Consider the following 57,671-nt stretch of genomic DNA (forward strand, 5'->3'; position numbering starts at 1 on the left):
AAGATAAAGACTATGAATCTGTTATTAAAAGAGCGGATGTTGCGCTCTATGCCGCTAAAAATGCAGGCCGAAATAAGGTAGTTATAGTGTAAATGACGGTGTTATTAATTTATTAAATCGTTAGCAGCGTAGTTAGCACTACGCTGCTAGTTTTCTTACTATTAACTTTTTGGCGTCTCTATTTTCATAAATATACTGTAGAGCACTGGAACAACTAACAGTGTTAATAAAGTAGCAAAAGTTAAACCGAATACAATAACAACCGCCATTGATTGGAAAAATGCATCAAAGAATAGTGGGATAACACCTAATACGGTTGTTAACGTTCCCATCATGACAGGTCTCACACGGCTTGTTGCTGAGTCTATTACGGCATTAAACCTTTTTTTACCGTTGGCTATTTCAAAATCCATTTGATCAACTAATACAATACCATTCTTTATCAATAAACCAGACAACGATAAAATACCTAATATCCCCATAAACTCTAGCGGGATACCTGTTACAACCAACCCAAATACGACACCAATCATAGCTAACGGAACGACAAGCCAAATAACCAATGGTTGTTTTATCTTACCGAATAGAATCACAACAACTAAAACCATTGCTAATAACCCTGCTGGAATAGTTGACATGAGATCTCCGTTTGACTCTTCAGAATCACCAAACTCACCACCCCATTCCAACGTGTAGCCATCAGGCAATTCTATTGCTTCAATTTGGGGTCTCAATCTTGATAGCAACGCAGAAGGCAATTCACTGGGGTAAGGATCACACTGGGCTTTAATAGTAAAAACTCTGTCTTCACGCCTAATTTGACCATCGCGCCAAATAGTTCTAAAACCATCTGTTACTTGAGTCAATGGAACATATTGCCCAGCAGCATTTAGCACCTGAATATCATTAATGTTACTGATACTTTCATTTTCACTATGTGGGACCCTAGAAATGATAGGTATCAAATCTTGCCCCTCTCGATAAACTCCAATTTGCTTACCTAAATAATGGTTAGAAATTGCAGTAGCAATATTCTCTCTCGATATACCTGCTCTACGCCCTTTATTTTCAGAGTAAATAGGCTCTATGACACTAACAGGATCTCGCCAATCATCTTTAATTGAGAGGGTTTTTCCATCGGCTATCATAATGTCTTTTGCTTGGTTTGCTAGTTGACGCAATACAACAGGATCAGGACCTCTAAACTCAGCTTCAATTTTTGAACCACCACCAGGTCCTAATACAAACCGCCAAGCTTTCGCTTGAGCATCAGGATAGTTTTGAGCGATATAGTTTTGCACAACCGGCATCATTGCATCGATTTTTCGATAGTCTGTTACCCGCACTAATAGTTGGCCATAAGAGCTATTGTTTGATTCACCTGAATAGGTCAGCATGTATCTAATGCCACCACCACCAATTAAGGTTTGAACGGCTTCTACATTGTCCATTTTAAGTATAAAAGCTTCCAACTCACTCATATCTTGGTGAGTTTGCTCTATACGAGTTCCTTCAGGTAACCAGTAATCAACGACCATTTGTGGAGAAGTTGACTGCGGGAAGAAACCTTGTGTCATAAACTTAGCACCCCAAAGAGATGCAAGAAACAAACTGGTAACACCCAGCACAACAGGCCAGCGATATTTCAAAGCCCCTTTCATGAAGTTTTTGTATAGCGTGAAAAACTTACTTTCTGCCTGAACAGCTTTTTCACCATTTGCTTCAGGAAAAAGCCAGAAACAACTAAGTGGCGTTATAGTGACTGCAAATAGCCAGCTAAACAGTAATGAAATCATCACTACCCAGAATAAATGACCTGTATATTCTGCTGTTTGACCCGGTGCAAAACCTATTGGGGCAAAAGCGATAATACCCACTAATGTTCCACCTAATAATGGCCATTTGGTTTGTTGAACAATTTTCTTGGCTATATCAAGTTTACGGTAGCCTTCTTTTACTCCGACCAATATTCCTTCAGTAACAACAATAGCATTATCAACCATCATCCCTAGCGCGATGATTAATGCGCCAAGTGAAATACGATGCATAGGAATATTAATCATTTGCATGGTTGCTAATGTAGCCGCAATAGTAAGGATTAGAATGAAGCCAATAACTATGGCTGAGCGCATGCCCATAAATAAGAACAGCGTAACAATAACAATTAATAAAGCGGCAATAACATTAACTATAAAATTATCTACAGAAGCTTTTACAATTTTACCTTGATGATAATATTCAAAAACTTCAATACCTAAAGGTCGTCTACTTTCTGACTCTGTAAGTTTAGCTGCAACTGCCTCGCCTACAACGACTACGTTTCCACCTGTTACATTAGATACGCCTAACGCAATAGCGGGTTTACCGTTGTAGCGAATAATTTTGTCACTAGGTGTTGTATAGGTTCGATAAACCTTTGCAATATCTTTTAAGAATATGACTTTGCCGTCTGTTCCTGTAGAAATGAGTAAATTCTCAATCGCATCGATTGAATCTATTTCACCTGAAGGATCAATAACGATACGTCTAGTACCAACATTTACATTACCAGCGGAGGTTACGGCATTTTGTTGAGATAAAATATCGTAAACGTTCGAAATCGAAACCCCTAACAAGGCAGAAGTTTCAGTTGATATTTCAACAAAAATTGCTTCTTGTTGTTCACCCGCTAACTGTACTTTCCCAACACCGCTTACTTGTAAAATTTCTTTCTGGAGTGATTTCGCATAACTTCTTAGCTCTGACGCTTCATAATCATCGCCAGTAATGAAGTAATACAACCCATATAAGTCGCCAAAATCATCATTAACTATTGGTGTTGTGGCATTTGGTGGTAATGTCCGCTCTGCATCTTTAATTTTGTTGCGTAATTTAGTCCAAATAACTTGTAGTGCTTCTTTATCTTTAGAAAATTGATATTTTATATCGACTGTTATTTCGGATAGCCCCGCTGTAGACTTAGAGCTGACTTTCTTAACTTCTTGCATTTGTTGCAATGCTGTCTCTAGTGGCTCTGTTACTTCGAGGGCTACTTCTTGTGGGCTTGCTCCAGGATATTGAGTAAAAATTAAAGCTGTTCTGATAGTAAACTCAGGATCTTCAAACCTCGCCATATCTTTGTATGCAGTCCAGCCGCCAAAAATAGATAAAAGGATGACGATAATGCTGAGTACTTGGTTTTTTATTGAGAATTCTGCGATATTCATAATCAACTATTCCTGAGTCTTAATTTTTAACCCAAGGGCGGACTTGCATTCCCTCAGACAAATATGAAACTCCGGCAGTAATGATAATCTCACCTTTGCTTAAGCCTTGCACAACCTGAAGGTTTTCACCTATACCATCTTTTAAAGTGATCTTTCGTTTAGTTACACTCATGCTTTTTTCATCTAAAACCCATACGAAAACTTCATCGCCTTGTGGAGTAATTGATGTAGCGGGGATACTGACTTGTAGGTTTTCATTACTTTGACTGGGATCTTGAAATACTACTCTTGCATTCATGCCTGGTAAGATATTTAACCCAGATTGAGGTTCAAAGTAAAAAGTTACTTCATAGGTTTGTGAAGCTGGATCTGCCTCTAATGAAACTTCTTTTATAAAAGCTGGAATTTCTCGCTCTGGTGCTGCGTTAAGCACGATATGAATAGGGTTGTTATAATTTTCTACCTTCGCTTTAGCAACGATATTTGAAGGTAAGTTAATTTTAGCCTCTAATTTAGTTAGCGCTAGCATAGATATTACAGGGTTACCTTGTTGAATCACCTGGTTATTTTTAAGGTCAACTTTAGAGATGTTACCAGAGTATGGTGCGCGTAAGACCGTATCGTTTAAAGCTTTTTGAGCACTTTCTAATTTTGCTTTATTAATATCTCTTTTCGCTTTAATTCCTTCAAATTCCATTCGAGAAATAATACTTTTTTTGAATAGGTTTTGTGAGCGGGTAAACTCTGACTCACTCTTATCATATTCTGACTGAGCAACATCTCGCTGTACTTTATAGTCAGTTGACTCAACAACAGCAAGGATATCACCTTTACTCACCTTTTGAGACTCAGTTACTTTAATTTCAGTGACTATGCCACTCACTTGAAAAGCTAAATTCGAAGAACGTCCCGCTTGAATTACCGCAGGAAAAGAAAGCAAAGCATTATTTTGGTTACCGCCTACAGTCATCATTTTTACAGGTCTAACACCAGTCCCTGTCGTAGGTTTCTGAGCGGACTCTGTATCACATCCGAGTAAGAAGAAAGGAATAAGTAATAAAGGTGTCTTCCTCAAATAATAATTAATTCTGCGCATGCCGTTTCCTTTTTTATATGGATTTGTATGATGTAAATTATATGATAAATAATAAAGAAAACATACAAATGATAGCGTGTTACATTAACTAATGTGTTGTTTTTTTTACTTTAATTATTCAAATTATGTCTATTGCCCAAGGGGTAAATATAAATATTTCTGAAATAAATATAGATGCTAAAGCTATCTCTCTTGTCGTAAATTTATAAATCATTTTTCATAGCTCTTATTTTTATTAGTAACAATTATTTGATTATAAGTAGTATTACTAATAATTCAAGTTATTTTAATTGAATTATTAGTAATTAATATAACGCAGGGGTCAGAACTTTAACTCGAAAGCAGTATCATAAATTAGTTGTTAAAATATTAGTATCACTGTTATTATTGTTTCGAAAATACCTTAAGGAGATTGAATTTGTCTTATAATAGCGAAACCTTAAAGATCTTAAATGAAACATGGCAAGCTTTTAAGGTATCAACTAAAACCAATCAAGCAAAAGCTGCTAAAGCAATGGGTATGAATCAATCTGCTTTTAGTCAATATCTACGGGGGGATATTCCGTTAAATACAGATTTTGTTGCTAAGTTTTCTATTATGACGGGTAGTCAAATAGAAGGTTACCTAACTAAAGTGGCTGGAAATAAATTGCATTTACAGCCTATAGCCATTAAATACACTCTTTCAGGCCGAAAATTAGTTGATTCGTTTGAACTAATGCCATCACCTGTAAATTTAGATCATGCCTATGCTATTTTAGTCGATTATTCGGACTTTATTTTTCAAAGAGGTACTCTTCTGCTAGTTGATACCGAAGCTGAAATTAGGGAGCATGATGCGGTAGTCATCATAAGCAAAAATAATAGACCTATCTATGGGGTGCTTTCATTCAAAGAAAATGAATGGGAAATACTTGAGCCACATTACTTTGGTGGGAATAGGGTTGTTGTAACAAAAACTATGGTGATTCATCGTGTGAGTGGTAGTTACAACCCAGCAACACAGGGAAAAATTTTCAAAAAATAAAATGTAGAGTTAACGTTTCGTTGGTCAGTTATAAATTAAATACTCATGATTACTTTTTATCACTCAATATATGAAAATTGTAATGTGGCTATTGATCTCATTTCTTTGTCACAAACTTTATTAGAGCGCGACATCTTTGTACCTGAATATTTAAAATTCAGACAAAGTATTAAAAAAAAACAAACTTCGGTTTGTCTTTTTTTTTTACGCTTGGAAAAAGTATAAATCTCGATTTATATGCACACTTTATACTGCGATATAAAATAAGGTGTTGAGTATATGAAAGCCTTGTTACTCATTGATAGTTTATTATAACGATCTAATATTATTAATAATTTCTATTCCTAGTGGTGTCGTCATCTTATTAATTTATGTCGTAAGATGATAGTTTTATTGCGAGTAACCTACAAAAAATAGATGTTTGCTATATAGTTAAAGCTAGTTGTAAATAATGGAATAGTTCAAATAGTAAGATCAGCAATAATTGAATGAATAAAAAGTGTTAATAATATTAATTTGAAACTTAATTCCAGTTTATTAGATTCGAAAAAGGATATTCAATGTTTAATCAGGTAATTACTAATTTCACTATAAAACTGGGTGGAGTTTATTATGTGATTTTAGTTTTGTTACTTTCAATTTCTTCAAATACTTTAGTTAACTCACAAGAAATAAATCAGAGTATCATTATTCATAATGTAACTTTTGTTGATCCTGACGGTGAGAAAGAAAATATTGTAGCTACATTAGTTATCAAAAATAAGATGTTTGATTTGATCACTAATGATCCTATCGAAGTTGCTCATACTGATATTGTTTACGATGCCCAAAAAGGTTTTTTAGTAGGTGCATTAAAACCAGGTAAATCGGCAAACATTATGATACTTGACGAAAACCCTTACGAAGATAGTGATGTCTTGCTTGATACTAAAAAGCATATTTTACTCGCTGTTCGCAAAGGGATAGTCATTAGAAATAACCTTAAATCAGAAAGTAATATTCCTGCTTCCGTAGCGCAGAAACCAACTAAAGCCAGATCTAAAGGATGGTTAGCATATGCGCCGCCACCTGTAGCTATACCTTCAAACTATAAAAATGCTGATTGGATAAACTTTGAAAATGATTATTTTACTAGCGTGTTAATTGGGATGCTTGCGCTAGATAGACAAAACTGGAAATCTCAAAATAATGATAGCGAGTTACAACTTGGTGACCTACAAAGCTATGATGGCGGAGAAATCAGGGGGCTGAGATTTGGGGTCGCAGGTGCTATTAAATTTGATAAACCCTGGGTTTATATGATTAGTGGAGCAACAAATGCTTTTGACAAAGGTTTTGATACCAATACAACAGACAACGTAAGCTTTTTTGATTGGCGTATAGATATTCCAACGTTTGCGGATACTACATTAAGCATAGGTAAGCAAAAAGAGCCTATTTCTATGGAGCGTTCAATCGGTATGGTATTTTTACCAATGCAAGAAAGAAGTGTTGTTTCTGATGCTTTGCTGGCATCTCGAAATGTAGGTGCTGTATTAAGTGGTACCGCGATAAATAATAAACTGACTTGGGCTGGTGGTGTTTTTAATGACTGGCTGGACTCTGAAGGCTCTATTAGCGAAAACTCAACACAACTTGTTGGGCGTACGACTTGGTTACCTTATTTATCTGATGATGAAAATGAAATCGTTCATCTAGGTTTTGGTTTGCGATATAGCGATACAAAAGAAAGTGTGCGATTTGCGACTGAGCCTGAATTTAACCAATCACCTTTATTTGTTGATACAGGTGAAATAAATGCTGACAGTAGCTTAACTTATAATCTTGAAGCCGCTTGGAGAAAAGGCCCGCTTTGGTTAGTGGGAGAATATACCGAAAATCAAATCGATGCTGACTATTTAGATAATCCCTCGTTAGCCGGTTATCACGTAAGTGCGGTATGGTCAGTGACAGGTGAGATGAGAGGCTACAATAAAAAAAGTGGTACTTTTTCACCTATGCCAGTTTCACGAAGTGTCAGTCAAGGAGGGTGGGGAGCACTTGAGGTTAGTAGTCGTTGGTCTGTATTTGATGGTAGTAACGCAGGTTTACAAGCAGGTGATACCAGCATATTATCACTAGGTGCTTCTTGGTGGTTAAGCCCTAAGTTTAATGTTAACGTTAATTACCGTTGGATCAACTTAGAGCGTTGTAGCTTCCTGAATGAGCAATGTGAATTAGAAGGGAAAAGTCATGGTTTTAATACCCGTATAGCTTTATTTCTTTAACTCATTGCTTCACATGCTTTAAATTGTTTTGGTGTTAAGCCACTCCATCGTTTAAAAGCTCGGATGAAATTTGCGGCTTCGCTGTTACCTAATTCTTTAGCAATATCCGCCTCGGCAACTGCTCTTGCTTTGCCCTAACTTCTACATTCATGCAGTCGACTGCGACGCCAAACAGAAAACCAACACTCCCAACTGTTAACACCAACATTACAAAAACCGAACGTACGAAATTGTTAGTAGAAAGTACTTGTCTGTTTTTTAAGCGGATGTTATAAAATTAACAGCAACGATTAATAGGATTATTTGGTGATGGATTATCGCGAGTCTACAGTAAATTTGGGTACAACAGATAAGTTACGTTGCCCTTGTTGCGGAAGTCAGAGCCATAGCGTTAATTCAGTTATTACCTACAGCTTCTACATTATTGAGTACCTGCCTATTTTTCCTGTAAAAAGGGGGACGCGAGTTCAGTGTGTGCAATGTCAAAACCTTGCCGATGTCGCCAATAATACTTCAGATTCAAAGCTGATCTTTTCAGATATTGCTTTGGCATTTTTCAATAAGCTTCGGTTGCTGAGTACTTTTACTGGCAGCATTATTTTTGTCTTGTTGTTAAGTTGGTACTTCTCTGAGGAGCAAGAGAAACATCGCCAGAGCCATAAATATATAAATGCTCCTAAAGTTAATGACTTTTACTATTTAGATTATCGAAAAAGTGCAGGGGATAGACGGCCGCTTCACAAGTACCGTGTTGCAAAAGTTGTTGATATTACGGGCGGCACGGTATCACTAAGCTATGGTAATTATTTTTATCCACTGAAAAAATCGTTAACAGATGCGGTGCTCTTTGGTCACAGTACAAACTTTGATTATTTTGAAAAGCAGCGACAGAATTTTTCCATCGCGGAACTAAATAGCCTATTTGAGCAAGGCTTTATATATCGAGTTATACGACCTGAATTTGCCTACATTGGCCGAAATATGACTGTTTACATGATTGATGGTCATGCGGTGACCAACCCAACGGTAGCAAAAGAACCTTGGGTTTTTATTCCAGGTAAACGAGAGAATACTCGCGGGGTAGCAATTCTTAAGGTTAATCATGATGATAATCGCTTTGAAAAGGCCTTTCAGTTATTTAAACGCTCTGCAGAATTGGGCTATGCACCTGGGCAAACTAATTTGGCTGAGCTCTACTTATCCAACAGAGATTATGAAGGTCATGGTAATATTGAGCAGGCGGCAAATTGGCTACTTCAAGCTGCTTTGCAGGGGTATCAGCCAGCGATTGAAAAGTATCGGGTGATTTGTGCATTAGAAGAAAGCTGTGACATTAATGATTTTTATCAAGCGCTAAATGAAGCAAGTACTAGCTACTAAGTTAACCTGAGCTCGGCTTAATAAATAATTCTCTAGCAGCTATTTTTACTGACTTCTTCGTTAAATTTACTTGCAATAGGCTAGCTATTGACGCGAAATTTGCCTTGAATTAAGTAAAACTATCAAGCTAGAAAATCAGCTGAATATAACGTTCTGTATTTTATATTGTTAATTTACTTCTTAAACCGAGTTCAGGTTAAGTTAATTAGTGGCAAAATGTTGTGAAGTGTACGCCAAGAGAGTTAATTATAATTTAATAGCAAGGTGTCATGCCCTAAAGTAGAGCTCAAAGTAGTAGGTACAGACTCTTTGGTAAATAGCATTAAATCTGACTAGTTTACCTTGTTGATTAACATCAAGTTTAATTCATATAAAACATCTATTAGTATAAAAATAACTGTACTGAGGAGTAATATACCTTTTTTATATTTAAATGAAGTTGTTCTTATGACAGTAGATATCAATAGCCGTTACGGCTTAAATCCCGCACATAGTGAAGTCGTTGAAGCTTGTAAAATTATCGCACCTTGCGATGCTTTAGATATGGGCTGCTCAAATGGACGAAATGCACTCTATCTTGGTCAACTAGGTTTTAACATTAGCGCAATAGATGCAAACCCTAGCGCTATTGATATGCTCAAAACTATTTGTCATGAACAGGGGATAGCTAATATTCAGCCGCAAGTTTATGACATTAATACAGCAAACCTTAATGAAGATTATGGTTTTATTTCTTGCACTGTCACCTTAATGTTTATTGAGCCTTCATGTGTTGCAGATGTAATTACTGATATGCAAAAGCGTACACTAGCGGGTGGTTATAACCTTATTGTTTGTGCCATGAATACTGCAAGTCATCCATGCCCCGTGCCATTCCCTTTTACTTTAAAAGAAAGCCAGCTGAGTGAAGCATACCAAGGTTGGGAATTAATTAAATACAATGAAGATGTTGGCACTATGCATAATGGCGCACAGTTACAGTTTGCAACTATGTTAGCGCGTAAACCTGAATAATATTGTAATAGCGATTTTACTTGTTAAATTACCTTTAATCACTGACTGTTAAGCAAATTGTATATTGATAAACAAAGCGTTATTATGACAATCCTTCAATCATGATTGAAGGTTATATAGATAATCAATCAACTCATGGATTTTACTAAAAACGGAAAATACGATGTCTTTTATCTTTAAAAACAAACAATCAATACTTTCATTAAGTGTAGCGTTAGGTATCACACTACTTTCTGGCTGCGGTGGCTCAAGTGGTTCAAGCGATACAACGATTACCCCACCTACAAATAATAATGGCGGTAATGAGCCGACTTGGGTGCAAGATCAGTTTCAACCATCTAGTGATTTTGTCGCTCAATGTGAGTCTCCTCGTTCGGGTAGTAGCCCTATTACTAATATTGCCTACCCTGATAAAGAAGGTAGTGAACTACTTGAAAAGCATTGGCAGCGAGCTTTTAACCATGAAACGTATCTATGGTATAAAGAAGTCGTTGATAAAGATCCGAAAGATTATGGTTTAGAAGAGTACTTTGCTCAACTTAAAACTACTGCATTGACGGACTCAGGAACGCCTAAAGATCAATTTCATTGGATGCAACCAACCACTGAAGTTGAAGAGCAAACGCAATTAGGCGTAACCTATGGCTATGGTATTAGTTTTGATTATCAAAGCAGTTCAGCACCACGAAGCTGGCAAGTAAAAAATGTTACCCCTGACACGCAAGCCTTTACTTCGGGTGTATCACGCGGTTCAAAGTTATTAGAAGTAGACGGTATAGATTTTGTTAATACCACCAGCCAAAGTGACCTTGATGCATTAAACAGTGCGATGTTTAGCCGTAATGAAGGTGAGTCACATACCTTCAAATTTATTGATATCAATAATGAAGAGTATGAAGTTATCTTACAAACCGCTGCTATTTCTGGCGTTCCGTTACAACTTGCTAAAACATTAGATACACCGCAAGGCAAAGTGGGCTATTTATTATTAAACTCTTTTAATAATGCGACAGTAGAAAAAGATTTATTTGAGCAGTTTAATCAATTCTCAAATGAGCAAATAACTGATTTAGTCGTTGATCTGCGCTATAACGGTGGTGGTTTCCTTGCTATATCTTCGCAACTTGCTTACATGGTAGCAGGTAGAGATACTACTCAAAATAAAGTGTATGAAACCATTGTTTATAACGATAAAATTGCAAATCAGGCTATTCCTTTCGTTGATACAACCATTGATTTACGTCGTTTAATTGGTGGCGATTCAATCATACAAGAGAACCAACCACTGCCAACACTTGATTTACCACGTGTTTATGTATTAACAACAGGATCATCGTGCTCGGCAAGTGAATCTTTTATCAATTCATTAATTGGCGTAGGTGTTGAAGTAATTCAAATTGGTGAAACAACTTGTGGTAAGCCTTATGGTTTTGTCAGTCAAGATAACTGTGGTTCAACTTATTTTACTGTGCAGTTTAAAGGTGAAAATCACTTAGGTTTTGGTGATTATGCCGATGGTTTAGTGCCAGCTAAGTTGCCTGAAGCAGGCAAACAATACCAAGTACAAGGCTGTCCAATTCAAGAAGATTACTTAGACGCATTAGGTGATGAACAAGAAATTCTTCTATCAAGTGCTTTGTACTATTTAGCCAACAATAGTTGCCCTGAAATGTTACCTAAATCAACTCTTGCACAGCCTAATACTTTGATGAATATGCCAACGCCAACTAGCATGCAAATAAACTTAGGTAATGGTAGCGAAACAGGGTCAACGTTAAACACGCGCACACCTTTACAAGATGCCATTATCAATGATGTTTACTTTGATAAGTTTCACCATATTTACTCTAAACAAGGTGAGCGATAATGACGATAAAGCCATTTATTCTTATAAGCTTAGTTGTTAGTTTACTGAGTGCATGCTCACTTCGTGCTAATGAATCAGTTGCTGCATTGTTACCTGAAAACAGCAGTGATGCTCGAACTGAAATTGTTGAAACAGTGAGTAAAGCTCTTGGCGGTAAGAAAGTGCCAATTGCTCAAGATGTCTTTCAAGAATCAAGTAAGCTCTTGCTTGCTTCTGCTTCGGTGACTTCACCAACAGGTGTTAAGGTTATTAGCAAGCAAGCAAATCAAGCACTTGTTTTTGAGTTAATGAAGCGAGGTGATAGCTGCTTACTTAAACGCCCTGATACAGAGCAAGAGTGGCTGTTAAAAACCAAGCTGTGTATTAAAAAGTAAAAACATTTAGAAAAAAAACAAGGACTATTTCATAGTTCTTGTTTTTTTGCTTAAATGCTCATATCAATAGTATTAGCTATTATTAGCAACTTAAAAGCTGCCAACCGTTGAGCCTGAGCCCGTATTAGGTGTGGTGTAACTGTTGTTGCTACCATTTTGCCAAATCACTTCATTTCCTTGTTTCTTAATACATTTCCATTGAACTTGGCTACTAGCAGGCATGTTAATATTGGCACTCCAAGTAGGGTAATGAGTTGGTGATAATTTTATCGCATTATTAGAATTCCATTGCCCTAATTCATTGATATTGCCAACAGCATAAACATCTTGCCCCATTTGTGTATAACCGTTATGACAAGTAAATGTGACGCTAATATCATTTTGTTGATTATCACTATCTTGCTCAACCCAAACAGCATATGAGCCGCCGTTAACAGGAAAGTTTGCCCAGCCATCACTGTTACTGGTTACAACATCTGAACGATTACCCGTAACATCAATAAATGTTTTGTTAACGCGGCTTATATTCATCCATTTATTACCACTTGAGCCATCACTCATGATCACCGCCATGGCTTTAGGGTGATTTACATCCCCTAATCTTGTCCAACCAATGACATTGTGGTGATCTAAGTAACTTATTTGCTGTCCGTAGGCATATTTTTTACGTGCATCTAATAATTTATCTATACTTGTTTTATGTGAAGCTATGGTGATATCAGTGTTGTTACAGCCATTGTCAGAAGCGTTGTAGTTTGCACCATAATAATCTGCATGGAATATATTCGGGTAACCTTCTTCTCTCAACAATACAAATGCATAAGCCATAGGTTTAAACCAATCTTGAACTCTCGACTCTAACGCTTGGCATGGTTGAGTATCATGATTATCGACTAATGTTACCGCTAAGGCAGGTTGCTCTTTCATTAGTGTGTTATCCATGATTTTACTCATGTCATAGTTGCCACTACTGTTTGAGGCATTGTAAAAGTTCATGTGTAATGGCGCATCAAAAAGTGCCATTCTGCCACCCGTTTTACTGATAAAGTTATGTAACTCTTCTTTGTTATAACTCCAGTATTCAGCTACTGTAAAAAGTGACTTACCTGTTTTGTTACTAACATCATCTAACCATTCGTTGAAAAACTGATATTTAATATGTTTTACTGCGTCCATTCTAAAGCCGTCAACTCCAGTAAAGTTAACATACCATTCTCCCCAGTCCTTTAATTCTTGCACTACATCTGGGTGATCCATATCTAAATCAGCGAACATAAGGTAGTCGTAATTCCCATGGTTTGTATCAACTTCCCAATCCCAGGATTTACCTGCTCCTCTAAATTTGAAAATACTACTTTCTTCTAAATTTTGTGCCCAATCAGTGCCATCAAAATGATACCAGCGCCAGGTAAAGTCTGAGTATTTGCCATTACGTTCGGTAAAATCAAACTTGGTCCATGCATCTATTTGCACTTCGCCACCATATTCGTGATTACGATTATCGCCAGAAACACGGACTGCTGTAACCGATTCGGTGTCATCTGCGCCACCACGATGGTTAAAAACTACATCACCGTATATTTGAATACCTTGAGAATGTGCTGCGTTAATTGCTGCTAAATATTGCTCTTTAGTTCCGTATTTAGTGCGAATAGAACCTTTTTGATTGAATTCGCCTAAATCGTACATGTCATAGACACCGTAACCGACATCGTGTTTGCCTGAGGCACCTTTATAGGCAGGGGGTAACCAAAGTGCAGTGATACCCGCAGCAGATAAATCTGCCGCATTTTGCTGTACTTCAGTCCACAGCGTGCCATCATCAGGTGTGTACCACTGAAAATATTGCATCATTACGCCATTATCTGCTTGTACACTGGTTGCGGTAAGGCCGGTTAATACAAAACAGGAAGCTACATAGGCTTTTTTTAGATTTGACATTAACTGGATGTTGTGTGATTTATTGTTCATAAGTTCCCCTAATATGCGTTAGCTTGTTAAAAAACTAAGACTTGTGGTTGATTGTTTTTTGTTATTATTACTCTTGAACTTTTCTGTTTGTAACATTTTAGTAACATCATCATGCTAGAGCAGGGAATTGCTAATAACCATGGTTTGCATACGTATTCATGTTAGAAATAAAGCGATATATAGTGGAAGGTTGAGCAGTTAATTAAGAGGTTTTTCTTTATTGTTCAATGGGTTGTTTTTAGATTTTAATTGATATATCAAGAGTGTTAATTTTTTCTGGATTTTAGTAATACAATTATTCACATCGGTTGAGCGGGAGCTAAAGTAATATAGAAGAGGTGAGATTATAAAGAATCTTTGAGTGAAAAATTCGTTTTTATTGGGTAGTTATTATTATGCATAAGTTGCTAATTTGTATAAATATCCGTGGGGTAATATGAAGTATATTTTAACTTTGAGCATGTTTTATTTAGCGACTATAACGCCTTTACACATTTTAGCTAAAGATGAACTTATTGCGTATGTGGAAAACTTGCCACCTAGCGTCATAGTTAGTGAAGATAATATTTCTGGCGCAGTAATAGATATTTTAACCGAGGCATTAAGGCATAGTGATATAAGTATTGATTACCAGCATATTAATTGGTCGCGGGCGCTATATGAAAGTAAAAGCAAGGCAAATATTGTATTGACAGGGCTGAATAGAACACTTGATAGAGAAGAGCAATTTTATTGGTTATTGCAGTTATCGAAAGCTACTGAGCGACAAGGTATTTATTTATGGCAATTAAAAAAAACACAAGCAGACGAGAAGCAAAAATCACTTAATGACGCAGTGGTTGCTATGGTGCAAGGTGATCATAAAATTCAATATTATAGGGACTATATAGAGTCGTTGGGCTTTAAGGCTAATATTTATGAAGTTGGCAGTAGAGAGCAGGTCATTCATATGCTGTTTAAAGGAAGAGTTGATTATATTTTAGGTGGTGAATTAAATAGACCTTGGCATGTGGAAGCATTAGGTTACGACATAGCTATGATTGAAAGAGGGCCGAAAATTCCAAATACCAGTAGAGGATTATATATTGCAATAAGTAGGAAAACAGATATTAACCTAGTTCATAAGATAGAAGGGCGGCTAGTTGAACTTGCTAAAAATGGACGAGTTTCCGAAATTATGGCAGCATGGTCTAAACAGATTAAATAATTATTAAATACCTTACTCTTTAGACATGTTTGATAATACTAAGAAAAAGCCTCGCTTAGACGAAAATTTTGCTGCAGAATAATCTCTCCCGATAATGCATAGTTGCGATCATATATCTCAACATTGTTGTGATTATCTTTCGTTATGATCGTGGTCGCTCTTGTGCCATAGGTTGGTGATTTAATAAAAATCGCGCTAAGTAATTGCTCCCATTCTTTTGTTAAACCTGTCTCCGGTAATAATTCGGGTAAGGCTTGCATGTTATTGGTCATTAACTTAAATAAAGCCTCAATGGATAATGGCTGATTTGAGCTCACCGCATCAATTAATAATTGCTTGCCATGTGCCATTTTAGGCCAAATATCATCAAGTGCTCCATTACAAATACTATGAACACCCTTTGTTAAAGTATGAAGTTTATTGTTAATACTGTCATAGCAAACTAACTGGTTAACTTGGTTAAGTGAGCCATAAATTAAATTGTAGCCATGATATTGGTTCGCAGTATTTGTTAACTTTTCAGCAAAGTTAAGTTGTGAGCTAACTAACGCCTTTAACACTAGCTCTCCACGAGATTTTTTAGGCTGTTCATCTAATGGTAGTTGTCGAAAGTTAGTTAGTGCCGCAAATCGCTTATCTGGTGAAAGGCCAAGCCATGTACCACCTGCCTGTATATCTTTACCCGCGAGAATCCTTGGATAATGCCATGCATGCATAGCTTGAGTTGGGCGCTGATGAAACTCATCTCTATTAGCGCAGATGATCAGCGGAAAGTCAGGGTGTTGTTCAATTGCGATAAATAATATGCACATGAGAAATAGTTACTACTGTGTTTTTAATCATTATTGCATTGTCTGGATAAACTGACCACGGAGAATATTTTTCATTGCTAGCAGTACCATAAGTAAATGTAACAAAGTGTCGTTTAGTTTGATATTGATCAAGCAAATCTAATTGAGAATGATTAACAATACCATTCATGTTATTCCGTTACTTTATTTATCTTTTATTGAGCTATTTATGAAATCATTATCTCCTTTGTACCTTGCTATTGTGGCGAGTTTGCCGTTATCTGCCCCGATGTTCTCTTTTGCTGAAGAAGTCGATCTTTCAGAGAAAGATGTCGAAGTTATTGAAGTTAGAAGCCTAAGGCAAAAACTTGATCAAGCGGGTCGATTAAAAGATGTGATTCAAAAAACAGAAGTGCTTGATGCACTCACTATTGAAAATAAAAATGCATTAAGCCTTACTGCGGCGATTAATAACGAACCCGGCGTCAATGTGTCAAATGAGTGCTCTATGTGTGGTGTTAAGCGTATTATGTTAAACGGAATGAAAGGTGAGCATACGACGATTCTAGTTGATGGCTTGCCCACTCATACCTTAATTTCAGGCTTTTATGCTGTAGATGCCATTGCAACAACAGGTGTCGATAGAATCGAGGTTGCTCGCGGTGCAGGCGCATCACTTATTGCACCAGAGGCAATTGGCGGCACCGTAAATATTATCACCAAAGAAGCCTATGAAAACGGCGCAAGCTTTGATTTTGCTAAAGGCTCTCATGACTTTACAGCCATGAAAGGTATGGCAACGGGGATTTCTTCAGACGGAAAAACAGGTATCACCTTCATCGGACAATACGATAAACAAGATCAAGAAGATCATGATGATAATGGTGTAAGTGAAGCACCATTTATTGAGAATTTGTCGTTAACTACTTTTTTAACTCAAGACGTTTTTGAAAGCAGTAATGTCCAGTTACGCATTTCAAAAGTGCAATCAGAGATCTTTGGAGGCCCGATAATTGGCGATGTTGTTAACTCCATTGGTGCTGCTATAGCGGGGTATGATGGCGTTGCATCAGAGCAATTATTTGAAGATGATGATGTACGCAATCAATATATCGGTAAGCCATGGGAAACCACCGAGTGGATAGATACTTCGCGCGATGAAGCATACGTGAAATTCTTAACAGAGATGAGTGATTATACCGTCGCTGAGTTTGCTTTGAGTTATGCAAATCATCTACAAGATTCTTTCTATGAAGGGATAGATTACCAAGCTGAAGATACCATGTGGTATGCACGTGCTAAATTTGATATGGAATTAACTGACAAGCATTTTATTACTTTTGGTGCAGATAGTCGAAATGAAGAAATGCGTTCTTCAACTGATGCCTTAGAAGCTGTAGAAGCATATCAAAGCGATGCATTTGATTATGAAACGATGGGAGTTTTCTTTCAAGATACTTGGACACCTACAGAGGATTTTGAAGTTGCTATGGCTATGCGAATTGACCAAGTTACCGCTGACTTTGTTGATCCTGAAAAAACGGGCACTGAAATAGATGAAACATTTTTTGCACCGCGTTTAGATGTACGTTATTTCCACAGCGAACAGTTAACATCACGTTTTTCTACAGGCCGTGGGTATCGCGCACCGTTATCCTTTTTTGAAACGGATCATGGCATTTTAGATGCCGAGTTAGGTTATCAAATTGATATTGACTCTTTAGAAGAGTCAATTTCGGCAAGTTACTCTTTAAGTTATGACACAGAGGCGTTGGCTGTTACAGCATCACTTGCTCATTCATCTGTAGATAACTTAGCTTCACTAGAAGAAACTGATGAAGGCGTGCCGTTATTAACACAGCTTGATGAATCAGCTTCAGTGACTACTTATGACATTACCCTAGGTTATAACCTAACAGAAAACTTAACCGTGAATATTGGCTTAGAGAAGTTTGATTATGATGATGCATTTAAGTCCTCTTATGCCATTGCACCTGTTGAAGAGCGTGCGAGCATTGAGCTTCAGTATGAAAAAGACAATTTAAAAGTATTCTGGTCAACGGTTTGGTTTGGTGAAAAGGATTTAGCTGAATACGGCTATGAGGGATATAACAAGTTAAACGATCCTACCAGCGTTAAAACACTAGTAGGTGAAGCTTTCTCAAGCTCAGATATTAAAGTGCAGTATCAAGTAACTGAACACACTAAGCTATATGCTGGCGTTTCTAATATCTTTGAACAAACGCAAATAGATAGTGGCGATACTCCGTTATTTTATGATGCCAACGGTGGTTATGATGTTGCTTATATTTATGGTGCATTACACGGCAGAGAAATGTATGCCGGTATTGAAGTTAAACTGTAAAGACTGCGCAAAATATTATGCTTAATTTCTTCATTAACTTTATAAAAATAGTAATGCTGTGCTTAATTGCTACGGCGTTGCTATTGCAGACATTTCAAGTTGAAGCTTTACCTTTCTCGCTTAAATCATTAAAGCCTGAGCAGAAGAGCACTCAAGTCAGTGAAACAGCTTTAGCTACAGTGGCGATGATTTATCAACCTGATTGCAGCTGGTGTAAAAAACAAGGACAAACACTAGCTAAGGCGTTTGAATCATGCCAAGGCACTTTGAACCTTGCCTTAGTAGGCGCTAAAGGTAATTCACGACAGTTAAAGCAAGAGTTAAAGCATTATCATAAGGACATGCCAGCTTTTAAGGCTGATAGACGGTTTTTACGGTTAATTGGCGGTTATCAAGCATCACCTACCACATTGATTTTTGATGCATCAGGTGAATTGATAGCCAAAAGGCGAGGTTTTATTGCCAAAGATAAACTGGCAGAAGCCTTAGCTATTTTGAGTCATGGTGACTGTCAAATATAGTCATTACTATGATAAGAGAAAAGTGAGATGGACGTCTCACTTTTTCTTTTTATCTAAATACATTTTATTATCAGCAATTCTTAATAAATCAGCTAAAGATTTTGCATCATTTGGGTAAGAAGCTACACCAATACTTGAACTGATACTGAACTCGTGGCCCTCATAAGGTATGGGTTGCCTTATCTTATGTAGCAATTTAGTTTTTAGATGTTGGGCATCAATAGAGTTATTAAACAATACTACAAATTCGTCACCACCCACCCTTGCAACCAAGTCATGAGATCTCACTACTTGCTTTATTCTTTTTACTATTGTGATAAGCGCTATATCGCCTGCTTGATGACCATATTTATCATTGATGGGCTTGAATTCATTAAGATCTAAGTAAGCGATTGAAAATGTAAGGTTATCCCTTTTAGCTTTAGCTAATTCATATTCAAAACGTTCGTTCAATAAGTTCCTGTTGGCACAATTTGTTAAAGAATCATATAGAGCCAATTGTTTCAACATTTGCTCATGTTGAACTTTATCGGAAATATCTGATAATAAAGCAATAAACTGAATATCTGATCCAATTTTAATTTGAGAGACTGACAATTGAACTGGCAGGCTATTACCATTTTTATGTTGTGCTTCAAATTGTTGGATCAACTCAGCATAGTTTTCATCACTGTAGGAGGCATCAGGTTTGGTAATTTCATGCAGCACATTAAATGTTGAAGATAAAATATTTACATTTTTACCAATAAGTTCTTTTGGGCTATAACCAAAAATTGATTCTGTTGCTAAGTTACATGAAAGAATTGTGCCTTGTTGATTGATCCTAATAACGCTATCGATAAGTGAAGCTAACGTTGCTGTGTTAATACTCTCTTGTAAAGATAAAGCACTCTTTACTATCTGCGCTTGAGTTTGTTCTTGCTCAACAACTTTTAAAATGTCGATGTTTTCAGCTAATAATGATTTAATTTTCTGTTTATCAAAAACATGCTTTAACTCACTTTCTACAATAAGCTTCAATTGCTCTAGCATTTCAATGAGTGAGTAGGGATATTCAGTTGGTTTGGTATCAATAACACAAAAGGATCCAAACAATGAACCATCTGGCCAATACAAAGGATAGCCAAGGTAAGAGCGAACAGGGCCTTCAGCAACAGGGGGGCTGCATGACCATTCATCGCTATCTTTGGCATTATTTACGTATAACTTGTCATTGGTTTCTATAATTTTTCGACAAAAACTTTTCATATCCCATGGCCAACTTGAGTTAACCTTTAGAAAATTATCAGCATTGTCACTTGTTGAAACTACATTAAATGATTCTTGACGAAATTGAACAACAACACCACTGGTAGCGTTATAAAGTTTTGCCATCAAATTAACTAAGCGTTGCCATTTTTCAAAATCAAGTTCTTCAGGAGGGTAACTGACAATACATTGGGACGTTTTTATCATAGGTATCTCTTATATTTTACATCTGAATATCCATATAGAGAACGTTGTTAATATATTGTAGTGTTGTTTACATTGTATTAGCAAGTAATGGCGTGTGACTTAATCAGTAGAGGAGGGAATTTTCAGTCATTATTCGCTATGAAATGTTTGTATTCTCGTTGTCTAAGATAATAGCTATATATAAGATTAATTTAATGCTAGCCATAAAATTGGCAAAATTTATATAATTAATTATCTGAACTTTATACCTTGTATTCTATGTTATTAATCGAACACTTATCCTTTCAATTATCTAATAATGCTTTGCTATCAATTCCTGAGCTTTCGTTAACGCAAGGCGAGTCATTGCTCGTATTAGGCGATAATGCTAGCGGTAAATCTGTGTTAGCGCAGATATTAGCAGGCAATATTTGTAATTATGATGGAAAGGTTAGCATAACTGAGAAATTCACTACCTTAAGTTTTGAATTAGAAGCAGAAACACTGGCAGTTGATCGTTTAAACGATCGTAGTGATTTTATGGAAGAAGGGGTTGATCATGGCCGCTCTGCTCGTGAAATTATTCTTGATGATAAATCATATACGCCAGAAGAGTTAGATGAAGTCATTTCCTTGCTCGCGATAGAAAAATTGCTAGATAAACCTTTCAAGATTTTATCCACCGGAGAAACACGCAAGGTATTAATGGCACGAGCGCTCATGTTAAAGCCGCAAGTTATGTTACTTGATGAACCTTATGCAGGGCTTGATATTGGCTCACAAGCTCATTTAAGCAATGTACTAAATACCTTAGTGGAACAAGGCATTAGTATTATTATCTTTGATTTTTATCATCAAAGCTTACCAAGTCAAATTGACAATGTAATCTACATGCAAGAGGGAAGTATTGTTCTTTCAGGTAAGCGAGAGCAAGTGATTGCGAGTGAAAAGTGGCAACAACTTAATGAACATCATTATAGCTTGCCCCATCATTTGCCTGACTGCCTGCAATATAAAAAACTCGATAAAAATACACCATTAGTCTCGTTAAATAACGTTTCTGTAAGCTTTGAACAAAAGCCTGTGTTTAATGATATATCTTGGCGGTTTGAACAAGGGCAGCATTGGCGCATTATTGGGCCAAATGGTTGTGGTAAGTCTACTTTGTTAGCGATGATTTCTGGTGATAGCCCAAAAGCCTATGGCAAAGATCTTCATTTGTTTGGTGTAAAGCGAGGTAGTGGTGAATCTATTTGGGATATTAAGCGCCATTATGGCGTGGTTAGCGCTCAATTGCATCGTGATTACCGTGTGCCTACTACATTAATACAAGTGGTACTTTCAGGCTTTTACGACAGTATTGGTTTATATGATAGCCCTACGCGATATCAAGTGAATATTGCCCGTGAATGGCTAGTGCTTTTAGGGTTAGAGCAACATGAAAATACCTATTTTAGTCAGCTCTCATATGGCGAGCAGCGCTTAGTATTAATTACCCGCGCTGTGGTTAAGTTACCCATGATTTTGATTTTAGATGAGCCTTGCCAAGGACTTGATAATCATAATCGTGACAAAGTACTCGCCTTAATGGATTATATAGCGGCAAACAGTAAGACTCATTTAATTTTTGTCAGCCATGATATAAGAGATCAACTCACGTGCATTACCCATGAGCTTGAATTTTTGGCGCAGCAGCCTGAACAAGCTAATCAAGGTGATGACAATTTAGGTTATGTAGCAAAAAGTACAGTTAAATAGCAGAAAGTAGCAAAAGTAATGCATAGTTATAATTTGTTGACTTAACTCAGGTGTACTCGTGATTTTCCTATAGTACAATGTCTTTTAATTAAATAAATATAACAGTTGTTGTCTCGTAAGTACTTTCATGTCTGTAGAACCTTCTTCAAATCAAATATCAACACCTTGGCTTATGCTGTTTTTTGCATGGGCTATTGCAACTATAGCGACGCTGGCCAGTTTGTTTTTCAGTGAAATAGTCAAGCTGCCTGTCTGCTCGCTATGTTGGTATCAGCGTATTGCTATGTATCCTTTGGTACTTATAATACCGTTAGCACTGTTTCCACTTGAGCAAAAAGTTGTGCGCTATGTGGGAATATTAACGTTGTTTGGCTGGTTGGTGGCACTTTTTCATGTGCTGTTAGTAGCGGGTGTTATTCCTAAAAGTGCGCAACCCTGTGTGCAAGATATCCCTTGCTCTGAAACACATTTGAATCTATTTGGCTTTATGAATATGCCTATGATGTCACTGTTAACGTTTAGTGTTATAGGCTTATTATTATTTTTTGCGAGAAACCGAGATCATCATGAATAAAAAAACATTATTTATTAGCTTTATTGTTGTATTGCTAGGCGCATTCTTTATTGCGGCAACGTATTATCAAAATCAGATAAGCACGAATCAAACACGATTTTCTGATGCAGAGCTCGAAAAATTAGTACGTGTTGGCGCGCCGATGAAAGGCAATGAAAATGCTAAAGTGACCATTGTTGAGTTTCTAGATCCTGCCTGTGAAACTTGCGCAGTATTTTTCCCATTCGTGAATAAAGTGATGGCTAAATACCCTGACCAGCTAAGGTTGGTTGTTCGATACGCTCCATTACACAAAGGTTCTGATAAAGTGGTGAGGCTGCTTGAATCGGCTCATTTACAAGGACAATTTTGGCCAGCCTTAGAGCTACTTTTCGCTAAGCAGCGACAGTGGACTCAGCACCATGTGGCTCAACCTCAAATTGCTAAAGAGTTATTGGCGAGTTTACCATTAGATCAAAAGAAACTTGCTCAAGACGCCTTTGGCCAGAAAGTCACTCAAGCCCTTAACTCTGATTTAGCTGACGGTAAAACCTTTGAAGTTAGAGCGACACCAGAGTTTCTAGTTAATGGTAGAAAAATGCAAACCTTTGGTTATGAGCAGTTATTACAATTAATAGAAGAAGAAATTGCTAAGCATTATCATTAGCATCATAAGTGATAGATACAAAAATTCGTGAAAAGGCTGCAAAATTTTGCAGCCTTTTTCGTTTTTATTAATCATAGTCAGACGCATAGGTTTCTTCGTAGCTGTGTGAATATAGCTCGAATAAATTACCAAAAGGGTCTTCTAGATACACCATTTTAGCTGGTTTGCTATCATCTTCTGGATGATAACGCATGATATCCATTCTGACTTTGCCACCATATTGCTCTGTTTTTTCAATGACACTGGCAAAATTATCGGATTGAAGACAAAAGTGGAAAATACCAAGTCGTGAAAAATCTAAATCATGCCGTTCTGCACGTTCTTTCATTTCAAACAGCTCAACACCTATGCCATCAGTCGTCACTAAATGCGCAATGTTGAAGCCTTTGAATCCTTCACCAAAAACAGCAATACACATTCTGCCGATTGCACTTTCACGTTCTTCAATTACTTGAGTGTTTCCCATAACAATTGTTAGTCCAAGTGCTTGGGTATAAAACTCAACTGCTTTTTCCATATCGCCAACCATAATGCCAATGTGATTCATTTTCATAATCTACTCCAATATTTAAGTAAGCCAGGTATTGGCTTGATGAATCCAGTGTATGAAAATCCTATGATTAGTAGAAATTATCAATTGTGATTAAGTTGATAATTATTTGTTATGGTTGGCTTGATGATAAACCCTCTATGGTTAAGAACCTTTCGAACACTAGTTGATACAGGGCACTTTACTAAAACAGCAGAAAAGCTATTTATGACTCAGCCTGGTGTCAGTCAACATATCACTAAGCTTGAAGATGCCTGCGACTGTGCATTGATTAAGCGTGACAAGAAGCGCTTCGATGTCACTGAGCAAGGTCGGTTAGTCTATCAATACGCTTGTCAGCTTGATAAAAGTGAAGAGGTGCTGCGTGAACAGCTAGTCTCTGATGATCCTTATGCTGGAAAGTGTCGGTTGGCTTGCTCTGGCTCACTTGCATTAATGCTTTATCCCAAACTGTTGGATTTACAATGTCAACATAGCCAATTGATACTTGAAGTTAAAGCGGCACCTAATCAACAAATTTTAAATGAAGTACAACAGGGGAAAGTTGATATTGGCATTGTGACACACATACCTAACCCTGCCTTATTTGATGTGGAAACAATAGGGCATGAACAGCTTTGCTTAGTGCTTCCTGCGACTGTTAATCTTGCTAAGGTTTATCGTAGCGATTTATTGGAACTTGGACTTATTAGTCATCCTGATGCAGAGCATTATTTATCACTATTTTTTGCTCAAAATAGTGAAACTTGTTTTGATGAACTCTTGGTTAGTGATATTCCTGTTTCAGGCTCTATTAATCAAATAGGGCAAATTTTAGAACCTGTTGCCAAAGGTTTAGGTTTTACCGTGCTACCTAAAAGCGCTATAGATAGTTTTCATGCTCCTGAAAAAATAATGGTTTTTGAAGCCAAAACACAGGTCATTGAAACACTACACCTTGTCGTTAAAAAAGGCAGAAATTTGCCAGCAAGATTTGACACTGTTTCGCGTAAACTACAAGCGCATTTCAACATGAGTACTTCAGGTTCATGACTCATAAGAAAGCCTTATAAAGTCTGGTTATTATGTTGTTTATTAATTCTAGCTTTTGCTAAAATAGGCAAAATTGAATAGTGAAATTGTTGAAAATCATGAGTGAATCCATTCCACCTTGTCCAAAATGTCAGTCAGAGTATGTTTATCAAGATCAGTCTTTAATGATTTGCCCAGAATGTAGTTTTGAGTGGAACCCTGTAGAGGTTGAAGAAGAGAGCGCCATTAAAGTAAAGGATGCTAACGGCGCATTACTTGCTGATGGTGACAAAGTCACCGTGATCAAAGATTTAAAAATCAAAGCAAGTTCACAAGTGATTAAAATTGGTACCAAAGCACTCGTGAGACGTGTTTTTGATAAGAAGGATCATCAACTTGATTGCAAAGTTGATGGTGTAGGTGAAATGATGGTCACGGCTAAATTTGTGAAAAAAGCTACATGATATCCCCATTTGGGGAATATACATTGCGATATAATTAGAATGTGCTGTCGTGATTTATTCCATGCTGCTTAAATATTTTTTGAATTTTTTGTTTTTTTTGTAATTGGCTTATTGCTCTATTGAGTTCAGGCAAAATGTGCTTTTTATTTTTATGAACTCGAATAGGACGTAACGCCTTTTCATGCACAGAGCCTATGTCTACGGGGAAGCTGTTTAAATGGATCAAATGCTCAGCAATATATCGGTCAACAATACCCAATTCCACACGTTGGTTTGCTACCATTCGCAAGATGCTCAACTCTGAATTAAAATCGATACGAGAGAACTTTTTCTCATGTAAATAGGCATACCCAGATACTGTTGCAATTGCTTTACCTGTTAAAGAGGGAAGTGACTGTACTTTATTTTTGGGAAAAACATAAATATCTTCTGTGGTAAATGCAACCTTAGAATAGTGGGAGTAAGCGTCTTCACCTTCACGCCAAGAAGGTAACGGACAGCATTCAATATCGATTGTATTTCTCTTGAACTCATTACGAATACGCGCAGATGAAAGATAAACAAACTCTATTCGGTATGGTGAACTCTCAAATAAAGCATTAAATAGCTCTACGTATATCCCTTTAGGTTGAGTCGTATCGCTATAGGAATAGGGCGGGTTTCCTTCAGATGGCAGTGCGATACGAATAGTTTCAGCAAGTGAAACCTTCGTTAAAGATGATAGTGACAAGCAAACTATTAACAATAACCGGTAAATCACCTAGTTTTCTCAAAGAAGTCGATAAGGTTAACTAATTATAGCCTCTATTTTCAGATAGCTATTGATGAATTCCTTAATTATTTTTTTACTATTACTTTGAACGTCTATTGATTCCCATATGTACATTACGGAAGGTGTTTTACAAAATATAAGAGGAAATTACGATTTTCGATATATAGGTGTGTGTTATAAATGACCATTACCTTTAATAAAGATTATGGTCATAAAAGCGTTTGGTGATAAATGATTACAGGTAGTTATAGTGTATTGGTTTTTGAAATAATATGTGCAAATTCAATGCAACTTTAGCTGTTACATCGCCAATTGTTATCTAATTTTCCAATGCTGATAGTAACATCCTTATCTTTATACTCGCCTAGACTTTCGTTGATTATTGCATCAAATTTGTCGGCTGCAGCATCAATAATATCGGCATGTTGCTCTAGTTTTTGCATATCTAGTTCGTGCTCTTGCATGATAAGTTCCATTTTTTCAGCGATGGCTTCATGTTTGTTAAGCATCGATTTATTTATAACAATCTTTTCATCTGTTTCTATGACTATTTCATCAGAGTATTTGTCAAACTCTTCTTCATACTGCTCTAATTTTGCTTCCATAACTTCTAATGGCTTTTCAAGATGCTCAAAAGATCTTTCTACTTCTTCAAACGCTTTTAAAGCTTCAATTTGCTTGGGGGTCATTGGAATTTCTTTAAGTTTTTGACAGTTCTTATGCACATAAATTTTGTAGTTAGACTTGTCTTCTACTGTTGCATTGACCGATGTCATGAAACTCATTGCAACGGATGCTCCAATAAGTGAGGTTAATAATGCTGGTTTTAAAAGTTTAAGTGTCATATTTAGCTCCAAAGCTTTTTAGGTTGATATACACATAGTTGCTTTAAAGCGAAAAATAGTTTGAAAATTTTTATTTATGATTTTAGTTATGCCTGTCTAATATGCCTTTTGGTTTTTCATTTGAATGCTAGTTTCAGAGCTAAGAGTTTTGAATTAAAAGGTTATTTAGGTAGAGGATTACATTGTACTTAAAACGCTGTGTTTGTGATTAATATCACTTTTGTTGGCATTGTTGTCTAAAAAACACCCATAGTTATTTTGGCTATTTCTTATTGATTGGCGGTCAATATTGTTGATAAATAAATCACTTTATACGCAATTTTATTTAGCAACTCACTGAAATATTTCGTCAGTTTTAAGTTTTTAATTGTTATTTTTCACTCAGATGTAGGTATATACCTAGGTTTATTGATGGTTTTTTTAACTATATGAGATTTTAATTGAGTGCTTGTTTTTCATAGTCTATCAGGTCGTTTTTAAATAATCAGTCAGCTATTTTAAGTTATTCGTCAGTGCTTTTTTAATTATAATTAAGCTTTTATCAAAATAGCACCATATAGTAATGATTAAAAATAAAGCGTTGTATACATAAAGCGCTAGTAATAATAAAAGGTATTACAAAATGCCTAGCCAACAAAAATAATTACAATAAGCTAACGTTCCGGGGAGAACAGAATGTCACAAGACTATAATCATAAGTACACCCTTCAAACGAAAAAAAGAAATAAAATTACTCAAGCTATTATCTCGTCGTTATTCGTTACGCCTTTTTTTATCAGTGCTGCTGAACAAACAGACATAAAAGCCGATGAAACTGCCGACATTGAAGTGGTTACGGTGACTTCACAAAAACGTACACAGAATATTTTAAAGGTGCCAATTACCGTTGGTAGTGTATCAGCAGATACCATTGAAGAAACAAGTTCTCTTTTACTTAGTGATATTGATAAATTTATTCCTGGCTTTAGCTATAGCTCTGGCAGTATGACTCAAGCAGGTGTCAGTATGCGTGGTATCTCTAGCCCAGGTATTAGTGTAGGTGGCGACCCCTCAACAGCGACCTTTTATGATGATGTTTATATGCCACGAGCAGCACAAAACGTACTTTTTTCCGATATGGCTCGAGTTGAAGTGCTAAAAGGACCTCAAGGTACTTTATTTGGTCGTAATGCGGCGATGGGGGTTGTCAATATGGTACCAAATGCACCCACATCTGATTTTGAAGGTTTCATTAAAGCAACCCTCGGTACAGATAATTTACAGCGCTATGAAGGCATGGTAAATGCGCCATTGGCGAGTAATGTTTACTTACGTGGTAACTTTTTAACAAATAACCAAGATGGCTTTGTTGATAATGTTGATGATGCGTCTTGGAACGATGAGTTTAAATCATGGGAATTGGGTGAGCGCGCTCATAATGCGGCAAGAATCTCCCTATTGTGGGATATAAGTAGCCAAACTAGTTTTCAATTGGCTTATGATTGGGATGATTTAGAACAAGCTCCGCCAATGGGTATTGGTATAAGTGAATATGCTTATAACGGCGGAAAGAGCTATATGGGTTCTAAAGCCGAGAATGATGTGAGAAATGGTGTTGAGTCTCGCGATATGTATGGTGTAACAGGTAAGCTGACACATGAATTCAATGATCAATGGTCAATGAAATATGTGTTAAGTTATCGAGATTGGGAAACCATTAACCGTCAAGAAGAAGACGGTACCAGTGATGCAACACGTTATTTTGATACCTCAAACAATGAAGATTCAGATATTTTTTATACTGAATTACAACTTAACTATGTCAGCAATAAAATTAATGCGGTAACTGGCTTCTCTTACTCAAAAGAAGATGTTGGTCAAACGACTGAGCTAAACATGACAACAGATACCTATGGGCGTTTAGTCACAGGGGATTTGAATAGAAAAATTCATGATTTAACTGGTGGTATGGTGCCTGCAATGGATCATATGTGGAACCCTAATGAGTGGTCAGATACTTTAAACATGCTAGGTTTAGGCGACGCTATAATGTCGGCAATTGGTATGGACGGTGTGCCACTAACGGCTGATATTGTCAGTGCGACAGGTAATTTAACTTACGATATGGTGTCAACTCAATTGCCTGCTATGGCTAACCCTGGCGTCCCACCAGAATATTTACCTGCCTATGTTCCTGAGCTTTTTGGGCCGGGATATGGTGGTGCTTTCTATCAAGAAACAGTTAATAACACTGGCGATTTCACTAACTGGGGGATTTTTGCTGATGTTGATTATGCTATTACAGATAAGTGGAATGTTATTGTTGGCCTACGCTATTCAAATGATAAAAAAGACTTTACTTGGCATACGCCAGTAAATAGTTTCGCTACTGTCCCTGTTAATAGTGTCATTGAAATGCAGGGCGGAGAACAAATTCCGTTAACGAATTTATTGTTTGATGCCGTTGATTATAAGGCGTCAGATACATGGGATAAAGTATCAGGTCGCTTAGTGACAAGCTATCAAGTGACTGATGATGATATGGTATTCGCTTCGTACTCAACGGGTTATAAATCAGGTGGTTATGATTCATTAGGTGCTACAAAAAGTGGCGTACCACAAGCCTTTGAGCCAGAAGATAGTACTAACTTCGAAGTAGGCTATAAAGGTATTTGGGCTAAACAAATTGTTGCTAACATTAGCGCTTATTACTTAAGTTTAGAAAACTTACAAAAAAGTGTCTCGTCAAAAAGACCTGATGATATTGCTGCTATCCCATTAATTATTAGTATCGATAAAGATATTGTAGGTGCTGAGTTTGATTTACGCTGGATGGCGAGTGATAGCATTACTTTTGGTTTTGTTTCAGAGGTTCGTTCAACAGATACTAAAACGCCTTCATATTACAATGGGCAAGGTGATTTAATTGAGGCTGAAACACGTTCTGATGATGCTAGCCTTAACTACACATTAACCTTTGATTGGATGCCAGACTTTGGTGTAGGCACAACCAACTTACATGTAGATTATGCTTTCATTGAGAACTTAAATGCTGAAGAACCAGGTATTGAAGATTATAAACTTGCGGTACCAGAGTACTTTCGTGATACCAAAAGTCTTAATGCGCGCCTTTCATGGGCTAATGATGCTGACAACCTGAAAATTGGTTTATGGGGCAAAAACTTATTAGATGAAAAACATGTTGTTGGCTTTGGTGATTTAACGGCTGACATACTAGGGACACCACTTGTTCGCATTAATCGCGGCATAGAAGTGGGTGTAGACATTAAGTACTCATTCTAAATTTTATAAGTGAACTACCGTAGTCATTAGTTCTACTTTAAAAAAGCCAACATCATTTGATGTTGGTTTTTTTTACCGTATTGAACTGTGACTTGGAATCTGCATAATTTTATGTTTTTATAGTTCTTTGTTTTGACATCCGACCATTTTAATTTTTCCATGGCTGAATTTTTTTCCCAATTTGCTTTAGCGCAAATGGTAATGTGCGCATTACTGTTATTTCCTCTTAGAAAACAAAACCCTTCCATCAGTTTATTTATTTTACTTATGCTATGTAGTTGTGGGTATTTACTCAGTGCTTTATTACAACCTGAGCAAGATTCACTGGTTGCATGGTTATTACAAATAACTCTAAATGCATTGCCCGGTGTATTTTGGTTGGTTAGTTTAAGTGTATTTGGTGATCATACTATTTTGCAGCGTTGGCAATATATTGTCGCGTCATTGACTATGATGGTACCGTTATCAACCTCGATTATTGAGCTGACATTTGCAATTTCCTTGCAAGATTTTGATGCCATATACGGCTTGATAAAATACGGTATGTTATTGTTGGAGCTAGTTTTAATTTGCCATGCGCTGATTATCTCTTTTAAACATTGGCGTGATGATTTAGTGCAAGAAAGACGTTATATCCGTGGTGGTGTTATTGCCATTTCAGGGTTATATATTTTTTCTGTGATTGTGCTGGAGCAATTATTTAAAGTGGAGTGGGCTGGACTAGAAATAGTGACAAGCTTTTTGTTAGCGGCTTTAATTACGGCAATCAACTTTTTACTATTTCAATTAAAGCAGTCGAGTTTATTTGAAACGGTAAAACCGAAAGCTTCTGTCGAAGCTAACAACATTGAGTTACCTAAACAATCACAAGAATTGCTCAAAGTAGTCGAGTCAATGGAGCAAGATAAACTGTATCAACAAGATGGGTTGACTATAGCAGGACTAGCCAAACATCTGTCAATTCATGAATATAAATTAAGAAATTTAATTAATGGCGAGCTTAATTATCGTAACTTTAATGACTTCTTAAATTACTATCGAATTAAAGAAGTCACCGAAAGTTTAGCCTCTACAGATTATAATCATTTGCCTGTTTTAACCTTAGCGTTAGAAAGCGGCTTTAGAAGTCTGAGCTCATTTAATAAAGCCTTTAAGAATACTCACGGAATAACACCAACAGCGTATCGAAAGAAGAATAATTCTAATTTGGGGTGAGTTGCAATGTATTGATTATTAACAGATTTTCTGTTGTTTTTTGGTAATCAATAAGGCTGTTTTAGAATTCGTCAGACTTTTTTTAGAATTCGTCAGCTATTTTACCCTTAGCTACTTATAGTGATGTCATTGTTTTTCTAACTGTGCTTTCTTATGAGTCGTTTTATTTGTTATCGCAATTTATTAAGTAAAAAAATATTCACTAAAATATTGACTAAGATGAATCTTTCATGCTTAGTTTCTATTAAAGTCTTGAGCACTATTGCTACCACTTCACTTGTCAGTTTTACTGCACATGCTGAAGGAAAACCCTCTATTGAAATGCCAGTAACCTATCAACAGTGTGTTGCATGTCATGGTGATGTTGGACAAGGTAATAGTCAATTAAAAGCACCAGCCCTTGCTGGATTATCTCAAAAATACTTAACCAGACAATTAACAAACTTTAAAACAGGCCTACGTGGTAGTCATGAAAAAGATACCTTGGGCTTGCAAATGCAACCCTTTGCAAAAGCGATAGATAACGACAAGGATGTTTATCTTCTAACCAGTTATTTAGCCAATCTTCCGATAGCATCCACAGAGCCAACAATAAAAGGTGATTTAAAAAACGGTAGTCGCTATTACCAAGGTAAATGCGGAGCGTGCCATGGTGGTACTGCGCAGGGTAATGAATCAATGAATGCGCCTAAATTAGCTGGGCAGGATACTGATTACTTAAAAAGACAAATGCAAAACTTTACCTCAGGTGTACGTGGCACTCATGCTGATGACAAATTAGGTCGTCAAATGGCAATGATGGCCAAAACGACCTCAGGTAAAGAGTTAGATGACATTCTTTACTATATTGCTGTGCAAAAGTAAGGAGAGCGTAATGAAGTTGTTTAATTTAATGTTTGTATGTTGCTTTTTCATCATTAACCTGAGTGCGAATAGTTACGCTCAGGGTGTTGATATTATGAGTGCTGAAGAGGCTCAATCTACATTTAAGCTTTCAGAGCGTTGTCCGCCTAGTTTTGAATTAACCGCTGACGGTGTTTGCCTTTTATTAACGCAATATCAATTTTATAGCTCTGTACAAAATAAAGGTTTAGGGGGAACACGGACCAATTTACCACCGCATCGGGATGGTTTTACACCTGCGCAAATTGATTTAGGCCGTTACTTATTCTTTGATCCATTGTTATCGAAAGATGGATCAATTTCATGCGCTAGTTGTCATCAACCTGATAAAGGTTTTAGTGATGATTTAGATCGTAGTATTGGCATCACCGGTGAGAAAGTCGGCCGAAGTGCACCTACTTTGTGGAATGTTGCTTTTGTCGATAAGTTTTTCTGGGATGTTCGTGCTACGACTTTAGAAGAACAAGCACAGGGCCCTTTATTTGATGCCCTTGAAATGGGAAACACCCCTGAGAACTTACTCGCTACTTTGCTAAGTAATCAGCATTATGTAGAGATGTTCTCTCAAGCCTTTCCTAATGTTTTTGAACAAGGTGGAACGATTGAGTTATCACAGGTTTATACGGCGTTAACAGCTTTTCAAGCATCGTTAATCTCATTAAATAGCCGCTACGATCGTTATGCTCATGGATATCATGAAGCCTTAACTGAGCGAGAAATAGCAGGGTTAAATGTCTTTCGTTCATTCGTGGCGCGCTGTGCAGAGTGTCACCAACCGCCATTATTTACTAACAATGAAATAGCCGTTATCGGTACACCAGAGCCTGAGGGTAGAGCATTAGATATTGGTGCAGAAAAAACTTATGACGCGCCAAAATTACGCGGTGCCTTTAAAGTACCGACTTTAAGGAACATTACAAAATCTGCGCCATATATGCATTCAGGCCGTTACGATAATTTACTAGATACAGTGAAGTTTTATAACGATGGTCGTGGCAATTCAGTACCTGAAGGTGAAGATATGTTGCTTCATTGGCATATATCAGAACCAAACTTAACTGATGAAGAAATGGATTTAATTGTTGAGTTTATGGGCACGTTAACTGATGAAAGTTTAACACCGCAAATTCCTAGCAGTGTTCCGTCAGGATTATCAGTGGTTGATGATAAATTTCAAGCACTTAATGATAAATAAACTTTCTGTTGATAAGCAAGTAGAAGTGTTTTTAAGTGCAAGATGATTAAAAAATTAATAACAATAAATTAAGTAAAACTAAAAATTACAATAAGTGCATAACGCGGAGAATTATATGGTTTCTAAAAAAATAGTTGGAACAGTACTGGTAGCTGGGGCTTTTGCCGCTGGGGTTTATTATGGTGGCAGCCAGAATGTAACACCAGTTATTACGAATAGCTCTGCTGGTGCAAGTTACGGTGGCGGCTATGATAAATCGGCGGATAAAGATGCACAAAAAGGGGCAAAAAAATCTGCGGTTAAGCAAAGAACAGAAGTAGGACAAACCCATGTAGTTAATGATGGGGAAACCATCATGGCAGCGGTTCAGGCGGCCAAGCCAGGCGATACAATCCAAGTTATGCCGGGCACGTATCATGAAACCGTTTATGTTGATAAAGATGATATTCGTATTATTGGCGTTATTAAAGAAGGTAAGCGAGCAACCCTTGATGGTAAAGGCGTATTAAATGATGCTTTTTTATATTCAGGTAATAACTTTGTTATAGAAAACTTTATCATTACTAAGTACAAAGGTAATGGTGTTATGGGGCAAGCGGGTAATAACTTCGAAATCCGCAATAATATTATTGTTGATACAGGTGTTTACGGTATTTTTCCACAATTGGGTAAAAACGGCATCGTTGAATACAATGTTATTTCAGGTATTGAAGATGCCGCGATTTATGTTGGTATGAGCGATAACATTCATGTTGCCTATAACGATGTCTTTGCCAATGTAGCAGGTATTGAAATTGAAAACTCACGCCATGCTATTGTTGAAAATAATAACGTTTATAACAACACGGGCGGTATTTTAGCTTTTATCACGCCAGGTTTGCCGATTAAAACAACCTACGATGTAATTATTCGTAATAACTTTATTTACAACAATAACCATAAAAACTTTGGTGCGCCCGGCTCTACTGTGGGTGGGATCCCTGCTGGTACCGGCATATTGATTATGGCAGCTGATGATGTTGTTGTTGAAGATAACATTATTACCGGTAACAAAACGGCGGGTATTTTAATCACTGATCATCATAACGCACCGAATGTGACGATTGATCCAGAATCAGATCCTAATCCTGATGGTGTCAAAATCTTAAATAACCTAATGCATAACAATGGCTACGACACAATTGATGAAGTGAAAGCCTTAATGTTAACTGAGTTTAAACAAGGCGAGCCAGATATCGTACGTGTTGGTACAAGTAATGATAGCTGTATTATAAACCGCCATCGCTATGTCTCTGTTGGAGTAAATAGTTGGAAAGAATGTGAATTTACTAATACTCATTCAATCGATACTTACTTACTAGATGAGCCTGTACCACCACGCGTCATTGATCCTTCTGAGCGCGGTAAAGTAGTTTATAACGGTGTATGTGCGGGTTGTCATACCTATACAGGGCGTATGATTGGTCCTCCAGTGCAAATAATTCAAGCTCTTTATATGGATAACCCACAAGGTTTAGCTGATTTCATTGCCAAGCCTACGAAGAAACGTGAGGACTATCCTGAAATGCCACCGCAAAATTATTTAGACGAAGAAACACGTCTAGCTGTGGCTAAATATATGTTAGCGCAAAAGAAGTAGCGTTAATAAGCTCTCCCTAGGAAGTGCCTTAAAGCGAATTTAGGGTGCTTCCGCTTCCATATTTTCCAAACATTAGTTGATTGAGGTTTTATTAGTGAACCTGAGATCACTCTTATATCTGAACACGAGTCAATCATGAATATAGAAAACAGCCATATTGAAGAATACACTTCTATTGAGCAGCTGCAGGACATTTTTGCATCGCAGCGTGCTGCCTTTAATAACAATATATACCCGAAAATAACTGAGCGAATAGCGCAGTTAAAGCAGTTAAAAGCAGCGGTGATGAATAATCAAGAGGCATTGATTAGTGCAATAAGTAGTGACTTTGGTCATCGTTGTGCTGATGAAACACGTATCTCTGAATTGCTGACATTTGTTGAGGCTATTGATACATCAATTAAACATATTCATCGTTGGACTAAACCATCAACGCGAAAAGTGTCGATTATCTTTCAGCCAGCCAGCAACCAAGTGCTTTACCAGCCATTAGGGGTTGTTGGTATCATGGTGCCATGGAATTATCCATTGATCTTAAGTTTAGGTCCACTTGTTACCGCCCTTACTGCTGGTAACCGCGTCATGTTAAAGCTTTCTGAATATACGCCGCACTTTAATGAGTGCTTGACAACATTACTTGCCACGGTATTTAAAACTGATCAAGTTGCTGTAACCACAGGTGTTGCCGATGTCTCAACGGCATTTTCTCAACTACCTTTTAATCATTTATTTTTTACAGGTTCAACAGGCGTAGGTAAATTAGTAATGAAAGCGGCGGCTGAAAATTTAACCCCCGTTACCTTAGAATTAGGTGGTAAATCGCCAGCAATAATCACCGACAATGTGGATATGGATTTAGCTGCAGAGCGCATTTGTTTTGGTAAATCTTTAAACGCAGGTCAAATTTGTGTCGCGCCTGATTATATTCTATGCCCTGAGCATAAAAAGCATGAATTTATTGAAGCGTATAAGAATGCTTTTGCTCGCATGTACCCAAGTATTAAAGATAACCCTGATTACTCCACGATCATTAATGAAGCACAATACCTGCGTTTGCAAAAATTAATTGAAGAAGCGGAGTTAGCTGGCGCTCGATGTACACAAATAAATCCTGCTAATGAAAGTTTTGAAAATACCAGAAAAATGCCTCCTACAATAGTAGAAAATGCTAGTGCAGATCTTGGGGTGTTAACTGAGGAATTATTCGGGCCAATACTGCCGATTGTTACTTATAATAAACTAGAGCAAGCCATTGATTATGTTAATGATAGAGCTAGACCTTTGGCTTTATATCTATTTAGTTTAGATAAAGGTGAACAAGCGCAAGTTTCTTATCAAACTCATTCTGGTGGTATTTGTATTAATAATACCATTACACATTTAGCGCAAGGAGACCTACCTTTTGGTGGTGTGGGTGACTCAGGTATGGGCCATTATCATGGCTTTGAAGGCTTTCAGACCTTCTCTAAAGCCAAAGCAGTACATAAAATTGGTAAGCTTAATGGTGGAAAATTACTGTACCCACCCTACGGCAAGAGCATACACCAGTTATTTTATAAGTTGTTTGTGAGGTAATAGCGAGTTAGAAAATTGTCAATTAAGCGATAAGCTAAGTAATAACGCTGGTATTACTTAGCTTAATTTGACGAATACTAAATATTATATGCCTCTGATATTCTTATTAAGCCTGGTTTGTTTTCTTGCTGCTTTGACGGTTTTTATAAAGCACTAAAGCAATGAGTAAAAAAGCTAAGAAAAATAACCCAAAGGTAGAACTAGCTTGGTCACTCTCTACTTCATCAGGCGTTAAAATATCACGACCATTCCCCGTCAGTTTATAGACTTGATAAAAACCATCATTGACTTCTATTGCTTCAAGTATCACCTTTTTTCCCAGTAATACTTGTGATTTGTTGCCTTCACAATAATCACTTCTAAACTTGATTGATAAATTGTAAGTGAAATCAGAATCAGTCAAGCTTAATGCCGCTGCGCCTTTAGGTGGACAGTGTAATTGGTAAATCGAACCTTTAATGATTTGAATGTTACTCAATTGGGCATACGCTTTTGTGTGCATAGCACTTTTCACACCTAATAAAATAAAGAAGGCAGCTAATACTAATAAAATAATGTTGGTTGTTTTGCTCATAAGAAACTTTATTTTTGCTTTGCTTGAAAGACAATTTTTATGATGAATTTGTGAGGGTAAGTAGAACATATTCAAGATTATTTCGTCTTGATATATATCACAAACTCAACGTATAACTCCTGGCAAAGTTTCACGCTTTAATGCTTTTTTAATCTCTTACAAATGCGGAGGCTTCTTGGACAAAAGAGCTATTGGGTTGACCAAAAACACAAATAGGTCCGTAAGGATAATCTTCTGTATAGTAATAGCCATAATTGCCATAAGCGTCAGTCATACCATTACACTCATCTAGATCACCGCTACCTTCTTGATAAAACCAATCTTCAACAAAAATTCCTCTTTTGTGCGTTGCGATTGAAGGCGCACTGATATTGGAGCCTGCTGGCGTTTCTCGCTCTGAGTCATAGGTGCGCCAGCTTGACTTAGCTTTTTTAAGCGCACCGCTTTCTTTATCATAAAAGTAATGACCATAAATTGGAAAACCGTCAGGAGCAAAGCCGATAACAGGAGAGCCGCTACTATCAATATCTGAGGTAATTGCAACTTGATTAATGGCATCATCTACAAAAGAGAGTCCATCATTATCGCCATGGTAATGATATCTACCATCAAAAGCATGGCCTGTATATTCATCTAAAGTCACTATATCAGGGTTATTGGCAGGCACGGCATACCAATCAGCATTTAAGCCACATTGCTGACGAGTACCTAATCCAACATTCAAAGGTGCATTGATATCTGGGTGGTAACAAAAAGCAGAATCCATATCTAAATCAACGCCATTAAGTAATATGCCATTTAAGGTCAGCATCCCTGCTATTTTTCTTACATAACTCGCTTGTGTTTGTTTGGTTGGAAATCTTGGAACCGTTAAAATAAAGCTTATAGTGTTTGCTTGAACACGACTGGCAAAGTCTTTTCCGGTTGTAGTATTTGCGCCAACATCGTGGTTGGGGATGTTATTACTCTCAAAAGTGCAATGTTCACTATCGGCTGTTACGGTTAAATAACTGTCTAACACTTCACTTTGCTGAACATCGTAAATGGTTGCGTGATATTGACCCACATAAGCAGCGCAATCTGGGTTTCGGTTGCTTAGTTTGGTAAAGGAAATATCGCCTTGAGGGTTAGCTGTCAAATTATTTTCAGGCACTGTTGGCAATACAGGGCTATTGTCAGGAGTTTCGTCTGAACGGCTATTCTCAGAGCTTCCACCGCAACCGCTTAAAAGCATAGAAAGTGTTAACAAAATCAGTTTAGTGATGGCATTCAACGTAAATGTCTCAGATGAATTTAACTGTTAATTCACTATAAAGCCCTTAGCACTGTAATTACAGTGCTAGTCAGGTAAAGTTTTGTAAAGTTATTAACCTCATTAAATGCCTTCTTCTTGGGTGCTCACTCATTATAGTTTATCTGCTAAGTGGGATTATTAGATAAATAGACTAGGCTTGTGGTACTAAATATGAAAAGGCTAATAACATGATATTTAATCAAGGCTTAGTAAAGCGGTTATGTTTATTCGCAATATGCGCTATGGCTTTAGTAGGGTGTATGCATTCTTCACAAAGTACAAACGTCAGTGCAAAAAATTATGATTCAGCGGGTAAAAAGCTTCATGCTCTATTGGAAAAGGATTGGCAGAGGTATTTGAGGAATAATCCTGAAATGTCTTCATATTTAGGCGATACCAGATATAACGATCGTTGGAGTGACTTATCTCTACATGGAATCGCGCGTGTTAATCAGCAAGATAAAGCAGTGCTCTTACAGTTAAAAAACATTCAATATGATGCCTTATCAAAACAAGATAAAATTAACTACGATTTATTTAAGTGGCAGATAGAGTCAGCAGTAAATGAATATAAATATTCCCCTTTTTTGATGCCCATTAACCAACTAGAAGGGGTGCAATCCATTTATCAATACGCTGATTTTTTTACTTTTAATAACTATCAAGATTATCAAAACTGGCTTAAACGTTTACAAGCGTTGCCTCAGCTAATTGAACAAACAACGACGTTAATGAAAGCGGGTATCAAGCAGGGAGTTTTGCCTCCAGCTATTACTATTTCAAGAATACCTGCACAAGTTAAACAGCACTTGGTAAGTCATGCCAAAGAAAGTGTGTATTTTGCTAAGTTTAATGCTTTTCCTAAAAATATTGATAAGCATCAGCAACAGCAGTTGCTTGAACAAGCAACGACAGTAATTCAACATGAAATTACACCAGCATACCAAAAGTTTTATGACTTTTTAGAGAGTGAATATTTGCCGGCGTGTCGAAACACCGCGGGCATTTGGGATTTAACTGATGGTAAAGCGTATTATCAATTTCTTATTAACTATTACACTACAACCACGTTAACGGCCGATGAAATACATGAAATAGGTTTAAAAGAGGTCACACGAAATAGAGCTGAAATGGAGCAAGTTATTGATGAAGTTAAATTTGAAGGAAGCTTTCAACAGTTTTTAACCTTTTTACGAACGGATCCTCAGTTTTATTATCAAACGCCTGAGGCTTTACTAGAAGCATATCAAGCGGTAAGTAAGCGCTTAGACCCACACTTGCCTAAGCTGTTTGGTAAATTGCCGCGCATGCCTTATGGAGTCATCCCAATTCCAGATTCTATGGCTCCTGATGAAACGACTGCTTATTATTCTGGCCCTTCTGCCGATGGAACACGTGCAGGTTATTACTACGTCAATTTATACCTGCCAGAATCAAGGCCTAAATATGAAATAGAAGTGCTAAGTGTTCATGAAGCCGTTCCTGGGCATCACTTACAGGTGGCCTTACAAATGGAGTTAGGTGAACTTCCTAAGTTTAGGCGCTTTCTCGATTTTACTGTATTCACTGAGGGATGGGGCTTATATAGTGAACGTTTAGGTTATGACATGGGACTTTATAGCGATCCGTATTCTCGCTTTGGACAATTAACCTATGATATGTGGCGTGCGGTACGTTTAGTTGTTGATACGGGAATACATCACAAAGGTTGGACACGAAAGCAAGCTATTGATTATTTTATGGCAAATGCCGCTAAGTCAGAGCAAGATATTATTAATGAGATAGATCGCTATATTTCTTGGCCAGGTCAAGCACTCGCATACAAAATAGGGCAGTTGAAAATACTTGCTTTGCGAGAAAAGGCTGAAAAGACACTAGGTGATAAGTTTGATATTAGAAGCTTTCACGATACGGTTTTAGGCAGTGGTTCAATACCGCTTAACGTGCTGGAAGACAATGTAGAACAATGGATTGAGTCTAAGCAATAGTCAGTATTTTTAACTGATATATTGATTTTTGTAAAACGCTAAATTAGGGTTAAATGCTAGGGGTTGGTACTTTCAATAGGAAGGGTAAATGTTAATAAAAGAAAACTGTGGTCTTATAATTGTTGATGTCCAAGGACGTCTTGCTCAAATGGTACATAACAGTGATGCTTTGCTTGTGAACACTCGAAAGTTAATTGAGTGTTGTCAGTTGTTAGCTATACCTATTATTTGGCTTGAACAAAACCCAAAAGGGTTGGGAGAGACACTACCTGAACTTTCTGATTTACTTAAGCAGTCGAGCAAAGTATTTGAAAAGTTTCATTTTAATGCTCTTTATGAACCTGAAATTGCTACTGCTATTAAAGCAACTGGCAAACAGCAGTGGCTTGTGGCAGGAATCGAAGCACATGTCTGTGTTTACCAAACTGTCATGGGGCTACTTAATGCTGGCTATGAAACAGAAGTCGTAATTGATTGCATAGCATCCAGAATGCAATCAAATATTGAAGTGGCTATTGCTAAGATGCAACAAAAAGGCGCGAGCATCTCAAGCTTAGAGATGTCTGTGTTTGAATTACTTAACAGCGCTAAGTCAGATGAGTTTAAAGGTATATTACCGATAATAAAGTAGTAACTCTTATGAGGTCTTACTTAAGCTTTTGAATATTTTCTTAATTAAAAGCCATTTATTTTGAATAAAATAAATGGCTTTACGTTTAACTTAAGATTTTATGCATGCTTATAAATGTGATTTGTATATTTCTCTATTGGCTGATTAGTTTATAGCCCAGCTTGGGAGCAGAAAGCAACTTGCAGCGAATAAAGCCCAAATTAGCATAGTTAACCAATACATAGCGGGATCACTACCTCGATGATAAGGATGCCATATGTAGGCAACTCCTCTGACTAAATCAAAAAGTAACCAAAGTGTTAGAGCAAAACCTAACCAATAAGCCCAAGGTAGTGATAACAACATACTAGTACTCCTCATCGGCGTTAAGAGTGCCATCTAAATTACTATCAAGTGCCGACTGCCAACCTTTACCCGGTACAGTACACGTATAAGTCAGGTTGTTATTGGCTGTTTTGGCTAAAGCTAATAACTGAGAGCTTGCTAAAAGATCTTCAGCTGCTGAGTCACTTCTATATTGATTTGTTGTATGTTCAAATAAATAACCACGTTGTTTGCCGTCAATCATACCTAAAGCAATAAGGTCACACTCAGTAACTTCACCTCCTAATATTTTTGAAGTGAATGATGTAGTAGCTCGCTGCTCAAATAACGCAATGCGTTGTTCAACCTGTGCATTTGATTGTGAAGATAGCGTTATTTGCTGACCGACAATGGGGGCTAAATCATTATCAAACTCCATCATGTAATCAACTAAACCTTGACGTGTTTCTTCATCAGGAATACCTACTTCACCAAAATTGAAGTGACAACCATGGCGCTCATCTGCACCCTCAGGGCAACCTGCTTCACCATTATCAAAGACTCCACCTTTTAGGAAGTTAAGTAATTGATCTGTTGCACCATCATGCAAAAAACCAAAGCCTCTTATTTGCTCACCTTGATGTTGTTTAGTATGAGAGGGTAGAAATCCTTCTCTATCAGGTAAGCCGAACATACCTACACGAGTATATAGGTTTCGTAAATGTGGTACTTTTAATATTTGAATTTCACCTCCATGCGCTATTTCGCCACGCGTACCATAAAAGCCTTGTTCGTGATCTACGCCATGACAGCCTTCACAGTTAACACCATCAGGGGAGTCACCATTGAGTAAGGTATCTTCAGCGGCACCATCTGAACGACGTTCACCGTGAAAAAAATCTTCTCCAGTTTTTGCTGATGTAGATAGAGAATTATCAAGGCCACGGATAGGGTTTGGCGGTAAAGCAACGCGCAACATGAAGTCAGCGAATTTATCCATGTCTTGTTCAAGCTCAATGACTTGATCGGTTTTGTTTTCTGAGTCTACCGATTCTGGTAACGCAATATTCATCCCTAATAAGCCTTCAAAAGCGACAATGAAGTTTTTAAAGGACGTTTTTTCATCTAAGGTTTGCTCTATATCATCACCAAAATAACCGACAGAACGGTCACCACGCCAGTGCATATGCCCACTGTTCTGCATGCCACGTAGCGATTGTGTACCCATGGGGCCTTTCATTGAGGCAAATGTTCTCTTATCGCCATTGCCATTGATGATGTCGAGTAATTGACAACTTTCATCTTCTGGCCCAACGAGTAAACAGCCTAATTCTGTTAGATTTTCTGTAGGGAAGGGCTGTGGGTTAACCCCATTCGATGCGTCAGGATTACCTAAGTTCCAACTTAAATGATCTGTATCTCCAAAGATATGGCAACTTGCACAAGAAGATTCACCATTTGAAGAAGAGCGTTCACCATCGTAAAGCATTGAGCGCCCTGCCATGTAACTAGCAGGTTCAAGCGTTGGCATTGTGATGCGTTGTATTTCAACATTTTGGCTTAAATCTACACGGACTAAGCTATTATCAAATCGTGTGAAAACATAGAGGGATTGGTGCTGCTCATCGAGTAATAAACCTGCTGGCCCACCTTCGATGGTTAAGTAATTTTCACTGAGCTGGGTGGGATCAAACTCATCGCCACTGTTATCCCAATATTTAGATTGTTCTAGTTGTGAGGTCGGTAAAACAGCCACTTTATCTGAGCCGATAACTGCATTATATAATGTGCTACCATCTTGAGATATGGCAAGTTGTGTTGGTGTCGATAATGTATGTTTTTTAAGCGCTTCTTTACCCTTTAAGTTTGAATAATCAATATGGCGATTTAAATGTCTTGGCTCGACAGAACCTGACTGTGGGTTAATCACGGTAATACGGCTTTGTGCGATATTTCCCTGAACCGTTGTACCGCCAAAAACACCGGGACCTTCAAAGCGAGTTGCATTATTGGATTCAGTATTAGATACATAGACTTGGCCAGATTTAGGGTTAATGGCTAAATTGAATAGCGTTGTACCGACATGGGCAAAAGCTTTTGTTTCGCTCAAGGTATCAGTATCAATTTCAAAAACATCTAAGTCAGGCAAAGTGAAGCGAATGCCATTAGAAAAGTTACGTCCTTTTGTGTCGCGCCATTGACCAGATTCGTTATCATATTTAACGATCATACTTGTCCAAGGTTGGTATTCACCATCGGCATTAACTCCTGGCGCTGTTCTACCACCGGGAAGATATCCTTCTGTTAAACCATTGGGGCTACTAATTTCATCCATTACTTGGCAAGGGTAAGCGCCATATACATCATCTTCATAGCCGTAACACATTACTGACTCATGAACAGCTGTAGTTTGATTACCTGAGTTTAGTACGCCTGCATATAGACGAGTTTGATCTTCCGATATCGCGAGGCCTCTAAGCGTATCACCGAACAGTGATATAATCTTAATAGGTTTACCCCCTAAGGTATTTGTTAAGTTTTCGCTATCAAAAACCCAAATATCAGCGCGACCTGTACTTGGGGTGTGCAATTTTGCATCACCAGCGCCTTCTACACTGGCTAATGCAGGATTCATTCTTTGTTGGCCACGATGCGCTGTAGTAATAAAGGCTTTATTTTTTGCAAAAACGATATCTTTAGGTTCATCACCAACGAGTAGAGTTCTTAAAACAGTGGCACGATCCGTTGAAATATCAATTAAAGTGATGGAATCTGAAAGATGATTTACCACCCAAGCAGTATCGTTATGAATAGCAACAGCAACAGGCTCTATACCTACAGGAACTGACTGCAGATGACTCGCTTGACCATTGTCTTCTATGGCAAATATTTCAATAGTGTTATTTGAGGTATTGGTTACTAGCAGTTTGTTGCCGTCAGCAGTTTTAGCAATGGGCCTTACGGGGGCAGACTCAAAACCAATAAATTGAGCTCTGGGCTCTGGCGGCGTAACGATAGCAGGTGGTGTTACCGGTGTTGGAGCTGGTGGATTTGTCGCTGTAGGTGACTCTTTACTACCGCAACCACTCACTAGCATAACTAATATAGATAATTGAAAAAATTTATTCATGTGACTTCCTAGTAAATAATTATAAATTTTCATGTTGACAATTTACAGATTACACTAGGCTTTAATAAATTGTCAACGTGACAATTTAATTGTTTTTGTTATAGTGTTCATTTTAAGCTTGATTGGAGGTTGTATGGCAAGACCAAGCATGGCGGGTCAACGGCGTGAAGAAATATTAGACGCGCTTGAAATATGTATTTTAGAACAAGGTATTCAGGCAACATCATTAGAGAATATCGCTGATACTGCAAAAATGAAGCGTACAATATTACGTCATTATATTGGCAATAGAGATGACATTATTTGTGCGCTAAGTGAGCGCTGGTTAAAGAAATATTCACAGCAATGGCTAGATTTATTAGCTTGGTTGCCTAGAGAAAACAGAGCTGATGCCCTTATAGATTCACTGTTTTCTTCGAGAAGCAAAGAAATGGTTAATAATACTATTATTGGTGAAGCTATTTTCTCAGAAGCAAAGCGACTAGAGTCAATTAAGGTGCATCAAAAGCAAATCATGGCAGAATTTATTCAGCATTTAGTACGAGAATTCTCAGAACAATTTTCAAAGGCCAATAGCAGCACAGTTGAGCTGGTAGCGTATGGTATATACTCAAATTACTTAATGAGTGAATCATTATTACCCTTGGGGATGTTCGATGAAATGTATAAGTTAAAGCAAGCTTCACTATTAATGACTCAGCAATTACGATAGAAAAGTAAATTGTCATATTGACAATTTACTTTTCTAAAGGTACATTACGCATCATGATTTAGTAAAACAACTCTTAGGTGCAATATATGAATCTCTTTAATTCTATTTTAACTTCCATCGTGATCGTGGTGATTTTTTGGGCTTGTGCTTTTTTTCAAACCAGTATTGCTCATGCTATTCAGCATAAAGAAGTGGGTGCTTCGTTAGAACTCTCTAAAAAAGCTAATGCAGAAAAAGTGAAAGTCCATAAAACTGCGCTAGATAATGCGGAATTAGTAAATGAAAGTATTACAAAAATCATTAACTTTTCAGGGATTAAACAACGTATTTACTTAGAAGATACGCCCCAGCTCTGGCAGAGATTTAATAGTGATACTAAAATCCATAAACTGTTAAAACAGCAGCCTAAACAAATATTTGTCACTTATAGCGCTTTATCTAAAGACTTTAAACAAGCAGATGTTGCTATCGGTTATAACGTGATTGAATTGAGTAAATTTGATAGTCATCACACCATTGAAATGCACCGTCTTAAGCGATTATTAGCCAAAGGTAAATACTCAGACAGTGCATTAACTGATGCTTGGAAAAGTATAGATTATAATAAAGCCATAGATTATGTACTTGAAGTACATGATTTAAGCAATGGCACTGATATTGAATCAACACAACTGTTTGTCGCGTATAAGTAGGAGACACTGATGGAATTTTTATCTCAAATCTTAACGCCGGATGACGTATGGGGCTTGGAAGCTTGGATTGATGATTGGTTTTTTGTGATTGCCATCGCATTATTTTTAATCGAATGTGTTCGCTATGTAATAAAGAAAAAGTTCACTAAAGATTTCTTCGGTGATAGCGTTGCCAATTTTGTGACTTTGGGTTTGTTTATATTAATTGTTGCTACGGTTGGAGCAACCTATGCAGGGGTGTTCATATTTACTTATGAGCAGTTCAGTTTGGTACAATTACCAATTAATGGTTGGACAATCTTATGTTGCATTATACTTGCTGATCTTGCTTATTATTGGGAGCACAGATTTTTACATATGAACGGTTTTGGTTGGGCCACTCATACAGTCCATCATAGTTCACCGCATTTTAATATATCAGTAGCGTATAGACATGGCCCTATGGATTGGTTCTTTCCCTTGTTTTTCCATTTGCCGCTAGCGTTAATAGGTTTTCACCCATTTGTTATTTTCTTAGCAGAAATTGTAGTACAGGTATTTCAAACGCTTTTACATACCGAAACGGTGAAAAAGTTACCAAGACCTATAGAAGCCATTTTTAATACGCCGTCGCATCATAGAGTCCACCACGCAACGAATAAACAGTATTTAGATAAAAACTATGCAGGAATTTTTATTATTTGGGACAAAATGTTTGGCACGTTTGCCGAAGAAAAAGAGCCGGTGAACTATGGCATTTACCCAAAACTTAATAGTGTTAATCCAATAAAAGTATTTTTCTCTGGTTACGTAAAGTTATGCCAAAGATTGTGGAATGCGCCTTCATGGGGGTACCGTTGGAATTTGTTAGTAAAATCTCCAACTTGGGCGTGGCAGCAAGAAAATAAATAATGAAGTAGGAATTAACTATTTTTATTCTTAATTAAGCCTTCCTTTTGGAAGGTTTTTTATCTTTAGTGCGGTTTATTTACTTGTTGCTACTGTTAAATTCTGCTTAAATCTTTTTATGCAGCATTAAGAAGATGCTAATACTCTAGGAACACAATAATAATTCATGCCTGATATTATAGCCTTACAACAAAGCATCAAACGTAGAAACCGCTTAGCAATATCATTAATTGCTATATTAGTGAGTCTATCTTTTTTAAGTTTGTTAATGATATTTGAGCACCTTGAACAAGATGCTGAATTAATTAATCTCGCTGGTAGCCAGCGAATGTTATCCCAAAAAATTGCCTTAATAGCGAATCAGCATTATCACAATGTTGTTGAAAATAAGCATGATGAAACAACAATTGAGCGCTTAAAAGAAGCAACAGCTTTGTTTTTAGCGAATCATCAATTTCTTGCTGGTTTAGCTGCGGGTGATTCAGACACTTTACCAAAAGAAGTCCACGCTATATATCGTGATGCTCCCATTAATCTAAACGAAAAAGTAAAATATTATTCCCAAGGCGCAATTGCTCTGAGTGAGACCCAAGATGAAGTTATTGCAGGTGAATTAATCAATGGGCAATTTCATCATGATAAAGTAGAAACATTACTCAATTCGTTAGATATGGCGGTTAGCCAAATTGAAAATCATATCAATGAGCGTATTACTTATATCCAAGTTATTAAAGCGTCACTTTGGCTCGCAATTATGGCGTTGCTATTTGCTATTAGCTTTTTTATCTTCCGCCCATTACAGAGGCTGATTAATCAATATTATTCTGATATTTCACTCGCCAAACAACAAAGTTCTGAATTAAATTTGGCGGTAAATAAGCATGCTATTGTTTATCGAATTAACATGGACAAACAAGGCACTATCACAGAAGTGAATCAACGTTTTCTGGATTTTTATCGTTATGATGAAGATGAGATTTTGGGGAAAAGTGTTTTTAATATATGCGGTCCTAACTACACTCGAGAGTATTATGAAGGTGTATTTAAGCAATGCCTCTTAAATGAGTATTGGCACGGGGAGTCAATTAATAAAATTAAAGGCGGGCGCGAGTTATGGTTAACAACGACCATCGTACCGCTTATGAATGATGAAGATAGGATAGAATCTTTCATTGTTATACAAAATGATATTAGCGGCATTAAACAAACAGAGTTTGCGCTGAATCAGTTGCATCAAATTACCTCAGACGTGGACAAAATCTTAGAAGATAAAATTCAAGATATTTTGTTACTTGGTAAGCAAATTTTCAGCTTACCTTTAGCACTTGTAAGTGAGATAAAAGAGCAAGAATACAAAGTGCTTTATTGTCATACACCTAATGAAGAAATAAATGCAGGTGCGACGTTTGAACTTGGCAATACGTATTGTACCCATACACTCAACGCAAATAAGCCGATTGCATTTCATCAAGCAGGGCATAGTGATATTAAAGATCACCCGTGCTATAAAAACTTTGCCTTAGAGAGCTATATCGGTGTTCCTCTTATAGTTGAAGGTAAACGTTTTGGTACATTAAACTTTTCAGGCCCTGAACCATCGACTAAACCTTTTACAGATCGTGAACTCGATTTAATGCAATTATTTGCCCATTGGATAAGTTCTGAAATTACCCGTGATAAGCACCAGAATAAATTTATGGCACAGCAGTCTCTTTTGGAGCAAATGAGTCAGCAGGCGAGAATTGGTGCGTGGGAAGTTGATTTACTAAACAATAATATTTACTGGTCGAGTATGACCAAAGAAATTCACGAAGTTGCCAGTGATTACCAACCTGATTTATCGACAGCCATTAATTTTTATAAAGAAGGTGAAAGTCGAGATACGATTCAACAACTGGTTAACGAGAGTATCGAAAACGGCACGCCTTACGAACGAGAGTTGCAGCTAGTCACAGCTAAAGGTAATGAAATATGGGTGTCAGCTCGAGGCCGCTCTGAGTTTGTCAATGGTCAGTGCATTCGCCTTTTTGGTTCATTTCAAGATATAACTGATAAAGTTAATGCACAATATAAAATATCTCAACATAGCCAACGTATGGCTTTAGCTGCAGATTCTGCAGGTATAGGGATTTGGGAACTTAACTTAAAAACCAACAGCTTGAAATGGGATGATTGGATGTTCAAGTTGTATGGTATAGAGTCTGATGATTTTTCTGGCGCTTATGAAGCTTGGGAAAATGGTTTGCACCCTGAAGACAAAGAACGGGCTGCTCAGGAGTTACATTATGCTGTTGAACACAATGGCCACTTTAATACAAAATTTAGGATTATCTGGCCAAATGGAGAAATCAGACACATAAAGGCCTCTGCGATTGTAAGCTATGATGGTGACGGTAAGCCGCTCTCTATGGTCGGAGTTAATTATGATGTAACAGTGCCTGTAGAAAATGAAATGGCTTTAACAAAGGCAAAAGAGCAGGCAGAAATAGCTGTTACTGCTAAGAATGAGTTCTTTGCGAGTATGAGTCATGAAATTAGAACGCCAATGAATGGTGTTATTGGTATGCTTGATTTAGTGAAAGAATCAACTTTAAACCAAGAGCAAGCACACCGTATTGGGATAGCACAACAAAGTGCTAAATCGTTGCTAACACTGATCAACGATATTTTGGATTTTTCTAAAATTGATGCCAATAAGCTTGAGTTAGAAAATGTGAGTTTTAATTTACGCTCTATGGTTGGGGCATTAGCTGAATCATTCGCACAGCAAGCCCAGCAAAAAAATGTTGAGCTGGTTATTGATTTAGTCGATGTAGAAGAATCTCTTGTCAAAGGTGACTCTAACCGAATTAGGCAAATTCTCACTAATTTAGTTGCTAATGCCATTAAGTTCACTAAACAAGGTGAAGTAATCATTCGAATAAGTCAGCAGTCTTGTGCGACGAGTCAATGGCGTTTGATTATTGAGGTAAGTGATACCGGCATAGGGATATCTCAAGCCAAGCAATCGAGTTTATTTGAAGCTTTCAGTCAGGTTGATGCTTCAACCACCAGAGAATATGGTGGTACAGGATTAGGGCTCGCTATTGTTAAAAAGCTATGCTTATGCATGCAGGGTAATGTTAGTCTAGAAAGTGCTGAGGGGCAGGGCAGTATTTTCACTTGTGATATTATTGTGGATAAAGCGCCTGACTCTTTAACTTCAATTCCTGATGAAGCTCTTCGAGGTAAACGAGTACTTATTGTTGAAAGTAATAATTCATGTGGTGAAGTTATCAATCGACAATTAAATCACTGGCAATTAGATAGCCAACTAGTTAATTCAGGTGAAGCCGCCTTAGTATCCCTGAATGAGCAAGATAGTGGAGATATCTTTGACTTAGTGCTTATTGATCAGCAGCTTAAGGACATTGATTACACCAAACTAATTGGAAAAATCAGGGCAAACCCGAGTTCTGCTCATGTAAAAATTATTTTGATGACCTTAATGGCAAGTCAAAATGAGTTGGGTAATAGCAATAAAGTAGGTTTTGATAATTGTTTCCCTAAACCTGTGACTACACTCGATTTACACCGTGCTTTAAACACGGTATTAGATGATCATCAAGCACAAAAGAAAAACGAAGAGCTCTCAAGTACAGTAGAAAAACCTAAGGCATTGAATCAAAGTTGGGATCAAACGGTTAAGCTATTGTTGGTGGAAGATAATCGTGTAAATCAAATGGTTGCTATGGGGGTTTTAAAGAAAATTGGCATTACCCATTGTGATATTGCTGTAAATGGTAAAGATGCCTTAGAAATACTAAAAGCCAGCGACGAAAGCCAGCCCTATACTTTTATCTTTATGGATTGCCAAATGCCTGAAATGGACGGCTATCAGGCGACAAAATTAATTCGAGAAGGGGTTGCTGGCGCTCGCTATATGGACATTCCAATTGTCGCTATGACAGCGAATGCTATGTTAGGTGATGAACAGAAGTGTTTAGATGTAGGGATGAATGATTATTTGGTTAAGCCTATTAACAAGGCGCAAATTTTAGAGACATTACACATTTTTTTAAATAAAACATAAACACCACGTTGCAAGATAAGGTGAAAGTTATTTTGCAACGTGGCTAGAAAGTGCAAGCTTTACCTGTTGTTTGTTTAGAAAATGGCACTATATAAAAAGCCCGCTCCTACTGCCATAGATAAAATTACGATTAAAAATGCGATGATCATCGGGTTTTTAAACAGTGACTTTAACAGTACAACCTCAGTGATACTTGCTCCTGCACTACCGATAATTAAAGCCATTACAGCTCCAAGTCCCATACCTTTTGCAGCCAGCGCCGCACTTAAAGGAATAACGGCTTCAGCACGAATATAAAGTGGTATGCCAATAACGGCAGCGATTGGTATAGCTAAAGGATTATCTTCACTGGCAACATTGGCAACAAATTCAGTAGGCATAAAACCATAAATAATCGAGCCAATTGCGATCCCTCCCATTAAGTAAGGCAGTACTTTTTTAAAGTCAATCCACGTTGTATGCCAAATTTTTAACCACTTGCTTTCTTCCATGGTGCTTTTAGCACAACTGGAACGACAACCTCGAGGTTCTGGTTCTATATAAGCCTCAGGCTTAATGTATTGCTCGAAACCTAAACGCTCTAATGTATAGCCGGCAATTATTGATACTCCCATAGCAATTGAAAAGTAGAAGAGTGTTACTTGAATGCCAAATGTAACTGCGAATAACCCAATGATAATTGGATTAAGTAGTGGACTTGCAAATAGAAAGACCATCATAGTGCCAAATCCAGCTTTGGCCCTCAATAGGCCTTTTAGAAATGGAATAGTAGAGCATGAACAAAATGGCGTGATCGCGCCCAAAAGTGCCGCGATAAAATAGCCTTTACCATGCTTGCTACTTAATATGCTTTGGATTTTACTTGGCGGAATGTAATGTTGTAGAACACCCACGATATAACTAATCAGTAAAAACAACGCAGTTAATTCTACAGCTAAGAAAACAAACATCGACATTGTTTCATTCAGCATTTGTTGGTTAATTGACATAAAAATCACCTTGACTATATTTCTAGAATTATCGAATTGTAAAGTGTGCTCTTTCTTTGTCAATATATTTCTAGTAATATCGAATTATTGATTCGAAATGTGGGAATATTATGGATATAGATATAATTGCCAAAGCATTAAAAGAACTTGGTCATCCAACACGGTTGGCTGTCTTTAAACGTTTAGTTAAAGCAGGTGAGCAAGGCATTTCTGTTGGTACTGTTCAAGAAGAGTTGGCTATTCCTGGTTCAACGTTATCTCATCATATTTCAGGACTAGTGTCTGCGGGGTTCATCACACAACGCCGTGAGGGTAGAACACTGTTTTGTGTCGTTGAGTATAAAAAGCTAGAATCAGTGCTCGCTTTTTTTCAAGATGAGTGTTGTATTGACGAACAGAATCTATAGCTATTTTAGTTTATGATGATTAAGGGAGCTTATGCTCCCTTAATCAATTTGATGTTGTAAATACCTTATATTAGCCGCAACATGATAAGCTGGTTGCTCGAGTATCACATTGGCTTTTTGGCATACAACCTTGCTGGTTATTATTTTTAAGACTAGCTAAATAATTGTTTGTCAGGTAAAAGTGACTAAATACCTCGATAAAATCATCTGGAACTGCTTTATTCATTAAGCCTGAATTGTATAGTTCACTTTGCCATTGTTGTACTTTTGGATATTCAGCCAGCATATCAAAACCTGAGCCTTGCTTAATAATTAAAGCACGATGCAATAATGGCAACCAAGCAATATCAACATTAGAGATACTTTCTCCTTTAAAAAAACGCTTGCCTGTTAATTTTTTCTCAGCTTTAGCAAAGGCTTTTGCCAAACTTTCAAAGCGTGACTCGAAGGTTTCTTTATCTTTACTACTCATAGTGCCGCACTGAACCATATAATGCTTACTTGCTTGATAGGACCATGCACGATCTAATGCCTTTTGCTCGGGTGACAATGATTCTATCGGTGCATATTTATCATCTAAGTATTCAACAATGGCATCAGATTCAAATAATATCGTATCATTTTCTGTTATAAGTACAGGCACTTGACCGTTTGGTGATATGTCGAAGAACCATTGTGGTTTATTGCTTAACTCAATGTATTCTATTTCAAATGGAATATCTTTAACCGCAAGAGCAGCCATTACACGTTGTACAAATGGGCAGTTTTTAAAGCTGATTAATTTGATCATTTTATTCTCCAGTAAATCTTAAATAAGTTGTTTATACCTATAAGACGTAGCTCAAATGAAAAAGACGAAATAAAAGACAAAGAATTAAATTTTTTTTGGGCTCTGTTGGTTTTTGAATCTGTTGAACTTGACGTAAAAAATCTGCTTATTACTTACCCAATGTTTACTGAGTTAATAAATAAGCAGATTTTGTTATTCAACAATACTTTTAGAGGTTAAATAGCATTGATTTTAATGAATATAAGTCGACTAAGCTTGTGCAAGCGCTTGCTCTATATCTGCGATAATATCATCGATGTGTTCAATTCCTACGGATATTCTGACAAGATCCTCTGATACTCCGGCAGATTTCAACTCTTTAGCATTAAGTTGTCTGTGTGTTGTTGATGCTGGATGACAGGCAAGAGATTTGGCATCACCAATGTTTACCAATCTTAAAATCATGTTTAAACCGTCAATGAATTTTCCACCGGCTTCACTACCTCCTTTAATACCAAAACTTAAAATGCCTGATGATTTACCCTGTGTTATTTTCTGACAAACGGCGTTATAAGGGCTATCTTCTAGCGCTGCGTAGTTAACCCAGCTGACTTTGGCGTGATTTTGAAGGTATTGAGCGACTTTCAGGGCATTTTCACAATGCCTTTCCATGCGAAGGCATAGGGTTTCTAAACCTTGCATGATTAAAAAAGCATTATGAGGAGAAATAGCTGCACCTGTATTTCTAAGCGGAACGACACGGCATCGGCCAATATAGGCGGCTGCACCTAATGCTTCTGTGTAGATAACATCATGATAGGATGGATCAGGTTCGTTAAGCATAGGGAAGCGCGTTTTATTTGCTACCCAATCAAACTTACCGGAATCAATAATAATACCGCCGATACTAGTACCATGACCACCTATGTATTTAGTTAGCGAATGAATGACAATGTCGGCGCCGTGCTCAATTGGACGACATAAAACTGGGCTTGCTACAGTATTATCAACAATTAAAGGTACGCCATGTTTATGAGCTATCTTTGCAAGTTTAACTAAATCAATTACATTCCCTGCAGGGTTACCGATAGATTCACAAAATACGGCTTTAGTGTTTTCATCAATAAGCGCATCAAAGGTTGTTAAATCATCACCTGAGGCAAACTTCACCTCAACGCCTTGCTTAGGCAGAGTATGAGCAAATAAATTATAAGTTCCACCATAAAGTTGGCTGGTGCTGACAATATTATCACCTACAGATGTAATGGCTTGTATTGCATAAGTTATAGCTGCCATACCTGATGCAACGGCTAAACCTGCGATACCACCCTCCATTTGTGCAACTCTTTGCTCTAATACGTCGGTAGTTGGGTTCATTATTCTAGTGTAAATATTGCCCGGTACCTTCAAATCAAATAAATCAGCACCGTGTTGGGTGCTATCAAACGTATAAGAAGTAGTTTGGTAAATGGGCGTGGTGGCAGCTTTAGTTGTAGCTTCTGATTCATATCCGTGGTGCAGTGCGAGCGAGGCGAGTTTCATAAAATATCCTATTTTGGTTAAAGGTAGCTGTATTTACATTATCTTAATTTAAAAAAATGTGAAGCGGCTTGACCTAAATATCTGCTGAAAGTTTGTCCGATATCAGTATTAATTAGATCCTGTATAAATAATAATGCAAATAATAACTATTATCGTTTGTGTTTGGTTTTTATTAATGTAAAATCTCGCTCGATTACTAATTCGCTTGTTTAATACTTTAGGAAAAAACATGAAATTAACTCCTCTTTCCCTTTCAATTGCATTAGCAATAAGCTCATTTTCTTCAAATGTACTCGCCAACGCTTCTGATATTGAAGTTATAGAAGTACAGGGCACTTATTTTAACGACTATAAGGTTGATAATGCTTCTGGTGCGACGAGAACGAACACATCATTACTTGAAACTGCACAGTCTGTCACCGTTATTCCAGAAACCATCATTGATGAACAGTTAGCAACAACATTAGGCGAAGTTTTACTTAATGACGCCAGTCTATCGCCGGGCTCTAGGCAACGTAATAGAGAAGTATTTAGCTCAAGAGGCTTTTCACTTAGCTCATCAAATGGCTATTTAAGAGATGGTCATCAACATTGGTCACACTACCAACAACCTATTGAAACATTATCTCGAGTAGAAGTAATCAAAGGGCCTTCTAGTCTTTTGTATGGTCAATCTGCTCCTGGAGGTTTGATAAATATGGTAACCAAACAGCCAACAAGTTCACCATTACTTGATTTGAGCGCAGATACAGATCAAAACGGATCTACGCGTTTTATGCTTGATGCTGGCGGCGAAATTATTGACGATTTATCTTTTCGTAGTGTTCTTGTAAAGCAAGATGTTAATTTTGAGAGAGAATATCAAAATGACGAACAACGAGAGCGAGATCGTTTTCTTGGTTCTTTAGTGCTTGATTATCAGTTATCAGAAAGTTTATCTGTGAATGTCTATTACGATCAAACTAATGATAAGGCTGGTTTAGACACAGGTGCATGGTTAGATGATAGCGGTGAAGTGATTGGTAGCAATAAAACCATTTATGACTTTTCTTGGGCATTCACAGATATTACTGTCAATAATATAGGCGGAAAGGTAACTTATTACCTTAACCCACAGTGGACAGTTAAGCTTGGTTATAATGAACAAACCTTTGAGCGACAACGCTTTGAATCAGCTCCGAAAAAGCCTGCTGATTATCAGTTAGGTGACAGTTATACCTCTAAACCGTATGACCGTTTTGATGATTGGCAGTTCAAAACCGCTTACATAGATTTAACCGGTGAATTTACCCTTGCATCAACTGAACATCAAGTGCTGTTCGGTATGAACAGCCTTGACTATTACTATGGGCAGTTAAGAACTAAAGCCGATCCTATTGAATATACTCCAGGGCAACCAGAACCAACTAAACCTGATATTAGCTATAAAACCGATGATAGCTTATACACCAGTTCATACGATTATTACGGTTTCTACTTTCAAGATTTAGTCACTTTTAATGAATACTGGCAAGTGGCTTTTGGTGGTCGTTTTGATAAGCAAAATAAAGAAAATGCTGACAGTGAATCTTTTGTGCCTAAATTTGGTGTGCTTTATCACCCTAATGAAAATGCGACTGTTTATATTAACTATTCAGAAAGTTTTGAACCGGCATCAAGTGAAACTCTTAACGAAGAGACAGATAAAAATCATGGAATGGATTTAGATGCCGTGACTTCAGAGCAAATTGAAATTGGCGCTAAATGGCAAGTTTCAGATCGTTTATTATTGGAAACGGCTTTATTCGATATTGAAAAAAGTGGCACATTAATCACTGAAACCTTGGATTCAGATCCTGATTACGAAACAATAACCACTCAGGCAGGAGTTCAACGTCACAAAGGCTTTGAGTTATCTGCTCAAGGTGCTGTTACGGATCGGTTATTCGTGATGGCTTCAGCGATGTATCTTGATGCTGAATATGAGAAAGATGAAAACTATCAAGGTAAAGCCCCTATTGACGCACCAGAATGGTCTGCTTCAGTGTGGTCTCGTTATGAGCTCACCGAAAAGCTGGCAATTAATGCGGGTATTTTTTATCAAGGCGATCGCTTTGCTGACAGTGATAATACAATTGTAAAGGACGCTTATGCCAGAGTTGATCTTGGTGCAACTTACCAAGTAGATATTGCAGGTGCTGATGTTGATTTTCGCATTAATATTGAAAATGCCTTTGATAATGACTACTTAGCAGGCGGTGGTGTGAATAATGTTGCAGTAGGTGAAGAGCGCACTGCACGTTTTGAAATAAAAACTTCTTTCTAGAAGAGTGGGTAAGTTCGCCCAGCATTTGCTGGGCGTGAGAGCAAGCATGGATGCTCAATTTAAAAATACCGAATGGTATTAAGCAGTATGAATATGAATATAAGAAAAATATTTTTTTGGTTTCACCTTATTTTAGGTTGCAGCGCAGCGTTATTTATTTTCTTAATGTCTGTCACGGGTGTTGCATTGACCTACGAAAGACAAATGATACAAATTGCTGAGCAAAGTGATTATGTAACACCATTAACTGAGCAACAATTATCGTTACCGTTAGCTGAAATTGTAAAAAAAGTTGATTTATTACCCGTTAAGAAAGTAGCTAGCATTCAATTAAAAAACAATCCTAATGCACCTATTGTGATAAGAGAAGGAAGGAAAACCTTAGCTTATTTAGACCCTTATACAGGAGAGTCGCTAAGTTCTCCG

45 protein-coding genes (2 of these 45 running past the window's edge) are annotated in these 57,671 nt (G+C 37.3%); 30 read left to right on the plus strand and 15 right to left on the minus strand.

The window, feature by feature from the left end; all coding sequences use genetic code 11:
• Nucleotides 1-92, plus strand: partial view of a GGDEF domain-containing protein gene (locus EPA86_RS02985; protein ID WP_140601744.1) — the 3' end only. 835 nt of this gene lie to the left of the window's left edge; 92 of the gene's 927 nt are visible here — the last part of the coding sequence; its start codon lies off the left edge, out of view; it ends in the stop codon at nucleotides 90-92.
• Nucleotides 93-161: 69 nt separating this feature from the next.
• On the opposite strand, the gene EPA86_RS02990 is transcribed toward EPA86_RS02985, so the two are convergent.
• Nucleotides 162-3,206 (minus strand): efflux RND transporter permease subunit, encoded by a 3,045-nt coding sequence (locus EPA86_RS02990; RefSeq protein WP_140601746.1) that lies wholly within the window; start codon nucleotides 3,204-3,206, stop codon nucleotides 162-164.
• Between the two features lie 19 nt (nucleotides 3,207-3,225).
• Nucleotides 3,226-4,302: an efflux RND transporter periplasmic adaptor subunit gene (locus EPA86_RS02995; RefSeq protein ID WP_140601748.1), complete on the minus strand. Its 1,077-nt coding sequence runs from the start codon at nucleotides 4,300-4,302 to the stop codon at nucleotides 3,226-3,228.
• Between the two features lie 418 nt (nucleotides 4,303-4,720).
• On the opposite strand from EPA86_RS02995, the gene EPA86_RS03000 reads away from it, so the two are divergent.
• From EPA86_RS03000 to EPA86_RS03025, 6 genes are all read left to right on the plus strand, one after another.
• Nucleotides 4,721-5,329, plus strand: coding sequence for a hypothetical protein (locus EPA86_RS03000; RefSeq protein ID WP_140601750.1), 609 nt, complete (start codon nucleotides 4,721-4,723; stop codon nucleotides 5,327-5,329).
• A 560-nt stretch (nucleotides 5,330-5,889) separates the two neighbouring features.
• Nucleotides 5,890-7,596, plus strand: a complete 1,707-nt coding sequence (locus tag EPA86_RS03005) for an OprO/OprP family phosphate-selective porin (protein ID WP_140601752.1) — start codon at nucleotides 5,890-5,892, stop codon at nucleotides 7,594-7,596.
• Nucleotides 7,597-7,902: 306 nt separating this feature from the next.
• Nucleotides 7,903-8,976, plus strand: a complete 1,074-nt coding sequence (locus EPA86_RS03010) for a tetratricopeptide repeat protein (RefSeq protein ID WP_140601754.1) — start codon at nucleotides 7,903-7,905, stop codon at nucleotides 8,974-8,976.
• 447 nt (nucleotides 8,977-9,423) lie between these two features.
• A complete protein-coding gene (gene tehB, locus EPA86_RS03015; RefSeq protein WP_140601756.1) occupies nucleotides 9,424-9,990 on the plus strand; it encodes a tellurite resistance methyltransferase TehB in 567 nt (188 codons plus the stop codon).
• A 163-nt stretch (nucleotides 9,991-10,153) separates the two neighbouring features.
• A complete protein-coding gene (locus EPA86_RS03020) occupies nucleotides 10,154-11,857 on the plus strand; it encodes a S41 family peptidase (RefSeq protein WP_140601758.1) in 1,704 nt (567 codons plus the stop codon).
• Nucleotides 11,857-12,231 (plus strand): hypothetical protein, encoded by a 375-nt coding sequence (locus EPA86_RS03025; protein WP_140601760.1) that lies wholly within the window; start codon nucleotides 11,857-11,859, stop codon nucleotides 12,229-12,231. Before EPA86_RS03020 ends, EPA86_RS03025 begins: the two co-directional genes overlap by 1 nt.
• A 90-nt stretch (nucleotides 12,232-12,321) precedes the next feature.
• On the opposite strand, the gene EPA86_RS03030 is transcribed toward EPA86_RS03025, so the two are convergent.
• Complete coding sequence (locus tag EPA86_RS03030; protein ID WP_246058225.1) at nucleotides 12,322-14,202, minus strand: alpha-amylase; 1,881 nt, start codon at nucleotides 14,200-14,202, stop codon at nucleotides 12,322-12,324.
• Between the two features lie 436 nt (nucleotides 14,203-14,638).
• Here EPA86_RS03030 and EPA86_RS03035 point away from each other — a divergent pair, with 436 nt between their 5' ends.
• Nucleotides 14,639-15,409, plus strand: a complete 771-nt coding sequence (locus EPA86_RS03035) for a substrate-binding periplasmic protein (RefSeq protein ID WP_140601761.1) — start codon at nucleotides 14,639-14,641, stop codon at nucleotides 15,407-15,409.
• A gap of 38 nt (nucleotides 15,410-15,447) precedes the next feature.
• Here EPA86_RS03035 and EPA86_RS03040 read toward each other — a convergent pair whose 3' ends face one another.
• Entirely contained in the window at nucleotides 15,448-16,221 is a 774-nt protein-coding gene (locus EPA86_RS03040; RefSeq protein ID WP_140601762.1) for an NRDE family protein, read from the minus strand.
• A gap of 208 nt (nucleotides 16,222-16,429) precedes the next feature.
• On the opposite strand from EPA86_RS03040, the gene EPA86_RS03045 reads away from it, so the two are divergent.
• Both EPA86_RS03045 and EPA86_RS03050 read left to right on the plus strand, forming a co-directional pair.
• On the plus strand, nucleotides 16,430-18,565 hold the full coding sequence (locus tag EPA86_RS03045; protein ID WP_140601764.1) for a TonB-dependent receptor plug domain-containing protein: 2,136 nt from the start codon (nucleotides 16,430-16,432) through the stop codon (nucleotides 18,563-18,565).
• An 83-nt stretch (nucleotides 18,566-18,648) separates the two neighbouring features.
• A complete protein-coding gene (locus tag EPA86_RS03050) occupies nucleotides 18,649-19,086 on the plus strand; it encodes a TlpA family protein disulfide reductase (RefSeq protein WP_140601766.1) in 438 nt (145 codons plus the stop codon).
• Nucleotides 19,087-19,122: 36 nt separating this feature from the next.
• Here EPA86_RS03050 and EPA86_RS03055 read toward each other — a convergent pair whose 3' ends face one another.
• Nucleotides 19,123-20,541, minus strand: a complete 1,419-nt coding sequence (locus tag EPA86_RS03055; RefSeq protein ID WP_140601768.1) for a diguanylate cyclase domain-containing protein — start codon at nucleotides 20,539-20,541, stop codon at nucleotides 19,123-19,125.
• A 258-nt stretch (nucleotides 20,542-20,799) separates the two neighbouring features.
• Here EPA86_RS03055 and modF point away from each other — a divergent pair, with 258 nt between their 5' ends.
• From modF to EPA86_RS03070, 3 genes are all read left to right on the plus strand, one after another.
• On the plus strand, nucleotides 20,800-22,278 hold the full coding sequence (modF, locus tag EPA86_RS03060) for a molybdate ABC transporter ATP-binding protein ModF (protein ID WP_140601770.1): 1,479 nt from the start codon (nucleotides 20,800-20,802) through the stop codon (nucleotides 22,276-22,278).
• 127 nt (nucleotides 22,279-22,405) lie between these two features.
• Nucleotides 22,406-22,852: a disulfide bond formation protein B gene (locus tag EPA86_RS03065; RefSeq protein ID WP_140601772.1), complete on the plus strand. Its 447-nt coding sequence runs from the start codon at nucleotides 22,406-22,408 to the stop codon at nucleotides 22,850-22,852.
• Nucleotides 22,845-23,498: a DsbA family protein gene (locus EPA86_RS03070; RefSeq protein WP_140601774.1), complete on the plus strand. Its 654-nt coding sequence runs from the start codon at nucleotides 22,845-22,847 to the stop codon at nucleotides 23,496-23,498. Before EPA86_RS03065 ends, EPA86_RS03070 begins: the two co-directional genes overlap by 8 nt.
• Nucleotides 23,499-23,565: 67 nt before the next feature.
• Here the strand turns inward: EPA86_RS03070 and EPA86_RS03075 are convergent, their stop codons facing one another.
• A complete protein-coding gene (locus EPA86_RS03075) occupies nucleotides 23,566-24,051 on the minus strand; it encodes a VOC family protein (RefSeq protein ID WP_140601776.1) in 486 nt (161 codons plus the stop codon).
• Nucleotides 24,052-24,174: 123 nt separating this feature from the next.
• Between EPA86_RS03075 and EPA86_RS03080 the strand changes: the two genes are divergently transcribed.
• Together EPA86_RS03080 and EPA86_RS03085 are read left to right on the plus strand one after the other, a co-directional pair.
• A complete protein-coding gene (locus EPA86_RS03080; protein ID WP_140601778.1) occupies nucleotides 24,175-25,080 on the plus strand; it encodes a LysR family transcriptional regulator in 906 nt (301 codons plus the stop codon).
• A 98-nt stretch (nucleotides 25,081-25,178) separates the two neighbouring features.
• Nucleotides 25,179-25,523, plus strand: coding sequence for a zinc ribbon domain-containing protein YjdM (locus EPA86_RS03085; RefSeq protein ID WP_140601780.1), 345 nt, complete (start codon nucleotides 25,179-25,181; stop codon nucleotides 25,521-25,523).
• Between the two features lie 34 nt (nucleotides 25,524-25,557).
• Here EPA86_RS03085 and EPA86_RS03090 read toward each other — a convergent pair whose 3' ends face one another.
• Both EPA86_RS03090 and EPA86_RS03095 read right to left on the minus strand, forming a co-directional pair.
• A complete protein-coding gene (locus EPA86_RS03090) occupies nucleotides 25,558-26,253 on the minus strand; it encodes a substrate-binding periplasmic protein (protein WP_170309553.1) in 696 nt (231 codons plus the stop codon).
• A 335-nt stretch (nucleotides 26,254-26,588) separates the two neighbouring features.
• Nucleotides 26,589-27,140, minus strand: a complete 552-nt coding sequence (locus EPA86_RS03095) for a hypothetical protein (protein ID WP_140601784.1) — start codon at nucleotides 27,138-27,140, stop codon at nucleotides 26,589-26,591.
• Between the two features lie 675 nt (nucleotides 27,141-27,815).
• Here EPA86_RS03095 and EPA86_RS03100 point away from each other — a divergent pair.
• The 6 genes from EPA86_RS03100 to EPA86_RS03125 all read left to right on the plus strand — a co-directional run bounded on the left by EPA86_RS03100 (nucleotide 27,816) and on the right by EPA86_RS03125 (nucleotide 36,949).
• Nucleotides 27,816-30,422 (plus strand): TonB-dependent receptor, encoded by a 2,607-nt coding sequence (locus tag EPA86_RS03100; protein ID WP_140601786.1) that lies wholly within the window; start codon nucleotides 27,816-27,818, stop codon nucleotides 30,420-30,422.
• 159 nt (nucleotides 30,423-30,581) lie between these two features.
• Entirely contained in the window at nucleotides 30,582-31,637 is a 1,056-nt protein-coding gene (locus EPA86_RS03105; protein WP_140601788.1) for a helix-turn-helix domain-containing protein, read from the plus strand.
• 219 nt (nucleotides 31,638-31,856) lie between these two features.
• Nucleotides 31,857-32,501: a c-type cytochrome gene (locus EPA86_RS03110; RefSeq protein ID WP_170309554.1), complete on the plus strand. Its 645-nt coding sequence runs from the start codon at nucleotides 31,857-31,859 to the stop codon at nucleotides 32,499-32,501.
• 10 nt (nucleotides 32,502-32,511) lie between these two features.
• On the plus strand, nucleotides 32,512-33,735 hold the full coding sequence (locus EPA86_RS03115) for a cytochrome-c peroxidase (protein WP_246058226.1): 1,224 nt from the start codon (nucleotides 32,512-32,514) through the stop codon (nucleotides 33,733-33,735).
• Between the two features lie 115 nt (nucleotides 33,736-33,850).
• Entirely contained in the window at nucleotides 33,851-35,374 is a 1,524-nt protein-coding gene (locus EPA86_RS03120; RefSeq protein WP_140601792.1) for a parallel beta-helix domain-containing protein, read from the plus strand.
• A gap of 135 nt (nucleotides 35,375-35,509) precedes the next feature.
• The gene (locus tag EPA86_RS03125; protein ID WP_140601794.1) at nucleotides 35,510-36,949 is read left to right on the plus strand and encodes a coniferyl aldehyde dehydrogenase; all 1,440 of its coding nucleotides are present in this window, start codon (nucleotides 35,510-35,512) and stop codon (nucleotides 36,947-36,949) included.
• 106 nt (nucleotides 36,950-37,055) lie between these two features.
• Here the strand turns inward: EPA86_RS03125 and EPA86_RS03130 are convergent, their stop codons facing one another.
• A complete protein-coding gene (locus EPA86_RS03130) occupies nucleotides 37,056-37,523 on the minus strand; it encodes a hypothetical protein (protein WP_140601796.1) in 468 nt (155 codons plus the stop codon).
• Between the two features lie 148 nt (nucleotides 37,524-37,671).
• Nucleotides 37,672-38,757, minus strand: coding sequence for a YHYH protein (locus tag EPA86_RS03135; RefSeq protein ID WP_140601798.1), 1,086 nt, complete (start codon nucleotides 38,755-38,757; stop codon nucleotides 37,672-37,674).
• Nucleotides 38,758-39,077: 320 nt separating this feature from the next.
• Between EPA86_RS03135 and EPA86_RS03140 the strand changes: the two genes are divergently transcribed.
• Both EPA86_RS03140 and EPA86_RS03145 read left to right on the plus strand, forming a co-directional pair.
• The gene (locus EPA86_RS03140) at nucleotides 39,078-40,805 is read left to right on the plus strand and encodes a DUF885 domain-containing protein (protein ID WP_246058227.1); all 1,728 of its coding nucleotides are present in this window, start codon (nucleotides 39,078-39,080) and stop codon (nucleotides 40,803-40,805) included.
• Nucleotides 40,806-40,893: 88 nt separating this feature from the next.
• Nucleotides 40,894-41,436, plus strand: coding sequence for an isochorismatase family protein (locus EPA86_RS03145; RefSeq protein ID WP_140601800.1), 543 nt, complete (start codon nucleotides 40,894-40,896; stop codon nucleotides 41,434-41,436).
• A 144-nt stretch (nucleotides 41,437-41,580) separates the two neighbouring features.
• On the opposite strand, the gene EPA86_RS03150 is transcribed toward EPA86_RS03145, so the two are convergent.
• Both EPA86_RS03150 and EPA86_RS03155 read right to left on the minus strand, forming a co-directional pair.
• Nucleotides 41,581-41,781, minus strand: coding sequence for a hypothetical protein (locus tag EPA86_RS03150; RefSeq protein ID WP_140601802.1), 201 nt, complete (start codon nucleotides 41,779-41,781; stop codon nucleotides 41,581-41,583).
• A gap of 1 nt (nucleotide 41,782) precedes the next feature.
• Nucleotides 41,783-44,869: a YncE family protein gene (locus tag EPA86_RS03155; protein ID WP_211664897.1), complete on the minus strand. Its 3,087-nt coding sequence runs from the start codon at nucleotides 44,867-44,869 to the stop codon at nucleotides 41,783-41,785.
• Between the two features lie 133 nt (nucleotides 44,870-45,002).
• Here EPA86_RS03155 and EPA86_RS03160 point away from each other — a divergent pair, with 133 nt between their 5' ends.
• From EPA86_RS03160 to EPA86_RS03175, 4 genes are all read left to right on the plus strand, one after another.
• Entirely contained in the window at nucleotides 45,003-45,581 is a 579-nt protein-coding gene (locus EPA86_RS03160; RefSeq protein WP_140601804.1) for a TetR/AcrR family transcriptional regulator, read from the plus strand.
• Between the two features lie 86 nt (nucleotides 45,582-45,667).
• Nucleotides 45,668-46,273: a hypothetical protein gene (locus EPA86_RS03165; RefSeq protein WP_140601806.1), complete on the plus strand. Its 606-nt coding sequence runs from the start codon at nucleotides 45,668-45,670 to the stop codon at nucleotides 46,271-46,273.
• 9 nt (nucleotides 46,274-46,282) lie between these two features.
• A complete protein-coding gene (locus EPA86_RS03170) occupies nucleotides 46,283-47,164 on the plus strand; it encodes a sterol desaturase family protein (protein ID WP_140601808.1) in 882 nt (293 codons plus the stop codon).
• Nucleotides 47,165-47,327: 163 nt separating this feature from the next.
• Nucleotides 47,328-51,233, plus strand: a complete 3,906-nt coding sequence (locus EPA86_RS03175) for a response regulator (protein WP_140601810.1) — start codon at nucleotides 47,328-47,330, stop codon at nucleotides 51,231-51,233.
• 74 nt (nucleotides 51,234-51,307) lie between these two features.
• Here EPA86_RS03175 and EPA86_RS03180 read toward each other — a convergent pair whose 3' ends face one another.
• The gene (locus tag EPA86_RS03180) at nucleotides 51,308-52,222 is read right to left on the minus strand and encodes a permease (protein ID WP_140601812.1); all 915 of its coding nucleotides are present in this window, start codon (nucleotides 52,220-52,222) and stop codon (nucleotides 51,308-51,310) included.
• A 110-nt stretch (nucleotides 52,223-52,332) separates the two neighbouring features.
• Here EPA86_RS03180 and EPA86_RS03185 point away from each other — a divergent pair, with 110 nt between their 5' ends.
• Nucleotides 52,333-52,629 carry an ArsR/SmtB family transcription factor gene (locus EPA86_RS03185; protein WP_140601814.1) on the plus strand — a complete coding sequence of 99 codons (297 nt, stop codon included), beginning with the start codon at nucleotides 52,333-52,335 and terminating at the stop codon, nucleotides 52,627-52,629.
• A gap of 70 nt (nucleotides 52,630-52,699) precedes the next feature.
• On the opposite strand, the gene EPA86_RS03190 is transcribed toward EPA86_RS03185, so the two are convergent.
• A complete protein-coding gene (locus EPA86_RS03190; protein WP_140601816.1) occupies nucleotides 52,700-53,419 on the minus strand; it encodes a glutathione S-transferase family protein in 720 nt (239 codons plus the stop codon).
• A 249-nt stretch (nucleotides 53,420-53,668) separates the two neighbouring features.
• Nucleotides 53,669-54,940, minus strand: coding sequence for an O-acetylhomoserine aminocarboxypropyltransferase/cysteine synthase family protein (locus EPA86_RS03195; RefSeq protein WP_140601818.1), 1,272 nt, complete (start codon nucleotides 54,938-54,940; stop codon nucleotides 53,669-53,671).
• 229 nt (nucleotides 54,941-55,169) lie between these two features.
• Between EPA86_RS03195 and EPA86_RS03200 the strand changes: the two genes are divergently transcribed.
• Complete coding sequence (locus tag EPA86_RS03200; RefSeq protein WP_140601820.1) at nucleotides 55,170-57,245, plus strand: TonB-dependent receptor; 2,076 nt, start codon at nucleotides 55,170-55,172, stop codon at nucleotides 57,243-57,245.
• Nucleotides 57,246-57,338: 93 nt separating this feature from the next.
• A protein-coding gene (locus EPA86_RS03205) for a PepSY-associated TM helix domain-containing protein (protein ID WP_140601822.1) crosses the window boundary here: on the plus strand, nucleotides 57,339-57,671 show its beginning. It continues 792 nt past the right edge of the window; the window shows 333 of its 1,125 coding nt (coding positions 1-333); it begins with the start codon at nucleotides 57,339-57,341; the stop codon falls past the right edge of the window.

Origin of the sequence: Litorilituus lipolyticus (genome assembly GCF_006439335.1) — a bacterium.
Lineage (GTDB): Bacteria > Pseudomonadota > Gammaproteobacteria > Enterobacterales > Alteromonadaceae > Colwellia > Colwellia lipolytica.

What these genes read in the sequence shown, in the direction of transcription:
- EPA86_RS03085 (WP_140601780.1), top strand. Translation starts at nt 25,179, where the DNA reads ATGAGTGAATCCATTCCACCTTGTCCAAAATGTCAGTCAGAGTATGTT.
- EPA86_RS03005 (WP_140601752.1), top strand. Translation starts at nt 5,890, where the DNA reads ATGTTTAATCAGGTAATTACTAATTTCACTATAAAACTGGGTGGAGTT.
- EPA86_RS03055 (WP_140601768.1), bottom strand. Translation starts at nt 20,541, where the DNA reads ATGATAAAAACGTCCCAATGTATTGTCAGTTACCCTCCTGAAGAACTT.
- EPA86_RS03165 (WP_140601806.1), top strand. Translation starts at nt 45,668, where the DNA reads ATGAATCTCTTTAATTCTATTTTAACTTCCATCGTGATCGTGGTGATT.
- tehB (WP_140601756.1), top strand. Translation starts at nt 9,424, where the DNA reads ATGACAGTAGATATCAATAGCCGTTACGGCTTAAATCCCGCACATAGT.
- EPA86_RS03040 (WP_140601762.1), bottom strand. Translation starts at nt 16,221, where the DNA reads ATGTGCATATTATTTATCGCAATTGAACAACACCCTGACTTTCCGCTG.
- EPA86_RS03170 (WP_140601808.1), top strand. Translation starts at nt 46,283, where the DNA reads ATGGAATTTTTATCTCAAATCTTAACGCCGGATGACGTATGGGGCTTG.
- EPA86_RS03190 (WP_140601816.1), bottom strand. Translation starts at nt 53,419, where the DNA reads ATGATCAAATTAATCAGCTTTAAAAACTGCCCATTTGTACAACGTGTA.
- EPA86_RS03195 (WP_140601818.1), bottom strand. Translation starts at nt 54,940, where the DNA reads ATGAAACTCGCCTCGCTCGCACTGCACCACGGATATGAATCAGAAGCT.
- EPA86_RS03110 (WP_170309554.1), top strand. Translation starts at nt 31,857, where the DNA reads ATGAATCTTTCATGCTTAGTTTCTATTAAAGTCTTGAGCACTATTGCT.
- modF (WP_140601770.1), top strand. Translation starts at nt 20,800, where the DNA reads ATGTTATTAATCGAACACTTATCCTTTCAATTATCTAATAATGCTTTG.
- EPA86_RS03185 (WP_140601814.1), top strand. Translation starts at nt 52,333, where the DNA reads ATGGATATAGATATAATTGCCAAAGCATTAAAAGAACTTGGTCATCCA.
- EPA86_RS03025 (WP_140601760.1), top strand. Translation starts at nt 11,857, where the DNA reads ATGACGATAAAGCCATTTATTCTTATAAGCTTAGTTGTTAGTTTACTG.
- EPA86_RS03145 (WP_140601800.1), top strand. Translation starts at nt 40,894, where the DNA reads ATGTTAATAAAAGAAAACTGTGGTCTTATAATTGTTGATGTCCAAGGA.
- EPA86_RS03075 (WP_140601776.1), bottom strand. Translation starts at nt 24,051, where the DNA reads ATGAAAATGAATCACATTGGCATTATGGTTGGCGATATGGAAAAAGCA.
- EPA86_RS03155 (WP_211664897.1), bottom strand. Translation starts at nt 44,869, where the DNA reads ATGAATAAATTTTTTCAATTATCTATATTAGTTATGCTAGTGAGTGGT.
- EPA86_RS03120 (WP_140601792.1), top strand. Translation starts at nt 33,851, where the DNA reads ATGGTTTCTAAAAAAATAGTTGGAACAGTACTGGTAGCTGGGGCTTTT.
- EPA86_RS02990 (WP_140601746.1), bottom strand. Translation starts at nt 3,206, where the DNA reads ATGAATATCGCAGAATTCTCAATAAAAAACCAAGTACTCAGCATTATC.
- EPA86_RS03035 (WP_140601761.1), top strand. Translation starts at nt 14,639, where the DNA reads ATGAAGTATATTTTAACTTTGAGCATGTTTTATTTAGCGACTATAACG.
- EPA86_RS03100 (WP_140601786.1), top strand. Translation starts at nt 27,816, where the DNA reads ATGTCACAAGACTATAATCATAAGTACACCCTTCAAACGAAAAAAAGA.
- EPA86_RS03200 (WP_140601820.1), top strand. Translation starts at nt 55,170, where the DNA reads ATGAAATTAACTCCTCTTTCCCTTTCAATTGCATTAGCAATAAGCTCA.
- EPA86_RS03135 (WP_140601798.1), bottom strand. Translation starts at nt 38,757, where the DNA reads ATGCTTTTAAGCGGTTGCGGTGGAAGCTCTGAGAATAGCCGTTCAGAC.
- EPA86_RS03125 (WP_140601794.1), top strand. Translation starts at nt 35,510, where the DNA reads ATGAATATAGAAAACAGCCATATTGAAGAATACACTTCTATTGAGCAG.
- EPA86_RS03140 (WP_246058227.1), top strand. Translation starts at nt 39,078, where the DNA reads ATGCATTCTTCACAAAGTACAAACGTCAGTGCAAAAAATTATGATTCA.
- EPA86_RS03080 (WP_140601778.1), top strand. Translation starts at nt 24,175, where the DNA reads ATGATAAACCCTCTATGGTTAAGAACCTTTCGAACACTAGTTGATACA.
- EPA86_RS03150 (WP_140601802.1), bottom strand. Translation starts at nt 41,781, where the DNA reads ATGTTGTTATCACTACCTTGGGCTTATTGGTTAGGTTTTGCTCTAACA.
- EPA86_RS03070 (WP_140601774.1), top strand. Translation starts at nt 22,845, where the DNA reads ATGAATAAAAAAACATTATTTATTAGCTTTATTGTTGTATTGCTAGGC.
- EPA86_RS03020 (WP_140601758.1), top strand. Translation starts at nt 10,154, where the DNA reads ATGTCTTTTATCTTTAAAAACAAACAATCAATACTTTCATTAAGTGTA.
- EPA86_RS03065 (WP_140601772.1), top strand. Translation starts at nt 22,406, where the DNA reads ATGTCTGTAGAACCTTCTTCAAATCAAATATCAACACCTTGGCTTATG.
- EPA86_RS03180 (WP_140601812.1), bottom strand. Translation starts at nt 52,222, where the DNA reads ATGTCAATTAACCAACAAATGCTGAATGAAACAATGTCGATGTTTGTT.
- EPA86_RS03175 (WP_140601810.1), top strand. Translation starts at nt 47,328, where the DNA reads ATGCCTGATATTATAGCCTTACAACAAAGCATCAAACGTAGAAACCGC.
- EPA86_RS03105 (WP_140601788.1), top strand. Translation starts at nt 30,582, where the DNA reads ATGGCTGAATTTTTTTCCCAATTTGCTTTAGCGCAAATGGTAATGTGC.
- EPA86_RS03115 (WP_246058226.1), top strand. Translation starts at nt 32,512, where the DNA reads ATGAAGTTGTTTAATTTAATGTTTGTATGTTGCTTTTTCATCATTAAC.
- EPA86_RS03160 (WP_140601804.1), top strand. Translation starts at nt 45,003, where the DNA reads ATGGCAAGACCAAGCATGGCGGGTCAACGGCGTGAAGAAATATTAGAC.
- EPA86_RS03045 (WP_140601764.1), top strand. Translation starts at nt 16,430, where the DNA reads ATGAAATCATTATCTCCTTTGTACCTTGCTATTGTGGCGAGTTTGCCG.
- EPA86_RS03130 (WP_140601796.1), bottom strand. Translation starts at nt 37,523, where the DNA reads ATGAGCAAAACAACCAACATTATTTTATTAGTATTAGCTGCCTTCTTT.
- EPA86_RS03095 (WP_140601784.1), bottom strand. Translation starts at nt 27,140, where the DNA reads ATGACACTTAAACTTTTAAAACCAGCATTATTAACCTCACTTATTGGA.
- EPA86_RS03030 (WP_246058225.1), bottom strand. Translation starts at nt 14,202, where the DNA reads ATGAACAATAAATCACACAACATCCAGTTAATGTCAAATCTAAAAAAA.
- EPA86_RS02995 (WP_140601748.1), bottom strand. Translation starts at nt 4,302, where the DNA reads ATGCGCAGAATTAATTATTATTTGAGGAAGACACCTTTATTACTTATT.